The sequence below is a fragment of the Armatimonadota bacterium genome (assembly GCA_031460175.1).
GTDB classification, from domain to species: Bacteria; Sysuimicrobiota; Sysuimicrobiia; order Sysuimicrobiales; family Sysuimicrobiaceae; genus Sysuimicrobium; species Sysuimicrobium tengchongense.
In genome coordinates, this window is sequence record JAVKGW010000011.1 from 1 (window position 1) to 48482 (window position 48482).

At 68.6% G+C, this 48482-nt stretch carries 50 protein-coding genes and 4 tRNA genes; 16 read left to right on the forward strand and 38 right to left on the reverse strand.

Annotation, left to right across the window (positions count from 1 at the left end):
* The 11 genes from QN206_11615 to QN206_11665 form a co-directional block, all read right to left on the reverse strand.
* The coding region (locus tag QN206_11615; protein MDR7615454.1) for an ABC transporter substrate-binding protein at positions 1–1054 on the reverse strand (1054 nt) is incomplete at its 3' end.
* A gap of 36 nt (positions 1055–1090) precedes the next feature.
* On the reverse strand, positions 1091–2137 hold the full coding sequence (locus tag QN206_11620; protein ID MDR7615455.1) for a hypothetical protein: 1047 nt from the start codon (positions 2135–2137) through the stop codon (positions 1091–1093).
* On the reverse strand, positions 2134–2364 hold the full coding sequence (locus tag QN206_11625; GenBank protein MDR7615456.1) for a hypothetical protein: 231 nt from the start codon (positions 2362–2364) through the stop codon (positions 2134–2136). Before QN206_11625 ends, QN206_11620 begins: the two co-directional genes overlap by 4 nt.
* 21 nt (positions 2365–2385) lie before the next feature.
* Positions 2386–2670 carry a hypothetical protein gene (locus QN206_11630; protein ID MDR7615457.1) on the reverse strand — a complete coding sequence of 95 codons (285 nt, stop codon included), beginning with the start codon at positions 2668–2670 and terminating at the stop codon, positions 2386–2388.
* Between the two features lie 5 nt (positions 2671–2675).
* Positions 2676–3809, reverse strand: coding sequence for an ABC transporter ATP-binding protein (locus QN206_11635; GenBank protein MDR7615458.1), 1134 nt, complete (start codon positions 3807–3809; stop codon positions 2676–2678).
* Between the two features lie 42 nt (positions 3810–3851).
* Positions 3852–5570: an iron ABC transporter permease gene (locus QN206_11640; GenBank protein MDR7615459.1), complete on the reverse strand. Its 1719-nt coding sequence runs from the start codon at positions 5568–5570 to the stop codon at positions 3852–3854.
* Between the two features lie 36 nt (positions 5571–5606).
* Positions 5607–6617 carry a substrate-binding domain-containing protein gene (locus tag QN206_11645; GenBank protein ID MDR7615460.1) on the reverse strand — a complete coding sequence of 337 codons (1011 nt, stop codon included), beginning with the start codon at positions 6615–6617 and terminating at the stop codon, positions 5607–5609.
* A 37-nt stretch (positions 6618–6654) separates the two neighbouring features.
* Complete coding sequence (locus tag QN206_11650; protein MDR7615461.1) at positions 6655–8181, reverse strand: ABC transporter substrate-binding protein; 1527 nt, start codon at positions 8179–8181, stop codon at positions 6655–6657.
* Between the two features lie 19 nt (positions 8182–8200).
* On the reverse strand, positions 8201–9430 hold the full coding sequence (locus tag QN206_11655) for a hypothetical protein (protein ID MDR7615462.1): 1230 nt from the start codon (positions 9428–9430) through the stop codon (positions 8201–8203).
* A gap of 93 nt (positions 9431–9523) precedes the next feature.
* The gene (locus QN206_11660) at positions 9524–9808 is read right to left on the reverse strand and encodes a hypothetical protein (GenBank protein MDR7615463.1); all 285 of its coding nucleotides are present in this window, start codon (positions 9806–9808) and stop codon (positions 9524–9526) included.
* Positions 9809–9857: 49 nt separating this feature from the next.
* The gene (locus QN206_11665; GenBank protein ID MDR7615464.1) at positions 9858–10850 is read right to left on the reverse strand and encodes a catechol 2,3-dioxygenase; all 993 of its coding nucleotides are present in this window, start codon (positions 10848–10850) and stop codon (positions 9858–9860) included.
* 169 nt (positions 10851–11019) lie between these two features.
* On the opposite strand from QN206_11665, the gene QN206_11670 reads away from it, so the two are divergent.
* The 4 genes from QN206_11670 to QN206_11685 are packed head-to-tail and all read left to right on the forward strand — an operon-like array spanning position 11020 to position 14035.
* Positions 11020–11946, forward strand: coding sequence for a DUF6282 family protein (locus QN206_11670; GenBank protein ID MDR7615465.1), 927 nt, complete (start codon positions 11020–11022; stop codon positions 11944–11946).
* 2 nt (positions 11947–11948) lie between these two features.
* On the forward strand, positions 11949–12641 hold the full coding sequence (locus QN206_11675) for a GntR family transcriptional regulator (protein ID MDR7615466.1): 693 nt from the start codon (positions 11949–11951) through the stop codon (positions 12639–12641).
* An 18-nt stretch (positions 12642–12659) separates the two neighbouring features.
* A complete protein-coding gene (locus tag QN206_11680; protein ID MDR7615467.1) occupies positions 12660–13379 on the forward strand; it encodes a PIG-L deacetylase family protein in 720 nt (239 codons plus the stop codon).
* Positions 13376–14035 (forward strand): 4-carboxy-4-hydroxy-2-oxoadipate aldolase/oxaloacetate decarboxylase, encoded by a 660-nt coding sequence (locus tag QN206_11685; protein ID MDR7615468.1) that lies wholly within the window; start codon positions 13376–13378, stop codon positions 14033–14035. The genes QN206_11680 and QN206_11685 overlap by 4 nt, the downstream gene beginning before the upstream one ends.
* Positions 14036–14082: 47 nt before the next feature.
* On the opposite strand, the gene QN206_11690 is transcribed toward QN206_11685, so the two are convergent.
* The 7 genes from QN206_11690 to QN206_11720 form a co-directional block, all read right to left on the reverse strand.
* A complete protein-coding gene (locus QN206_11690; protein MDR7615469.1) occupies positions 14083–15468 on the reverse strand; it encodes an acetyl-CoA carboxylase biotin carboxylase subunit in 1386 nt (461 codons plus the stop codon).
* A gap of 15 nt (positions 15469–15483) precedes the next feature.
* Positions 15484–16065, reverse strand: coding sequence for a biotin/lipoyl-containing protein (locus QN206_11695; protein MDR7615470.1), 582 nt, complete (start codon positions 16063–16065; stop codon positions 15484–15486).
* A 41-nt stretch (positions 16066–16106) separates the two neighbouring features.
* A tRNA-Trp gene (locus tag QN206_11700) sits at positions 16107–16184 on the reverse strand.
* Positions 16185–16202: 18 nt separating this feature from the next.
* Complete coding sequence (locus tag QN206_11705; protein MDR7615471.1) at positions 16203–16388, reverse strand: hypothetical protein; 186 nt, start codon at positions 16386–16388, stop codon at positions 16203–16205.
* Between the two features lie 4 nt (positions 16389–16392).
* On the reverse strand, positions 16393–16545 hold the full coding sequence (gene rpmG / locus QN206_11710; protein MDR7615472.1) for a 50S ribosomal protein L33: 153 nt from the start codon (positions 16543–16545) through the stop codon (positions 16393–16395).
* Between the two features lie 6 nt (positions 16546–16551).
* The gene (gene tuf, locus QN206_11715) at positions 16552–17769 is read right to left on the reverse strand and encodes an elongation factor Tu (GenBank protein MDR7615473.1); all 1218 of its coding nucleotides are present in this window, start codon (positions 17767–17769) and stop codon (positions 16552–16554) included.
* Between the two features lie 29 nt (positions 17770–17798).
* Positions 17799–17874 (reverse strand) — tRNA-Thr (locus QN206_11720).
* Positions 17875–18081: 207 nt separating this feature from the next.
* Here QN206_11720 and QN206_11725 point away from each other — a divergent pair.
* From QN206_11725 to speB, 3 genes are read left to right on the forward strand one after another with little or no spacing between them, the layout of a single operon-like run.
* The gene (locus QN206_11725) at positions 18082–18543 is read left to right on the forward strand and encodes an arginine decarboxylase, pyruvoyl-dependent (GenBank protein ID MDR7615474.1); all 462 of its coding nucleotides are present in this window, start codon (positions 18082–18084) and stop codon (positions 18541–18543) included.
* Between the two features lie 56 nt (positions 18544–18599).
* Positions 18600–19442: a polyamine aminopropyltransferase gene (speE, locus tag QN206_11730; protein MDR7615475.1), complete on the forward strand. Its 843-nt coding sequence runs from the start codon at positions 18600–18602 to the stop codon at positions 19440–19442.
* A complete protein-coding gene (gene speB / locus QN206_11735) occupies positions 19442–20278 on the forward strand; it encodes an agmatinase (protein MDR7615476.1) in 837 nt (278 codons plus the stop codon). Before speE ends, speB begins: the two co-directional genes overlap by 1 nt.
* Here the strand turns inward: speB and QN206_11740 are convergent.
* Genes QN206_11740 through QN206_11750 form a run of 3 tightly spaced genes read right to left on the reverse strand, consistent with a single transcriptional unit; the run spans position 20265 to position 22638 of the window.
* A complete protein-coding gene (locus QN206_11740; protein MDR7615477.1) occupies positions 20265–21485 on the reverse strand; it encodes a sigma-E factor regulatory protein RseB domain-containing protein in 1221 nt (406 codons plus the stop codon). The two genes, speB and QN206_11740, sit on opposite strands and share 14 nt — an antisense overlap.
* Positions 21482–22000: a hypothetical protein gene (locus QN206_11745; protein ID MDR7615478.1), complete on the reverse strand. Its 519-nt coding sequence runs from the start codon at positions 21998–22000 to the stop codon at positions 21482–21484. The genes QN206_11740 and QN206_11745 overlap by 4 nt, the downstream gene beginning before the upstream one ends.
* Positions 21997–22638, reverse strand: a complete 642-nt coding sequence (locus tag QN206_11750; GenBank protein ID MDR7615479.1) for a sigma-70 family RNA polymerase sigma factor — start codon at positions 22636–22638, stop codon at positions 21997–21999. The genes QN206_11745 and QN206_11750 overlap by 4 nt, the downstream gene beginning before the upstream one ends.
* A gap of 87 nt (positions 22639–22725) precedes the next feature.
* Here QN206_11750 and QN206_11755 point away from each other — a divergent pair, with 87 nt between their 5' ends.
* Complete coding sequence (locus QN206_11755) at positions 22726–23103, forward strand: helix-hairpin-helix domain-containing protein (GenBank protein MDR7615480.1); 378 nt, start codon at positions 22726–22728, stop codon at positions 23101–23103.
* Here QN206_11755 and leuS read toward each other — a convergent pair.
* The 15 genes from leuS to QN206_11830 all read right to left on the reverse strand — a co-directional run bounded on the left by leuS (position 23085) and on the right by QN206_11830 (position 39888).
* Complete coding sequence (leuS, locus tag QN206_11760) at positions 23085–25589, reverse strand: leucine--tRNA ligase (GenBank protein MDR7615481.1); 2505 nt, start codon at positions 25587–25589, stop codon at positions 23085–23087. The genes QN206_11755 and leuS overlap by 19 nt on opposite strands.
* A 4-nt stretch (positions 25590–25593) precedes the next feature.
* Positions 25594–26517, reverse strand: coding sequence for a branched-chain amino acid transaminase (locus QN206_11765; protein ID MDR7615482.1), 924 nt, complete (start codon positions 26515–26517; stop codon positions 25594–25596).
* A gap of 90 nt (positions 26518–26607) precedes the next feature.
* Positions 26608–26683 (reverse strand) — tRNA-Ala (locus QN206_11770).
* Positions 26684–26785: 102 nt separating this feature from the next.
* The gene (locus QN206_11775) at positions 26786–27223 is read right to left on the reverse strand and encodes a cupredoxin domain-containing protein (GenBank protein MDR7615483.1); all 438 of its coding nucleotides are present in this window, start codon (positions 27221–27223) and stop codon (positions 26786–26788) included.
* Positions 27224–27293: 70 nt separating this feature from the next.
* Positions 27294–28004 (reverse strand): ABC transporter ATP-binding protein, encoded by a 711-nt coding sequence (locus tag QN206_11780; GenBank protein MDR7615484.1) that lies wholly within the window; start codon positions 28002–28004, stop codon positions 27294–27296.
* Between the two features lie 2 nt (positions 28005–28006).
* Positions 28007–28789 carry an ABC transporter ATP-binding protein gene (locus QN206_11785; protein ID MDR7615485.1) on the reverse strand — a complete coding sequence of 261 codons (783 nt, stop codon included), beginning with the start codon at positions 28787–28789 and terminating at the stop codon, positions 28007–28009.
* A 1-nt stretch (position 28790) separates the two neighbouring features.
* Positions 28791–30455, reverse strand: a complete 1665-nt coding sequence (locus QN206_11790) for a branched-chain amino acid ABC transporter permease (protein MDR7615486.1) — start codon at positions 30453–30455, stop codon at positions 28791–28793.
* 2 nt (positions 30456–30457) lie between these two features.
* The gene (locus QN206_11795; protein MDR7615487.1) at positions 30458–31555 is read right to left on the reverse strand and encodes a branched-chain amino acid ABC transporter permease; all 1098 of its coding nucleotides are present in this window, start codon (positions 31553–31555) and stop codon (positions 30458–30460) included.
* A 61-nt stretch (positions 31556–31616) separates the two neighbouring features.
* Positions 31617–32888 (reverse strand): branched-chain amino acid ABC transporter substrate-binding protein, encoded by a 1272-nt coding sequence (locus QN206_11800; protein ID MDR7615488.1) that lies wholly within the window; start codon positions 32886–32888, stop codon positions 31617–31619.
* 47 nt (positions 32889–32935) lie between these two features.
* Positions 32936–33913, reverse strand: a complete 978-nt coding sequence (locus QN206_11805) for a proline dehydrogenase family protein (GenBank protein ID MDR7615489.1) — start codon at positions 33911–33913, stop codon at positions 32936–32938.
* A gap of 8 nt (positions 33914–33921) precedes the next feature.
* Positions 33922–34932 (reverse strand): divergent polysaccharide deacetylase family protein, encoded by a 1011-nt coding sequence (locus QN206_11810; GenBank protein ID MDR7615490.1) that lies wholly within the window; start codon positions 34930–34932, stop codon positions 33922–33924.
* Between the two features lie 212 nt (positions 34933–35144).
* On the reverse strand, positions 35145–36350 hold the full coding sequence (locus QN206_11815; protein ID MDR7615491.1) for a S41 family peptidase: 1206 nt from the start codon (positions 36348–36350) through the stop codon (positions 35145–35147).
* Positions 36347–36736 carry a gamma-glutamylcyclotransferase family protein gene (locus QN206_11820; GenBank protein ID MDR7615492.1) on the reverse strand — a complete coding sequence of 130 codons (390 nt, stop codon included), beginning with the start codon at positions 36734–36736 and terminating at the stop codon, positions 36347–36349. The genes QN206_11815 and QN206_11820 overlap by 4 nt, the downstream gene beginning before the upstream one ends.
* A gap of 8 nt (positions 36737–36744) precedes the next feature.
* On the reverse strand, positions 36745–37590 hold the full coding sequence (gene rsmI / locus QN206_11825; GenBank protein MDR7615493.1) for a 16S rRNA (cytidine(1402)-2'-O)-methyltransferase: 846 nt from the start codon (positions 37588–37590) through the stop codon (positions 36745–36747).
* Between the two features lie 24 nt (positions 37591–37614).
* Complete coding sequence (locus tag QN206_11830) at positions 37615–39888, reverse strand: DEAD/DEAH box helicase (GenBank protein MDR7615494.1); 2274 nt, start codon at positions 39886–39888, stop codon at positions 37615–37617.
* Between the two features lie 44 nt (positions 39889–39932).
* On the opposite strand from QN206_11830, the gene QN206_11835 reads away from it, so the two are divergent.
* The 6 genes from QN206_11835 (at position 39933) to QN206_11860 (ending at position 42393) form a co-directional block, all read left to right on the forward strand.
* Positions 39933–40019: transfer RNA gene (locus tag QN206_11835), tRNA-Leu, on the forward strand.
* A gap of 32 nt (positions 40020–40051) precedes the next feature.
* Entirely contained in the window at positions 40052–40405 is a 354-nt protein-coding gene (locus tag QN206_11840; protein ID MDR7615495.1) for a hypothetical protein, read from the forward strand.
* 1 nt (position 40406) lies between these two features.
* Positions 40407–41309: a Fe-Mn family superoxide dismutase gene (locus QN206_11845; protein ID MDR7615496.1), complete on the forward strand. Its 903-nt coding sequence runs from the start codon at positions 40407–40409 to the stop codon at positions 41307–41309.
* 127 nt (positions 41310–41436) lie between these two features.
* Positions 41437–41613, forward strand: a complete 177-nt coding sequence (locus QN206_11850) for a hypothetical protein (protein MDR7615497.1) — start codon at positions 41437–41439, stop codon at positions 41611–41613.
* Positions 41614–41621: 8 nt separating this feature from the next.
* Complete coding sequence (locus QN206_11855; protein ID MDR7615498.1) at positions 41622–41825, forward strand: hypothetical protein; 204 nt, start codon at positions 41622–41624, stop codon at positions 41823–41825.
* Between the two features lie 4 nt (positions 41826–41829).
* Positions 41830–42393, forward strand: coding sequence for a methylated-DNA--[protein]-cysteine S-methyltransferase (locus QN206_11860; GenBank protein MDR7615499.1), 564 nt, complete (start codon positions 41830–41832; stop codon positions 42391–42393).
* On the opposite strand, the gene QN206_11865 is transcribed toward QN206_11860, so the two are convergent.
* Both QN206_11865 and QN206_11870 read right to left on the reverse strand, forming a co-directional pair.
* Entirely contained in the window at positions 42334–43914 is a 1581-nt protein-coding gene (locus QN206_11865) for an amidohydrolase (GenBank protein MDR7615500.1), read from the reverse strand. The two genes, QN206_11860 and QN206_11865, sit on opposite strands and share 60 nt — an antisense overlap.
* The gene (locus QN206_11870) at positions 43914–44861 is read right to left on the reverse strand and encodes an aldo/keto reductase (protein ID MDR7615501.1); all 948 of its coding nucleotides are present in this window, start codon (positions 44859–44861) and stop codon (positions 43914–43916) included. Before QN206_11870 ends, QN206_11865 begins: the two co-directional genes overlap by 1 nt.
* Positions 44862–44987: 126 nt before the next feature.
* Here QN206_11870 and QN206_11875 point away from each other — a divergent pair, with 126 nt between their 5' ends.
* Together QN206_11875 and QN206_11880 are read left to right on the forward strand one after the other, a co-directional pair.
* Positions 44988–46505, forward strand: a complete 1518-nt coding sequence (locus QN206_11875; protein MDR7615502.1) for an ABC transporter substrate-binding protein — start codon at positions 44988–44990, stop codon at positions 46503–46505.
* Between the two features lie 21 nt (positions 46506–46526).
* Positions 46527–48338, forward strand: coding sequence for a PEP-utilizing enzyme (locus tag QN206_11880; GenBank protein ID MDR7615503.1), 1812 nt, complete (start codon positions 46527–46529; stop codon positions 48336–48338).
* Positions 48339–48482: the final 144 nt, after the last annotated feature.

Genomic DNA, 48482 nt, shown 5'->3' on the forward strand with positions numbered 1-48482 from the left:
GATATCCCGCCTGGGCGAGCAGCTCCTTCGCCCGCGCAGGGTTATACGAGGGTCCTGGGTAGTCCTGAAGGGCTGCAGGACTGAACGGGTGCGCAATCTGATTCCACGGGCGCCAGTTCCCGCGGCCGAGCGCCCGGGCGATGGCATCCCGATCCACCGCGTACGCGAGTGCCTCCCGAACCCGGCGATCGGCAAACGGCGAATCCGAGTTCACACTGTCCGGGATGATCATGAGGATCCCCGCACCCGGAGGCCCCGTGATGAGCCGGAACCTCCCGGTATCCCGGAGCTCCGCGATGATGGCGGGATCCCCGAAGCCCGCGATGTCCAGCTGATGGGCCAACAGGGCCGCCTTCCGGGTTTGCTCATCCTGGATGAACCGCATCTCCAGGCGATCCAAATAGGGCTTTCCGCGATCCCAGTACTGGGCAAACCGCACGTAGTCCGCGTACGAGCTCGGATCGTACCGCACGATCCGGAAGGGCCCCGTGCCCACCGGCTGCCACTGGGCCCGCTCCTGTCCCAGCCGCTGGATGGTGGCAGGAGAAGCGATGAGGGCCGCGGATCCTCCCAGAGCAAGGAACACCCCGTTGTCCCACTTCTCCAGGTTCACCCGCACCGTGTACCGGTCCAGCACGTCCACGGACTTGATGTAGGCCGGCAGCCGCCGGACCTTGATGCTCTCCTCCAGGCTGAACTTCACCGCCTCCCCGGTCAGCTCCGTGCCGTCGTGGAACTTGACCCCCCGGCGAAGCCGCAGGACGATGGCCTTCCGGTCCGGGGCCACCTCCCACCGCTCCGCGAGTCTGGGGGAGACCCGCCCGTACGCATCGACCCACACCAGGGTCTCGTACACGGGCATGGCGGCGATGATGCCGAACACGGGCATGATCCACGGGACCCCGAAGGGGCCTCCGGGAGGTTCGTCCGCCACCCGCAGGACCCCTCCCCGTTGGGGCTGCTCCGCAGGACCCGCCAGGCCTACCCCGATCCCTCGGGCGGCCAAGACAACCGCCAGGATCACGCCCAAAGCCAGTCCTCCCATCCTCCGCATCCTAGCTCACCTCCCGTTTCATAACGTTACACCCGATCACATGCGCCTCGCGGGGATTCGGCGGGTAACGGTCTGCCAGACGAAGGTGGGACAGACGGTGGATACTCCCGCGTTCCGCGCTCCCGCCACGATCAACGTAATCGCCTCCGGGGCATGCGCGAACCGCACGAACGCCTCGTCCGGAAGGTCTGGATCCAGCCCCCCTGCCTTCGCAAGGCGCCGCAACTCCCCCGCCCGACGCCCGAAGTGCTCCCACAGGAACGCCCGCACTCGATGCTTGCTCCACCCCGCCTCCGCGATGAGCTGCGCGTGCTCCGGCCCCATCACCACGATGGACCCGTGGCCTCGGGGGGAGGGGAAATATCCTCCTCCGTATGACATGGAGTCCGCGATGTTGAGGAGGATGTGTTCCGGCTGCTTGGAGTCCCGCTGTTCCACGGGCATGGTCCCCCTCGCCCAGGCCACGGTCACCGTGCTCTCGTCCTCCCGAAATCCCCGCTCCACGTGCAACGGTTCCCAGGGGCTCTCCTCCTCGTTCTCCGCGATGCAGAAGCTGTACTTGGCCGGGGTCCCCTGGGTGCTCTGATCGAAGGTGTGGGGCCGGATCCCGAAGGCGTTCATGACCACCAGCCGCAGGGCCCGGCCCACGGTGGCGTTCGCCCGGTCTCCGGGACTGAACACGTTGTCCGTGCCGTTAAAGCCCAGCTCCTGGCGCACGGGACCGTTGATCACCACCAGCACCGCCTGGCCGGTGGTGCTCTGGAACAACCCGCGGCTCACCGGCAGGTCCCGAACAGCCTCCAGCATGGCCAGGACCACGGGGAAGTGCTCCGGCCGACACCCCGCCATGACCGCGTTCGCGGCCGCAAGGCGCACGGTGCACTTCCGCCCCAGGTGCTCCTGCGCGAAGATCACCTCCTCTGGGTCCCGGTCCACCTGCGCGAGGAACTCCTCCACGAACTCCTCCGCGGGAGGCACCACCGGCAACCCGTCCGTCCACCCCTGCTCGTAACAGTACTCGATGGCCGCCCGGGCCTCCCGCACCGCCTCCCGGGTCGGTTCCGTCCGCACTCCTTGACTCATCCTGCCACCTCCTCCTGCAGCAGCCGCACCACTTCCGGAAGGGCCTGCTCCGCCCGGACTCTCAACTCCTCCGGGGAGAGACTGCTGATGGGGTGCGGAATGGCCACATACGGATACCCTTCCAATCCCTGGGTCCGAGCCATGGCGTCCGCGGTGCGGCGGAAGGCATCCGTGATCACCGCGGCAGCCGGAATCCCCCGTTCCTCGAACAGGATGCCGTCGGCCACACTGGCCGCGCTGCAGGACCCTCAGTCCCCGACCCCGGGGATCACGAAATCACACTGCGTCCCGAGCTCCTCCACCAGTTCCGGAGGAACGGGGACCGCGAAGTGCGGCTTGCGCCGCAGCACCACCTCCCGCACCCCGTACCTCTCCCGGAGGAGATCCCCCAGGGCCCTGAGGAAGACATCCGCGTTCCGCTTGCCGTTGTCCACGAGCCCCACCCGGGCCCCCCGCAGGGACCGACCGCCCCTTGGGGCCATGCGCCGCCTGATCTCCTGCACCCCTCCTGTGGGATCCACCAGCACCGCCATTCCCCTCACCTCCCTCCGTTGGAATGATGTGCGATGGCCTCCGAGGGAGACTGCCGGAGAAGGAGGATCCGCCGCGGGTCCAGCCGGAGGTAGACCGCCTCCCCGATCCGCCAAACCGGCGGACCGTAGGCCATCAGGGTCCCCCTTCCCTCGGCCAGGGCGATCCGGTACCGCATCACCGTCCCCTCGAACAGGGCGGAGAGGACCCTCCCTCCCACCACGTTCACGTCCCCCGTGGGTTCCGGCTCCATCACCACGTGCTCGGGCCGGATTCCCACCCACACCCGCTCGCCCCGCGGCACATCGCCTTCCTCCAACCGCACCTGCAGCCGCCCCCAGTCCGTCTCCACCACGGCCACTTGCCCGTTCATCGCCACCAGGCGCCCGGTGAACAGGTTCGTGGTCCCCACGAACTCCGCCACGAACCGGGTCCGGGGCCGCTCGTACAGTTGCTGGGGGGTCCCGACTTCCTCCACCCGTCCCTCCCGCATTACCGCCACCACGTCTGACAGGGACAGCGCCTCCACCTGGTCGTGCGTCACGTAGACCGTGGTAATGCCCAGCTTCCGCTGCAATCCCCGCAGTTCCTCCCGAACCTGCTCCCGCACCTTCGCATCCAGGTTGCTGAGGGGCTCATCCAGGAGCAGAACCTGAGGCTCGTACACCAGGGCCCGGGCCAGGGCCACCCGCTGCTGTTGGCCTCCGCTCAGCAACGGCGCGGGCCGGTCCCCCAACCCTCCCAGTCCCACCAGCTCCAGCGCCGCCTCCACCCGCCTCCGGATCTCCCCGGGGGGCAGGCGCCGCACCCTCAAGGGATACGCCACGTTCTCGAACACCGTCAGGTGCGGCCAGATGGCATAGGACTGGAAGACCATCCCGATGTTCCGGCGCTCCGGAGGGAGATAGATCCCCTGCGCCCGGCTGAAAACCACCTGCTCCCCGAACCGGATCTCCCCGTCATCGGGCCGCTCCAACCCGGCGATGCACCGCAGCACCGTGGTCTTCCCGCACCCGCTGGGGCCCAGCAGGGTCAGGATCTTCCCCTCCGGGGCCTCCAGGGTCACCCCGTCCACGGCCCGGACCCGCTGGCCCTGGAAGGTGAACACCTTCCGGAGGGAGATCAACCGGATGGAGGCCACGACCGATCACCTAAATCTAGCATACCTTGTGCTCTCACGGATCTAGAGCGCGGCGGCCGGCCCGCGCATCCACCGGCGTGCCGCGGCGACCACGACCACACACAGGGCGCTCACGAGCACGCCCAGGGCCGCCATGTCCCCGACCTGCCCGTCCTCCCACAGGTGGAACAGCAGGGGACCCACGGGCTCCGAGCGGGGAGTATACAGGAGGACGGAGGTGCTGAACTCCTGGATGTAGATGGTAAAGAGGATGGCCCAACCCGCGAGGAACCCGGGCCGAACGAGCGGCAGGAGGACCTTCCGGAACGTGCTCCCAAACCCCGCCCCGCAAACCCTCGAGGATTCCTCCAGCTCCCGGTGCACCTGCACCATGGTGGAGGTCATGGCCCTCAGGCCGTAGGGCAGAAACCGCGTGACGTAGCTGATGAGGAGGATCCATAGGGTCCCGTAGATGGGCAGGGGGAGCTGCGCGTAGGCCCAAAGCAGCCCCACCGCGAGGGCCGTCCCGGGAAAGGCCCAGGGCACGAAGGATAGCCCCTCCAGGATCCCGCTGAACCGAGTCCTCCGATGAACGGTGAAGTACGCCACCAGGGAGGCGAGGAGCATGGCCACGGTGGCCCCGCCCAGTGCCAGGGTGAGGCTCACCTGGAGGGCCCGCCCCACCCGACCACTCTGGAGAAGGAACTCGTAGTGCCGGAGCGTGAGCTGGCTCAGCATCTCCCGGCTCGGCACCTGGTAGTAGGGCGTCAAGGAGACGTACACGAGCACCGCCAGGGGGACGATCACGAGCAGCCCGAGGATCCCCAGCGCCACCCCGGAGGCCAGATACCGCCACCGACCCAGGTTGATCACCCGGGGTCGGTATCCCCGTCCCGTGATGGTGGCGTAGCGCTCCGAAAGTGCGGTCAGCCTCCGGTAGATCCCCACCAGGGTGAGGGTGATGGCCAGCTGGCCCACCGCATACGTGGCCGCGAGGTTGTGGTTGGGAGGGAGGGTCGCCAGGGCCTCCCGGAAGATCCTCGTGCTCAGGACCTCGATCCCCACGGGCATCCCCAGGACCACGGGGATATCGAGGCTCTCGATGGCCCGGGCGAAGTTCAGGGTGGCCGTGCCGATGACCGCGGGCGCCATGACGGGGATGGTCACCCGCCGGGTCACATCCAGCACGCCGGACCCCGCCATCCGTCCGGCCTCCTCCAGGGCCGGGTCCATGGCCCGCAGGGCCGCGGAGAGGATGAGGAAGGCGAGGGGCGTGAGCACCAACCCCTCCACGAACATCATCCCGCCCAGGGAGTACCCGTTCAGGACGGGAAGTCCGAGAGGCTGCAACACCCCTCGATTGAGCAGCCCGATGCGGGGGCTCAGCACCAGGCTCCACGAGGTGGCCACGAGGAACCGGGGGATCACGTTGGGCGCCAGACCGATGAGCTCAAACAGGCCCCTGCCCGGTGCATCGGTGCGTACCGTAATCCACGCGAGGACCGTCGCCAGAAGCATGGAAAATGCGGTGGCCCCCGCGGCGAAGAGCAGGGAGTTCACCAGGATCCGGTAGGTCCTCGGATCCGTGTAGGCCTCCCGATAGTGCGCGGTGGTCCAGCGCCCGGGGAGTCCCAGGGGCGCATCGCTGACGCTCCCGTAAAAGAGCATCACCGTGGGGTACAGGGCGAGGAAGCCCACGAGAAGGCCTGTGGCCACCGCCACCCACGTGCCCGTCTCCACCGAGAGCCAGGGGCGCGGGCCTGCCAGTACCCGCCCGTTCATGCCGGTGCCTTGTACCGCGAGGCCACCGTCGCTCGACTATCGCCGCGCAAACACCCTCTCCAGCTCGCGCCGCCACTCCTGCAGCCTTTCGGCTCCCAGGGGCTGCGCCACCTGGAATCGGATCTGCTCCAAGCCTGGGATGGGCGACTTCACCCCCCGCACCAGGACCACCTCCCCTTCCTGCGCGAGGGCCAAAAGGGTGGCCCGGGAGTGGAGGGTCTCCATGAGGAGCCGCGCCGCGTTGGGGTGCGGAGGCCGAGCGCTCACCGCGAAGTGGGCACCCACGGCCATCATGGGATTGATCCGCGCGTAATCGATGGGGGCTCCCTGCGCCCGGAAGAGGGGAACGTAGTGCAGGAGCGTGATCCCGATGGGGTATTCCCCGCTGATCACCTTTGGGGGGACCAGGGGATCCTGCCCCACGAAGGCCGGGTTCTGTTCCGCGAAGCCCCGGAGGAACCGGTCATAATCCCTTCCCAACACGTTGCGGAGCCAGTGCAACCAGAGGGCGATGGTTACGTTCCGCTGGGGATCCGCCATCACGATCTTCCCCCGCCACTTCGGGTCGATGAGATCCAGGTACGACCGGGGGACCTCCGCCGCGGGGACCAGCCGCGGGTTGTAGATCACCGCGTCCGCGATCACCCGGTAGGGGGGAGGGAGGGTGGGATCCCGCCACGTTACCGTGAGTCCCTCGATGGGAGGCCACGGACCCCGACCGATGGCTCCCGCGTCCCGGAGCACCTGCATGGTCTCCGTGGTGCCCTCCGCCACGTCAAAGAGCCACCGGCCCACCCGGGTCTCCGTGAGTGCCCGGTCCAGGATCCCGCTCGCGGAGCTCCTCCACTCCTCCACCGGCACCCCGTATCGTCCCTCATAGATCTTCTTCACCACGTTGAAGATGGGCTCCCGCATGGCCACGTACACGACCACCTTTCCCTCCCGCCGGGCCGCCTGCACCACATCCGGCTGCGCCATCAGCACAGGCGCCCCTGCCAGGCCGAGGAGGGTCAGGACCATCCCCGCCACATGCCATCGGTACCTCATGGTCTCCTCCTGCGTGTTCTGCAAACCTTACTTATGCTTATGGCCGTGCTTTCCATGCGTTCGCGGGCTCCCACCAAGGCCAGGTAGATTTGGTGAGGTGGGCCGTTCCCCGCACCTCGGGCCATGCCACGTAGGTCCGCATGGCCATGAACACCGGAATGACCGTGTAATCCTGCATCAGCAGCCGATGAACTTGTTGGAGCTTGTGCCGCTGGGGCGTAAGGGTCGCCGCAGACTCCTCCACCAGCCGTTCCAGCCCCTCCGGACGCTTCAGGCTGACAAACCCTTCCGGGGAGTTCGTGAAGTAGAACCGGATGTAGTTGTTGAAGTTCGGGAAGTAGCCGTAGAAGTGAAGGAGGACGCCCCGCCATCCGTTCCGCTGGTACTCCACGTACCGCCCGATCTCCGGCGTCTCCAGCTCCGCCCGGATCCCGACTTCCTGGAGATACCGCTGGACCGCCAGGGCAATGTCCCGCTCCAGGTAGAAGGCCTTGATGACCCGGGTGCTGAACCCATTGGGATATCCCGCCTGGGCGAGCAGCTCCTTCGCCCGCGCAGGGTTATACGAGGGTCCTGGGTAGTCCTGAAGGGCTGCAGGACTGAACGGGTGCGCAATCTGATTCCACGGGCGCCAGTTCCCGCGACCGAGCGCCCGGGCGATGGCATCCCGGTCCACCGCGTACGCGACCGCTTCCCGAACCCTCCGGTCCGCGAAGGGAGAATCGGAATTCGCACTGTCCGGAATGATCATCAGGATCCCTGCTCCCGGAGGCCCGGTGATGAGCTGGAACCTCCCTGTATCCCGAAGCTCTGCGATGATGGCAGGGTCTCCGAACCCGGCGATGTCCAGTTGGCGCGCCAGGAGAGCAGCTTTGCGCGTCTGCTCGTCCCGGATGAACCGCAGCTCGAGGCGGTCCAGGTAGGGCTTCCCGCGATCCCAGTATTGATTAAACCGGACATAATCCGCGTACGCGTTCGGGTCATATCGCACGATCCGGAACGGCCCCGTGCCCACCGGCTGCCACTGGGCCCGCTCCTGCCCCAATCGCTGGACGGTGGCAGGGGAAGTAATGAGAACCGCGCTCAGCGAGATGTAGATCCCGTTGTCCCACTTCTCCAGGTTCACCCGCACCGTGTACCGGTCCAGCACGTCCGCGGACTTGATGTAGGCAGGCACCCGCCGGGCCTGGATGTACCCTTCCAAGCTGAACTTCACCGCCTCCGCCGTCATCTCCGTGCCGTCGTGGAAGAGGACTCCCCGCCGCAGCCGGAGGATGAGGGCTTTCCTGTCCGGAGCCACCTCCCATCGCTCCGCGAGCCTCGGCAGGACCCGGTTATACGCGTCCACCCACACCGGGGCCTCGTAGACGGGCATGGCGGCGATGATGCCGAACACGGGCATGATCCACGGCACCCCGAAGGGGCCTCCCGCGGGTTCGTCCGCCACCCGAAGCACCCCTCCCCGCTGGGGCCGCTCCGCAGGACCCGCCAGACCCACCACTCCCTGGATGGACAGGACCACCGCCAGGGCCACGCCAACGGCCAACGCGACCATCTTCCGCATGGCTCTCACCCCCTGCGGGTTATTCGTGCACCCTTGCCTCCGGAACGCCCCGCGTCGCCGTCTGCCAGGCGAAGGTGGGACACACGGTAGACACTCCCGCGTTCCTCGCCCCCGCGATGACCAAGGTAATGGCTTCCGGGCCCGGCGCGAACCGCACGAACGCCTCGTCCGGAAGGTCCGGATCCAGCCCCCCTGCCTTCGCAAGGCGCCGCAACTCCCCCGCCCGACGCCCGAAGTGCTCCCACAGAAACTCCCGCACCCGATGCTTGCTCCACCCCGCCTCCGCGATGAGCTGCGCGTGCTCCGGCCCCATCACCACGATGGACCCGTGCCCGAACCGCCAGGGGAAGTAGGCACCTGCGTAGGACATGGAGTCCGCAATGCTGAGGAGGATGTGCTCCGGCCGCTTGGAGTCCCGCTGCTCCACGTGTAGGGTGCTCTGGGCCAGGGCCACGGTCACTGTGCTTTCCTCCCGGGCAAATCCTCGCTCCACGTGCAACGGCTCCCAGGGGCTCTCCTCCTCGTTCTCCGCGATGCAGAAGCTGTACTTGGCCGGGGTCCCCTGGGTGCTCAGGTCGTACACGTGCGGCCGGATCCCCAAGGCGTTTTGGATCACCAGCCGGATCGCCCGGCCCACGGTGGCGTTCGCCCGGTCCCCGGGGCCCAGGACGTTGTCCTTGCAGTTGAACGCCAGCCGGTTCCGGATCGGGCCGTTCACGATCAGCAAGACCGCCTGGCCATGCTGGGGCATGAGCACCGCTCGGTTTTCGACAAGGGCCTGCAGGGCTTCCAAGGCCGCCAGGACCACGGGGAAGTGCTCCGGCCGACACCCCGCCATGACCGCGTTCGCGGCCGCAAGGCGCACGGTGCAGCTCCTGCCTAAGTGCTCCTGGCTCAGGACCACCTCATCTGGATCCCGTTGTACCTGGGCCAGGAACCTTTGGACGAGCTCCTCCGTGGGAGGTACCACGGGCAATCCGTCCGTCCACCCCTGCTCGTAGCAGAACTCGATCAGGGAAGGAACCGCATCGCCCCTCGGGAGGAACGCTTCCTCCTCCGGGCGCGCAGGACGCTCCCACCCTCTCCCCACGTCCCGGGCTTCTCCCACGCCCAACACACGCAGTACCTCGGGAAGCACCTGTTCTGCCCGGGCCCGAAGCTCCGCGGAGGTGAGGCTACTGAGGGGGTGCGGGATCGCCACATAGGGGTATCCTGGTACTCCCAGGTCCCGGGCTCGGGTATCTGCCATCCCGCGGAAGGCCTCCGTGACCACCACCGCGGTCGGGATCCCTTGCTCCTCCAACGCGATCCCGTCGGCCACACTGGCCGCGGCACAGGCCCCTCAATCTCCCACGGCATGTACCACGAACGTACACGCCTCGGAGAGCTCCCGGAGCATCTCCCGGGGGGCCGGGAGGGTGGGGTTGGGTTTCCGGCGGATGAGGACCTCTCCGACTCCGAAGCGCTCCCGGAGCAGCTCCCCCAACGCCTGTACGAACCGATCCGCATTGCGCTTCCCGCTGTCCACGAGCCCCACCCGGGCTCCCCGGAGCTCGGCCTGACCTCTGGGCGCCAGGGTGCGCGAAATCCGCTCTACCCGCCCGATGGGGGCCACGAGTCCCGGCATGCCGATCCCTCCCCCTGGGACTTCCCGCAGATCCGCGATCCACGCTCCATCAGCGCACCGCCACCTCCACGGGAGGCGTCCCGTAGGTGTGGAAGGTGGCCACGGTGGGCATCCCCCAAGCCTGTCCTCTCTTGCGCTCCGCCTCGCTCCACACGATGGGCCTCCAGTCCGGAGCCAGGATCAGGCGGGCACCCGGACACCCGATCTCCACCCGGTTGCCGCCGGGCTCGTACACGTAGAGGAAGAACGTCTGCTGGACCGCGTGCTTGTAGGGCCCGTACTCGATGAAGATCCCGTGCTCCAGGCAGATGTCCGCGGCCCGCAGGACCTCCTCCCGACTGTCCACCGCATAGCACACGTGGTGGAACCGCCCGCGCGCTCCCGTCTGGTCCTCCGTGATGGCCACCTCATAGCCCTTGTTGTTCGTGGTCACCCACGCGCCCTTCTCCGAGCCGTCGTCGAAGATGATGATCTCCGTGAGCCGGCAGCCCAGGGCCTCCTGCATCAAGATCCGGGTGGCACGCACGTCCGCGGCGAACAGGTTGATGTGATCCAGCCGTCGGAGATTGGCACCTCGCGCGGGAAATCGGGAGGCCTGGTTCTTCAACGCGGGCCTCGTCTCCTCCGTGGGCCGGTACCACTCCACCTCGTAGAAGATCTCCCCCAGGTGGCCGTCCGGGGTCCGGAACTGATAGGCGGGGCCGTGCCCCCGATCCCCCTCGATCCACCCCACGCCGTAGCCCGACCGCTCCAGAGCCTGGACCCGACGGTTGAGGGCCTCCGGGCTTGCGGCGCGGAAGGCGAAGTGGCCCATCCCAGGCAGCCTCGCGGCCGTGAGCTTCAGGGTGTGATGGGCATAGTCGTCCCACCCGCGCAGGTACACGGAGTCCCCGGACTGTTCGGTGATGGTCATCCCCATGACGTCCACGAAGAACCGGAGACTTTCCTCCAGCTTGGGGGTGAGGAGCTCCAGGTGGGCGAGGTGGGCGAGATCACAACTCGGGGGGCTCGGGGGAATCGTCGGGCCCATGAGCTCACTCATGGCTACCTCCTTCGCCACAGGATGCGGAAATCCTCGGCGTGCCTTACGCAGTTTCACTCTAGGAGGATGCCTACGAATCTGTCAACACGCCTGTTGACCGGGTCCATCCGTGTCGTGTACCTTTAGTCAAAGAACGCTCCTGCGGTGTGGGAGCAGAAAAGGGGGACCCATGGGCGAGGAGATCCGGGCGCCCTCGGAGCGGGCGCAGGCGGTGGTTCGCGGCGCGTACGACCTTCACGTGCATACCGGCCCGGACGCCCTCCCCCGCCGTTGTCACGATATCGAGGCGGCGCGGGGATTTCTCCATCGCGGGCTGGCGGGATTTGCCATCAAGTCCCACTACACCTCCACCGCGGCCCGGGCGCGCCTGGTGAACCTCCTGGTGCCCGGCATTCGGGCATTCGGTGCCCTCTGCCTGAACGCCGCCGTGGGCGGCATGAACCCCGTGGCGGTGGAGATCGCGGCGCGGGAGGGCGCCCGGATCATCTGGATGCCCACGGTGGACGCGGAGAACGAGGCCCGGGCCCTCCGGGAGGGGCGCACATCTGAAAAGGCTCCCTACTGGGCCCGCCTCCAGGAGGAGCTGCGTCAGAAGGGGGTCTCCTATGATCCCGTGCGGGTGGTGGACGGATCCGGGAGGGTGCGGCCCGAAACCCGCGAGGTCCTGCGGGCCATCGCGCGGCACGACCTCGTCCTCGCCACGGGACACCTGAGCCGCGACGAGATCTTCGCGGTGGTGGAAGCCGCCAAGCAGGAGGGCATCCGTCGCTTGGTCATCACCCACCCGGACTTTCCCACGCAGGACCTCCCCATGGAGGACCAGCGCCTCCTGGCCCGGGAAGGAGCCCTGCTGGAACGGTGCTTTGCGACCGCGCATACAGGGAAAATATCGTGGGCGGAGCTGTGCACCAGGATCCGGGAGGTGGGGGTGGAGCACTCCCTCCTCAGCAGCGACCTCGGACAACCCACCGCTCCCCCGCCCGAGGACGGCCTCGCCTTGATGGCAGACCGGCTCCTGGAAGCCGGATTTTCTGAGGAAGAGATCCGCATCATGGCGGTGCGCAATCCACAGCGGCTCGTGGACGGTGAGTCCTAACCATGGAAGAGGGAAAGGTCTCCGTCCGACCGCAACGGACAGAGGACTACTGCTACGAGGCCCTACGCCGCGCCATCCTAGAGGGACGGCTGCTCCCCAACCAGCGGCTCGTGGAGGTGGAGCTGGCCCGGACGTTCGGCGTCGGCCGCGCGGCGGTGCGCACCGCGCTGGTACGGCTGGAGCAGGAAGGGATCGTCCAACGGGAGCCCAACCGGGGAGCACGGGTGCGGTTGGTGACCGAGTCGGAGGCCGTGGAGATCCTAGAAGCCCGGGCGGCGCTGGAGTGCCTGACCGTACGATACGCGGCCCGTCGGGCGACCCCCGAGGACATCGGAGAGCTCCAGAAGGTCCTGCGCCGTATGGAGGTTTGCCGGGAGCGGGGCGACCCGCTGGGCTACTCGGAGATGAACCACGAACTTCACCGGATCCTTCTCCGCATCGCCGGGCACGCGACCGCGGCCCGGCTGATCGATGTCCTGCAGGTCCAGAACGTGCGGTATCGCTACCGGACCGTGTTGATCCCCGGCCGGCTCGCCCGATCCCTGGAGGAACACCGGGCCATCGTGGAAGCGGTGGCAAGGGGCGATCCGGACGGTGCGGAAGCCGCCATGCGCCATCACCTCCAGCAGGTGATCGAGGCCATGCGTCAGGCGGCCCAGATGGATCACCTTCGGCGGGTTTGGAATCTGGACTGAAGTTAAGGAGGGAACGCCGTGGAACCCAGCCGCAGGCTTCTTGTGGTCAGTGCCCACGCCGCGGATTTTGTGTGGCGCGCAGGCGGGGCCATCGCCACCGTGACCACCCGAGGCGGAAGCGCCCTGGTGGTGGCCCTCTCCTACGGCGAACGCGGGGAATCCGGGGAGCTTTGGCGGGAACCGGGGCAGACCATCGAGCGGGTGAAGGCCATCCGGCACGAGGAGGCGAGCCGGGCCGCGGAGATCCTGGGGGCCCGGTTCCAGAGCCTCGACCTGGGCGATTACCCCCTCGAGGTGGACCGGAACGCCCTGGAGAAGCTTGCAGAGATCTTCCGGGAGTTCGAGCCGGACTGTGTCCTCACCCACGCGGAACGGGATCCCCTGAACCCAGACCACGCGGTGGCCTTCCAGGCCACGGAACGCGCCCGGCAGCTCGCGGCGGGCGCGGGGGTGGCCAGCGCCTTCCGCACCGTTCTGCCTCCCCGGGTGTTCGCCTTCGAACCGCACCAGCCGGAGCTCTGCGGGTTCGTCCCGGACACCTTCCTGGACATCACGCCCGTGTACGAGCTCAAACAAAAGGCCATGGAGGCCATGGCCTCCCAGAAGTACCTGCAGGAGTACTATGGAGCCATGGCGATCCGCCGGGCCAACCACGCGCGGCGACTCTCAGGCAATTCCCGCATCCGGTACGCGGAAGCCTTCCAGCGCATCCTGCCCATCGTGGTGGAGGCCCTATGAGCTCCCTCTCTCCGGTGGACCCGAAGGAACTGGCAGCGCTCGGCGTGGCCACGCTCTACGAGGCGAGCGGCCGGGCGGGTCTCGTGGAGGGTCCTCTGATCCAGGTGGTTCCTGGGAGTCGGGCCGCGGGGCCGGCCCGCACGGTCCTGTGCGGCCAGGACGACAACCTCATGGTCCACGCGGTCATGGATCAGGTGCGGCCGCAGGAGGTCCTCGTGCTCACCATGCCCAGGCCCGCACCGGTTGCCCTCGTGGGGGAGCTGCTGGCCATCCAGGCCAAGAGGCGGGGGGCTGCGGCACTCCTGGTGGACGCCGCGGTCCGGGACGTGGAAGCCCTCCGCGACCTGGGCCTCCCCATCTGGACACGGTACGTGAGCGTCCGGGGCGCCACGAAGGATGTGGTGGGGGCCATCAACGTGCCGGTGACCGTGGGGGGTGCGGAGATCCGCCCCGGAGACTGGGTGGTCCTGGACGCGGACGGGGCGGTGGTCATCGCCGCGGAGCGCCTCCCGGAGGTCGTGCAGGCCGCCCGGGCCCGTGCGGTGCGCGAACAGGATCTGCGGCGAAAGCTCGAGGCGGGACAGCTCACCTACGACCTCCACGGCCTGCGCGCCAAGGTGGAAGGGACCGCGGCCCCCCGATCCCCGAGGCCGTAAACCCGATCCGGGGTTCTTGGCGACCGCGATCTCCGAGGGGGTTCGTTTCAGGGAACCCGCCCGGGTGTCGCCGCTCCCAGGGCCTGCCACCGGTGGATCAGGTCCTGGAGCAGGCGGGTGTGCACCCGGCCTTCCTGGAACTCCGGGGTGGAGACCACAAACCGCAGGAAGGGAATGGTGGTGGCGATCCCCTCCACCCGGAAGGCCCCCAGCGCTTCCTGCATCCGCCGGACGGCCTCCTCCCGATCCTGGCCGTACGCGATGAGCTTGCCGAGGAGGGAGTCGTAGTAGACGGGGACCTCATACCCCGCAAAACAGTGGGTGTCCAACCGGATCCCCGGCCCCTGGGGGGCATTCCAGACGGTGATCCTCCCCGGGGAAGGTTGGAAGGCCCTCGTCGCGTCCTCCGCGGTTAGGCGGCACTCGATGGCGTGCCCCGCGAACCGGACCTCCTCCTGACGCCAGCGGAGGGGTTCCCCTGCCGCGATGCGGAACTGCTCCTGGACGATGTCGATGCCGGTTACGGCCTCCGTGACGGGGTGTTCCACCTGGATGCGGGTGTTCATCTCCAGGAAGTAGAACCGTTCCGCCTCCACGTCCACCAGGAACTCCAGAGTCCCCGCGTTCAGGTACCCCATGGATCGAGCAAGGGTCACCGCCGCGCTCCAGAGGGAAGTCCGCAGGGAGTCGGAGAGATTTGGGGCGAGGGCTTCCTCGACCACCTTCTGGTGCCGCCGCTGGAGGGAGCAGTCCCGATCTCCCAGGTGAAGCACGGTGCCATGGGCATCCGCGAGGATCTGGACCTCCACGTGCCGGGCGTGCGGGACGTACCGCTCCAGGTACAGGGTGTCATCCCCGAAGGCCGCCCGGGCCTCCCCCGCGGCCGCCGCGAAGTGCGCCTCCAGCTCCCGGGGGGTATGCGCCACCTTCATCCCCCGCCCCCCGCCCCCCGCGGCTGCCTTGAGCATCACCGGGAAGCCGATTTCCTCCGCCTTCCGCACCGCCTCTCCCGCAGACCGGACCGGCTCGGAACCCGGGAGCACCGGCACCCCGCACCGCTCCGCCAGCCGCCGGGCCTCCAGCTTGTTGCCCATGAGCCGGATCTGCTCGGGCCTGGGCCCGACGAACACGAGCCCGTACTCCGCGCACGCCTCCGCCAGCTCCGGGGACTCCGCCAAAAACCCATATCCCGGGTGTACGGCATCCGCTCCGGTCCCGAGGGCGGCCGCGACGATGGCCCCGATGTTGAGGTAGCTGTGCTGGGCACTGGCGGGACCGATGCACACCACCCGGTCCGCCATCCGGGCCGGGAGGCTCTCCCGATCCGCCTCCGAGACGGCGAGTACGGCCTCCAGCCCCAGCGCCCGGCACGCCCGGATGATCCGGACCGCGATCTCTCCCCGGTTGGCGATGAGGACCCGGGAAACGCCCACTTTCCTCCCCTCGGATCAGGCGGGACGGACCCGGAAGAGGGGCTGACCGAACTCCACGAACTGACCGTCCTGAACCAGGATTTCCGTGATGACCCCCCGCACGCCCGCCCGCACCGCGTTGAACACCTTCATCACCTCGATGAGGCCCACGGTGGTGTCCTCCTCCACGAAGGTGCCCACCGTCACAAAAGGCGGGGCCCCCGGTTCGGGTTGGGCGTAAAATCGGCCCACGATGGGGGCTCGGATGAACACCGCCTCCTCCACCGCGGTCGCCGTGGGAGAGGTCGCGGAGCCGTCCTGTTCCCGTTTGGGGGAGGGCTCCTCTCCTCCGGGCCCACTGCGGGGGGTCTCCCTTACCCCTACCGGGGAGGGGGGAATCGCGGCGGATTCCTGGGTCCGGGGCAGAGAGGATCGCTCGTCCTCCTTCCGGGACGGGCCCCCCTCCCGCTCCTCTCCCCTTCCGCCCTTGCTGATGGTGAGCTTCAGATCCCCGACTTCCAGCTGCAGGAAGTCAAAGGAGGATCGCTCCAGGACCTCCACCAGTTTGACGATCTGCTCGATCTCCGCCTCGGAGAGAAAGCCGATCCGGTCCTCCACCTGTCTCCCCCCGCGTGAGACGCAAAACTCGAACAGCAACCTGGCAGGGGCGCCGGGACTCGAACCCGGAACCTCCGGTTTTGGAGACCGGCGCTCTGGCCAGTTCGAGCTACGCCCCTGTGGCCGACCCTATGATATCATGAGGAGTGGAGGAGGGCCAGGAACTCCTGGTACCGCCAGGGAGCCCGCTTGATCATCTTCTGGACCAGCTGCTCCCTTTCCTCCCGGCTCTGGGCCCTCTGGAGGCGCTCCCGGAGTTTCCGGATCCGTTCCCGCCGGTGACGCCGACGTCGAAGCTCCCGGTCCCGTTCCCGGAGGGGCATGACCCTACCTCGTCTCCCGGTGTGGGGTGTGCTTGCGGCACCACCGGCAGTACTTCCGCAATTCCAGCCGATCGGGATCGTTCTTCTTATTCTTCTGGGTCACGTAGTTCCGCCGCTTGCACACCGTACACGCCAGCGTGATGATCTCCCGGGCCATGCGGCATCACTCCAGGATCTTGGTCACAACCCCTGCCCCCACGGTCCTCCCCCCTTCCCGGATGGCGAACCGCAGCCCCTCTTCCAGGGCGATGGGGGCGATGAGCTCCACCTCCAGGTTCACGTTGTCGCCCGGCATGACCATCTCCACCCCGCTGGGGAGCTTGATGGTCCCCGTGACGTCCGTGGTCCGGAAGTAGAACTGGGGCCGGTATCCGCTGAAGAAGGGGGTATGCCGACCCCCCTCCTCCTTGGTGAGCACGTACACCTCCGCCAGGAACTTCGTGTGGGGCTTGATGGTGCCCGGTTTGGCGATGACCATGCCCCGCTCCACGTCGTCCCGCTCCACCCCGCGCAGCAGGATCCCGATGTTGTCCCCTGCCACGGCCTCGTCCAGGACCTTCCGGAACATCTCCAGCCCCGTCACCACCGTCTTCCGGGGCTCCGCCCGGAATCCCACGATCTCCACTTCCTCGCCCAGCTTGATGCGGCCCCGTTCCACCCGACCCGTGGCCACGGTTCCCCGCCCCGTGATGGAGAACACATCCTCCACGCTCATGAGGAAGGGCTTGTCCACGTCCCGAACGGGCAGCGGGATGTAGTTGTCCACCGCATCCATGAGCTCGTAGATCTTGTCCACCCAGGGGTCGTCCCCCCGCCGGATGTTGGGGTTGCCCTCCAGGGCCTCCAAGGCCTTGAGGGCGGACCCTTTCACCACCGGCACCTCGTCCCCGGGGAACCCGTATCGGCTCAACAGCTCCCGGACCTCGACCTCCACGAGCTCCAGGAGCTCCGGGTCATCCACCATGTCCACCTTGTTGAGGAAGACCACGATGGCGGGGACGTTGACCTGCCGCGCCAGGAGGATGTGCTCCCGGGTCTGGGGCATGGGGCCGTCCGCGGCACTCACCACCAGGATGGCCCCGTCCATCTGCGCGGCACCCGTGATCATGTTCTTGATGTAGTCCGCGTGCCCCGGGCAGTCCACGTGCGCGTAGTGCCGCTTCTCGGTCTCATACTCCACGTGGCTGATGTTGATGGTGAGTCCTCGGGCCCGCTCCTCGGGGGCGTTGTCGATGTCGTAGTACCCCTTGGGCTGCGCCAAGCCATAGTGGGCCATGGCGTGGGTGATGGCCGCGGTTAGGGTGGTCTTGCCATGGTCCACGTGCCCAATGGTCCCGATGTTCACGTGAGGCTTCTTCCGCTCGAACTTCGGCTTCGCCATACAGATCCTCCCTTACCGGAAATCCTGGCTGGAGCCCACGACCGGACTCGAACCGGTGACCTCGTCCTTACCAAGGACGCGCTCTGCCTCCTGAGCTACGTGGGCACACTCCCGCAACGCGCCTCAGGGCACAAACCGCTTCGGCCCGGGGGTCCGTGGGCCCAAACCCCCGACGATTATAGCAACGCCCCCCCGGGTGTCAAGGAAATGCGGGACCCCCGGCCCCCGGTACGAATCCCTTGCACCTCCGGGAGGGGCTCCCTAGGATAGGGGGTGCTGTAACCCAGGTCGGGATCGGCGAGGAGGGAGCGCATGTGGTCGGTGCCGAAGGCCATCACCCTGACCTCGGGGTCCGGGGAGGGGAGCACGGAGATCAACGCGTTTGACCGGGCCCTCCTCAACGCCGGGATTGCGAACCTGAACTTCCTCCGGGTCACCAGCATCCTGCCCGCCGGCTGCCGGATCGTTCCCATGCGGAGGATCCCCGCGGGGACCCTCATGCCCGCGGTGTACGCACGGATCACCAGCCACGTCCCCGGGGAACGGATCGCGGCCGCCATCGGCGTGGGCTTCAGCGAGGACTCGTACGGGGTGATCATGGAGTACTCCCACCGGGGGACCGCGGAGAACGCGGAGCAGATCGTCCGCCGGATGGTGCGGGAAGCCTTTGAGAGCCGTGATCTGCGGTTGCGGGAGGTGGTGGTGGAGTCCACGGAGCACGTGGTGGAGCGCATCGGGTGCTCCGTGGCCGCCGTCCTCTTCTGGCCCGAGTGAGCGGCCGTGCGAAGGGCTTCCCCCGCGCCCCGGTCCAGGCACAGGAGGAAGGAGCGATGGAGGAGTGGTTTCGGGACACCGGTGCGGAAGGGTTCGCCAACGCGTATCGCATTGAGGAAGTGCTCTTCGACGGACGTTCCCGGTACCAGCACGTGCAGGTGGTGCGCAACGCGTTCTTCGGCCGGATGCTCTTGCTGGACGAGGCGGTGCAGACCACGGAGGCGGACGAGTTCATCTACCACGAGATGCTGGCCCATCTCCCCCTCGTCACGCACCCCGCCCCCACCTCCCTCCTCATCATCGGAGGAGGGGATGGTGGACTCCTGGAGGAAGCCCTCAAGCATCCCCTGAGGCGGGCGGTCATGGTGGAGATCGACGAGCTGGTGGTGGAGGTCATCCGACGGTACATCCCGGAGATCCCGAAGGGCGCCTTCGAGGACCCCCGGGTGGAGCTCCGATTCGAGGATGGATTCACCTACGTCCGCCGCACGGAGAGCCGGTTCGACGTGGCCCTGGTGGATTCCACGGACCCCCAGGGCCCCTCCGTGCCCTTGTTCAGCGCGGAGTTCTACGGGGATCTTTACCGCGTCCTCACGGAGGAGGGCGTGCTGGCCGTGCAGAGCGGTTCCCCCCTCTACCAGCGCGATCTCATCCTCCAGGTCCGGCGGAACCTGAAGCAGCACTTCCCCATCGTCCGCACCTTCCTGGTCTCCATCCCTACCTACCCGGGGGCCTTTTGGTCCTTCACCCTGGGCTCCAAGGGACCAGATCCGCTGGCGATCTCCCCCGGGGTGATCGAGGACCGGATCGCGGGGATGAACCTCCAGTACTACACCGCGGCCCGCCACCACGAATCCCTCACGGCCCCGCCCTTCCTGCGCGAGGTGCTTGAGGCGTAGTGCGGTTCCTGGGTACCCAGGGGATCCCCCACCCCCGTGCGGCGATCATCGGAGTCCCGTACGATGCCACCCAGTCCTACCGCCGCGGGGCGGCGCAGGGACCGGAGGCCATCCGGGCCGCCTCCTGGAGTCTGGAGACCTATAGCCCCGCGCTGGACCGGGATCTCGAGGCGCACCTGGCGGTGGCGGATCTCGGGGATCTCCCCGTGGTGGGGCTCGACCCTCCCGACATGGTGGAGGCGGTGACCCGGGCGGTGGCCTCCCTGGACGCGGGTACGGCTCCGGTACTGCTGGGGGGCGATCACACCCTCACCCTGGGCGCGGTGCGGGCCCTACATGCCCGCCATCCGGATCTTATGGTGGTCCAGGTGGACGCCCACGCGGATCTGCGGGACGTCTACGAGGGGAACCCCCTGTCCCACGCCTGCGTGATGCGGCGGGTGTGGGAGGTGGTGGGTGACCGCCGGATCGTGCAGATGGGGGTACGGTCAGGGATCCGGGAGGAATTCGAATTCGCGCGGGCACACTGCCGGTGGAGCCTGGGGGCCCTCGCCCTCCCGGACACGGTGAGGCACGAGCTCCGGCAGGTCCCCGTCTACCTCACCCTGGATCTGGACGTGCTGGACCCAGCCTTCGCGCCCGGGGTCGGGAATCCGGAACCGGGAGGGCCCTCCTTCCAGGACCTCTGGGGGGCCCTGCGGGCCCTCGGGCACCTGAGGGTGGTGGGGCTGGACCTCGTGGAGCTGGCACCCTCCCTGGACCCCTCCGGGGTCAGCGCGGTGGTGGCTGCGAAACTCCTCCGGGAGATCCTCCTGCTGTTCTTCACCGCCGGGTGAGCTCGAAGCGTACCTGCTCGTGGAACCCTTCCAAGAGGTCCAGGAATTCCCGGCGGGGAGCGCCGGCGCTTGCCGCCGGGAAGGAACCGGGGGCCAGGAGTGCGCGGATCTCGGAGAAGGTCATTCCGCGGTCCCGGAGGTCCTCGATTCGATCCAGGGGCGCCCCCGTGGCCCGGTGGAGGGCGAGGATCCGATCGGTCTCTCCTCCCGGATCCGTCCCCTGCGCGAAGGCCAGCAGGACCGCGGTGGGAACGTTGCCCACCGCGGCGAACCGGAGCCCCGCCCGCTCCCACACCAGGACCCGGAAGGGACCGGAAGTGTACAGGCGCGCCTCCAGGTCCTCGAGGCGTAGCGGGATCCCGCCGACCGGGAAGCCCAAGCGACGGGCAGGAACCTGGAACAGGGAGACCGCGGTCACCCCGTCCCCGTACCGGAGGACCACGGCTTCCACGCCGCCCAGACGGGAAACCCCGACACCCAGGTACCGGAATCCCGCGGGCAGCTCCGCGGGCGCCACCGGGAGGAATCCCACGTGCGCGGCCAGGACGGAGAGGCGGCTGGCCCGCGATCCTTCCGGTCGGAGGTCCACCACCCGGGCCCGGGCAGGGGGCCGGAACCGGAAGAGGGCCGGGGGGAGGTCTCCCCCGATGCTGATCCGGGTGAAGGTTGAGGCGAAGAACACCCCGCGCTCCGGGTCCGACTCCTGCCAGGCAAGGATCAACCCCGTGGCCCGGTCAACCCAGATCCTCCGGTGAATCCCCTGGCCCTTCGGCACCACCTCCACGAGGTAGGCAGGGCGGGTGACGACCCGGGTGATGCCCAGGAGCCGCACGTGGTAACGCTCCGCCAGCGCGTCCAGCTCCTGGGGAACACGACGGCTGAGGGATGGACCCCGCACCACCAGGTGCACGGAAGGCTCATAGTGCCAGCTCTCCTGACCGGTGTCCACGAAGATCCGCCCCGCAACCCTCTCGGGAGAGAGGAACTCCATGCGGTAAGCGTCCGGACGGCGGTGTATCTCCAGGAGGGTGACGGATTCCACCCTCCCCTCCCGGCGGACCGCGAGGACCTTCGTCCCCTCGTAGTTCGCCGTCCGGGGTGCGGACATCGCCCATCGGAGGACGGTGAGGGGGGAGGTGACCCACCTGCCCGCACTTCCTCCCGCCGCCAGCACCACCGCGGTCAACACCGCGCCCAGGCGGCTCACCGACCCTCCTCCGGGAGACGCTCTCCCGCAAGGGAGAGGTGGGCATCCGTAAGGGTGATGCCCAGGTAGGCCCGATCCACCAGGGGATCCGCGGAGACCTGGAGGGCGTGCTCCCGCACGAGGAATTCCACCTCCGCCTTCGCATCGAGGATGCCCTCCGGCCCCGGACGGAGGAGAGGGACTGCGCCGAGGAGCGCGACCGCCGCGAGGCAGGCCGCCGCGAGCACGAAGCGGGTCAGGGCGTTCGCGAACAGCCCGCGGATCGCGGGCACCTGACCCGTCCACCCTCTGATCCTCCCCGCTCCCCGCACGGCCTGGAGGAGGTCCGCGGTGAGATCCCCGGGGAGGGGCCGATCCGGGAGGGCCCGGAGGGCCTCGCGCACCCGACGGAGATCCTCCAGGAACGCCCGGGCTTCCGGATCCGTACGCAGGAGGCGCTCCACCTCCGCCCGCTCCTGGGGAGTCACCTCCTCGTCCAGAAAACAGGAGAGCAGCCGTTCCAAGCGGCGGTTCACGGTCCTTCCTCCTCCGCCCCGGTGCGACCAATCCCCGACGGACGGTAAAAGGGAGCCAGGCGGTCCCGCAGGAAGCGCCTGGCCCGGTGCAGGCGCGACTTCACCGTCCCGATGGGAACCCGCAGGATACTGGCCACCTCCTCGTAGGAAAACCCCTGGATGTCCACCAGGACCACCACCGCCCGGAGGTCCGGAGCCAGGGCCCCCAGGGCGTTCTGGATCTCGGCGTCCATCACGGGACTCACCACCTGCTCCTCAGGGTTGCTGGACTCGTCCGGCACCGCCCGCTCCACCTCGTCCCCTCGGGGTGTGGTAACGGGGACGTCCAGGGACTCCGTCCGCATCCTGCCCCGCTTCCGGAGATGGTCGATGAAGAGGTTCAGGACGATCCGGTACAGCCATCCCTCGAGCGGTACCCCGGGTTCCACCCGGGGCAGTGCCCGGTAGACCCTCAGGAAGGCCTCCTGGGTCAGGTCCTTCGCGTCCGCCTCGTTCCCGCTGAGGCGGTACGCGATGTTGTACACGTGCCGGCCGTAGCGGTGAACGATGGCCTCGAAGTGCAGGGCTTCCTCCCCGACGACGGCCGGGCGGCCCGCCGGGGAATCCGGCACCAGGGCACCCTCAAAGAGGTCCGTCACGCCCATGCCTACGGAGGAGGAGGAGGAGCGGTTCCGTCCCAACGTTGATTCCCTCAACGCGGCTTTCCGGTGCGTTGATTCCACGGAATGCCGGAGTTCACCTCCCGGGAGACCCTGCTCATCGCCCTGGCGGCCGCGCTGGCCATGGGGGCCCTGCTGGCCCGGGCCCTGGCTCCCCTCCCCCCGCCGGTGGTGATCCAAGCCCCGGAGCAGCCTTCCCCATCTCCCCCAGGGGTGACTCCTCGGACCCTCCCGCTTCCCGAGTTCACCGGGCCCATCTCCCTCAACACGGCAACCCGGGAGGAGCTGGAACAGCTGCCGGGCATCGGGCCGAAGCTCGCGGAGCGGATCGTACGGGATCGGACCCTGGGAGGGCCTTACGCCCGGCTGGAGGATCTCCAACGGGTGAAGGGCGTGGGACCGAAGCTCATCGAACGGATCCGTCCCTACGTCCGGGTTCCCTGACCCCTCGCCTCCTCGGGCACCGGCTCGGTAACGAGGTTGAGAACCCTCCCCGGTACGTAGACCACGTCCTTCACCCGGCGGCCGTTGAGGATCTGCTGGACCTTGGAACTCTCGAGGGCCAGCTCCCGCGCCCGGTCCGGAGGGATATCCGCGGGGACGACGATCCGATCCCGCACCCGGCCGTCCACCTGCACCACCAGGGTGATCTCCGGAGCCCGGGCCAGCTCCGGGTCGTAGGTGGGCCAGCTCTGGGTGTGCACGCTGTATGCCCCGCCGATGCGCTCCCACAGCTCCTCCGCCAGGTGCGGGGTGATGGGGGCCAGCAGGAGCACGAGGGTGCGGATGGCCTCCGCCCAGGCCTCCGTACCCCGCAGCTGGCCGCGGACCCGGCCCAGATGGTTGGTGAACTCCATGAGGGCCGCGATGGCGGTGTTGAAGCCGAACTGCTCGAAGTCCTCCGTCACACGCTTGGTGGTCCGATGGGTCCACCGCCGCAGCTCCAGCTCGGCCTTGGGATCCCCGCTCCGGCTCGGGCGGCGCACGTCCTCCGCGCTGCCCGTGACGAGGTCCCACACCCGCCGCAGGAACCGCGCCACCCCCTCGATGTCCCGGCTGCTCCACGGCCCGCCTTCTGCCCAGGGCCGCATGAACATGAGGTAGGCCCGTACGGTGTCCGCCCCGTACTTCGCGACCTGCTCATCGGGGTCCACCACGTTGCCCCGGGATTTGCTCATCTTCTCGCCGTCTTCTCCCAGGATCACGCCCTGATTGAAGAGGCGCAGCATGGGCTCCCGGAACCGGAGAAGCCCCAGGTCCGCCAGAGCCTTGGTGAAGAACCGGGTGTACAGGAGGTGCATCACCGCGTGCTCGGCCCCGCCCGTGTACTGGTCCACGGGGCACCAGTAGTGCACCTCCTCCACGTCGAAGGGGCCCTGATCGTAATGCGGGGAGACGTACCGGTACTGGTACCAGGAGGAGTCCACGAAGGTGTCCATGGTGTCCGTCTCCCGCTGGGCCTCCCCGCCGCACCGGGGGCACCGGGTCCGACGGAACCCCTCGTGGTACTTCAGGGGGGACTCTCCCGTGGGCATGAAGTCCACGTCCTCGGGCAGCAGCACCGGCAGGTCCTCGTACGGCACGGGCACGGTCCCGCACCGCGGGCAGTAGATGATCGGGATCGGGGTCCCCCAGTACCGCTGGCGGCTGATGAGCCAGTCCCGCAGCCGGTAGCGCACCGCGGCCTTCCCCCTGCCCTGGCCCTCGAGCCACCGGATGACCTGTGGGATCCCCTCGGGGACCCGCGTCCCGTCAAAGGGGCCGGAGTGCACCATGCGGCCCGGGCCCTCATAGGCGCGCTCCAGGGGCTCTTGCAGGGGCTCGCCTTCGGGCTGGACCACCACCCGGATGGGGAGGCCGAACTTCCGGGCGAACTCGAAGTCCCGCTGGTCGTGGGCAGGAACCCCCATGATGGCGCCCGTGCCGTAGCCCATGAGGACGTAGTCCGCGATCCACACGGGGATGCGCTCCCCGGTCACGGGGTTCTCCGCGTACGCGCCCAGGAACACCCCGGTCTTCTCCCGCTCCGTGCTCATCCGCTCGATCTCGCTCTGCCGCCGGGCCTGGTAGATGTACGCCTCCACCGCCTCCCGGCGGTCCGGGGCCGTGAGGACTTCCACGAGCGGGTGCTCGGGCGCCAGGACGAGGAAGGTGGCGCCCCACAAGGTGTCCGGCCGGGTGGTGAAGACCGGGACCTCATGCGCGGAGCCGTCCGGAGCAATGGCCCGGAAATTCACCTCCGCCCCCTCGCTCCGGCCGATCCAGTTGCGCTGCATGGTGACGATGCGTTCGGGCCACTGGATCCCGGAGAAGTCCAGGAGCTCATCCGCGTACTTCGTGATCCGGAAGAACCACTGCTCCAGATCCCGCTTGATGACGGGGGTATCACACCGCTCACACCGACGGTCCGGTCCCACCACCTGTTCCCGGGCCAGGGTGGTGTTGCAGTGGGGGCACCAGTCCACGGGGGCTTTGGCGCGGTAGGCGAGCCCCGCCTCGTAGAACTTTAAAAAGAACCACTGGTTCCACTTGTAGTACTCGGGCTCGCAGGTGACGACCTCCCGTGACCAGTCCCACATGGCGCCCATAGACCGCAGCTGAGCCCGCATGCGCTCGATGTTCTGCAGGGTCCAGGTCTTGGGGTGGATGCCGTGCTTGATGGCCGCGTTCTCCGCGGGAAGCCCGAAGGCATCGAACCCGATGGGGAAGAGCACGTTGTAGCCCTGCATGCGCCGGAAGCGGGCCGCGGCGTCGCTCGGGGCCATGGCGTACCAGTGGCCGATGTGGAGATCCCCGCTGGGGTAGGGGTACATGGTGAGGAAGTAGAACTTGGGCCGGTCGCTGCGCTGGGGCGTGCGGTAGAGCCCATCCTGCTCCCACCGGGCCTGCCACTTCGCCTCGATGGCTTTGGGATCGTACCGGGGAGGCATCGCCTCACGCTCCTTCCACGTGGGTGAGCCAGCCGTGCCGGTCGGGGACCTCCCCCCGCACGATGGCGAAGAAGGCGTCCTGGATCCTCCGGGTCACGGGCCCGGGCTGACCCTGCCCGATGGTCTGCCGGTCCACGGATCGCACGGGGGTGATCTCCGCCGCGGTCCCCGTGAGGAAGACCTCGTCCGCCACGTACAGCATCTCCCGGGGGATGGGGACTTCCCGTACCTCGTACCCCAGCTCCCGGGCCAGGGTGATGGCCACCTGCCGGGTGATGCCGGGGAGGATGGACTGGGCGAGGGGGGGCGTGTAGAGGATCCCGGAACGCACCAGGAAGAGGTTCTCCCCGCTGCCCTCGCTCACGTATCCCTGGACGTCCAGCATGATGGCCTCCGCGTACCCGTTGTCCACGGCCTCCATGGTGGCGAGCTGGGAGTTCACGTAGTTGCCCGCGATCTTGCCCATGGCGGGGTGGGTGGAGGGGGCCATCCGCCGCCACGAGGAGATCATCACGTCCACGCCCTTCTCGAGGGCTTCTCCCCCCAGGTAAGCTCCCCACTCCAGGGTCAGGATGGCCACCTCCACGGGCGACTTCCGGGGGTCCAGGCCTAAGGCCCCGGCGCCCCGGTACACCAGGGGCCGGATGTAGCAGGAAGCGTGTCCGTTGGCCCGGACCACCTCCAGGATGGCCCGGCGGAGGGTCTCCTTGGGGTACGGCACCGCCATGCGGAAGATCCGGCAGGAATCGTACAGGCGGTCGAGGTGACCGTCCAGGCAGAACACCGCGGGCCCGCGGGGCGTGGGGTACGCCCGGATCCCCTCGAAGACGCTGCTCCCGTAGTGTAGGCTGTGGGCCGCCACGTGAACGACCGCGTCCTCCCAGGCCACGAGCCGCCCGTTGTGCCAGATGTACCGTCCTCGCTCCATCCCCGCACCCCGCTCCGGCTTCGCGAATTCAAAAACCTCCGGCCCCAAGGTGGGTCGGAGGCTTCGCGGGAACCGCGTCCCAACCGTTTCTGGTGGAGCCAAGGGGACTCGAACCCCTGACCTCGTGCATGCCATGCACGCGCTCTCCCAACTGAGCTATGGCCCCACCACTTCTCTTCTTCCCGGGCGCCCCGCCCGGATCCGGACCTGCCCAGGTCCTTAGTATAGGGGAGGGAACGCGGGCACGTCAAAAGCCTCTCTCCCCCGGCTACGGGCCCGCGGACGCTCCGGGGGGGAGGACGGCGAAGGCTCCGGTCATGCCCTGGGCTGCGTGCTGGCCCACGCTGCAGATGAAGCTGTACTGGCCCCGCCCCCGAACCACGAACTCCACCTCCGCCTGCTTGCCGGGCTCCAGGAAGATGAAGGGGCGTCCGTCCGAGGTGGTGCCCCGGCGGAACTCTCCCCGAACCGTTAGCTCCACCTGCTCGAAGTATGCCGAGGCGATGTTGTGGGGACGCTGGGGGTCCTCGTTCACCAGCTGCAGCACCACCCGTTCTCCCTCGTTGAGCCGGATGATGTTGGGATCGAACCGGAAAGAGGTCATGGAGATCCGGATCACCCTTCGGGACGGGGCGGGCGCCGCGAAAAGGCCCACGGCCGCCGCCACCACGGCCAGCAGGGACAGAAGGACCAGGCGCGACTTCATCGCTTCACCTCCGGGTGGGATGGGATCGCCACCATCCCGCCATGCCCATGTAACGGGCGCTTCACGGGGTCTAGCCGCCCAGGTAGGCCCGCTTCACCTCGGGGTTCTCCCGGAGCTCCGCTGACGGGCCCTCCAGCACCATGGTGCCCGTCTCCAGCACGTACCCCCGATGTGCGGTCTCCAAGGCCATGAAGGCGTTCTGCTCCACGAGGAGGATGGTGGTCCCCTGCTGGTTGATCTCCCGGATGGCGTCGAAGATCTGTTCCACCAGCATGGGCGCAAGCCCCATGGAGGGCTCGTCCATGAGGAGCAACCGGGGGCGAGCCATCAGGCCCCGGGCGATGGCCAGCATCTGCTGCTCCCCTCCGGAAAGGGTGCCCGCCACCTGGTGGAGACGTTCCCGGAGCCGTGGGAAGAGGGCGAGGACCCGCTCGAGATCCTCCCGGACTCCCTGCGAGTCCGTCCGGGTGAAGGCTCCCAGCTCCAGGTTCTCCAGGACGGTGAGCTGGCCGAAAACGCGGCGCCCCTCCGGCACCTGCACCACGCCCCTCCGGACGATCTCGTGGGCCGGAAGCCGGCTCAGCTCCTCCCCCGCAAACCACACGGAGCCGCTCCGCGGCCGCAGCAGACCGCTGATGGTCCGCAGGGTGGTGGTCTTGCCCGCGCCGTTGGCCCCGATGAGGGTGACGATCTCCCCGGCCTCCACGCGGAGGGAAATGCCCTTGAGGGCATGGATCTGGCCGTAGTACACGTGCAGGTCCCGGATCTCCAGGAGCGCCATGGTTAGCCCGCGGCGATCCCCAGCCGCCGACGCCCCAGGTACGCCTCGATGACCCGGGGGTCGTTCTGCACCTCCGTCGGGGTGCCCTCGGCGATCTTCTCCCCGTAGTCCAGCACCGTCACCCGGTCCGAGATGGTCATCACCACCCGCATCTGGTGCTCGATGAGGAGGATGGTGATCCCCAGCTCGTCCCGCAGCCTGCGGATGAACTGGATCATCTCCTGGGTCTCCGCGGGGTTCATGCCTGCGGTGGGCTCGTCCAGCAGCAGCAGCCTGGGGCGCGTGGCGAGGGCTCGGGCCAGCTCCAGCTTGCGCTGCTCCCCATAGGGCAGGTTGCGGGCGAGCAGGTCCCCGCGGCCGGCCAGGCCCACGAACTCCAGCAGACGCCGCGCCTCCGCGTGGGCCCACCGCTCCTCCCGGCGCACCGCGGGGCTCGCGAGGACCGCTCCGACCCACGTGGAATGCAGGTGCATGTGCAGCCCCACCAGCACGTTCTCCAGGGCGGTCATGTTGGCGAACAGCCGGATGTTCTGGTAGGTGCGGGCCACCCCGAGGTGAGCGATCTCGTCCGGCCGCAGGCCGTCGATGCGCTGTCCCAATAGCCAGATCTCCCCCTCGTCCGGCCGGTAGAACCCCGTGATGCAGTTAAACAGCGTGGTCTTCCCTGCCCCGTTGGGCCCGATGACGCTGTGGATGGACCGTTCCTCCACCTCCAGATCCAGGGACCGGATGGCCACCAGGCCCCCGAAGCGCTTGGTCATGCGCCGGGTGGCGAGGATGGGCACCTCACGAACCCCCTTCCGCAGCCGCGTCCCGGCCCGCCACCAGCGCCGGCTCCGCCTGCTCCTCCAGAACGTGCAGCTCGCGGCGCTGGACCGCCGCGGGCAACAACCCCTCCGGCCGCAGGAGCATCATGGCCACCAGGGCCGCCCCGTACACCAGGAACCGGAACTCGCCGAACTCCCGGAGCAGCTCCGGAAGGCCGATGAGGACCACCGACCCCACGATCACCCCGGGGATGCTGCCCATCCCGCCCACGATGATGAGGGCCAGCACCTGGATGGAGATCAGCAACTGGAAACTGTGGGGGAAGACCGATCCCACCATCACCGCGAAGATGGCGCCTCCCACCCCCGCGAACGCCGCACCCAGTCCGTACGCCAGGAGCTTCACGCTCACCAGGTTGATCCCCAGCGCCTCCGCCACGTCCTCGTCTTCCCGGATGGCCATCCACGCGCGGCCCAGGCGCGAGTCCTGCAGCCGCCACGCCACGTACGCCACCACCGCGGACGCCACCACGGTGAGGTAGTACAGGTGCTGGGGGCCGGATAGCTCGAAGCCGGCCAGGACGGGCTTGGGGATGGCCAGCACCCCCTGCGACCCTCCCAGCCACGGCCGCAAGGCGTCGGAGAGGACCAGCAGCCGGACGATCTCCCCGAAGCCCAGGGTGGCGATGGCCAGGTAGTCTCCCCGGATCCCCAGGACCGGGATGCCCAGGATCACCCCCGCAATGAGCGACACCAGAACCGCCACGGGGACCGCGGCCCAGAAGGACCAGTGGGCGATCCCGTGCTCGCCGGTGGACGTGAGCAGACCCACCGTGTACGCCCCGATGGCGAAGAAGGCCACGAACCCCAGGTCCAGCAGCCCCGCGAGACCCACCTCCAGGTTGAGCCCAAGACCCATGAGGGTATAAAGGCCCACGATCACCAGCACCTGGGCCACGAACGGGCCTCCCGCGAGGGGCAGAGCGGCCAGCAGCGCGATCCCCACCAGGCTCCAAAAAACCCGCCGCACCCTCGGGGACAGGCGGAGCACCCGTGTCGGCCTCGCCCGCAGCGCGGGGTGCACCGCCGCCAGGACCGCGGAGATCACGAACAGGACGGCGGCCCCCCGGGCGGTCGGGCCTCCTCCCGCCACGAACAGCCAGTCCCGCACGGGGGCGAACCCTTCCGGCTGGAGGATGAGCAGGATCAGGTCCTGAAACAGCCCGAGCCCAACGGCCGCTCCCAGTCCTACCAGGACCGGGCGGATCAACCCGGAGGGCGCCACCTGTCCCAGGGCTCCCACCAGCCCCAGCGCACCTCCGGCCAGCACGGCCCCTACCCACGCCTCCCCGGGCGGGCGGCCGCCGGACAGCAGCGCGAACAGGGCCGGGGAGGCATTGATGAACATGGTCCTCAGGTTCACGTGGGCTGCCAGCCACACCAGCAGTCCCACGCAGAAGCCCGTCGTAGCCCCGGAACCCACCCCCGCCCCCAGCCGGCCCGCGGGGGTCCAGCCGGACCGTTCAGCGGCGGTCCACCCGCTGGCCACGAACACCGCCAGCACCAGCACCTGCCCCGCCGACAGGACCCCGTCCACCACCCAGCGGGCGTGGAGCGCCTCCACCAAGCCCGCCAGGCTCAGGAAGCAGGCCACCGCTCCGAACACCAACCCCACGCGCCACACCGCTACGCCCTCTTGGCCGCCAGCCGCTCGCCCAGGATCCCCTGCGGCCGGAAGATGAGGACCATGACCAGCATGGTGAAGGCGATCACGTCCTTCAGCTGGTAGGGCGCCACGATCCCCAGCCCGTCCAGGAACAGGGCCGGCCCCACGGACTCCACCACGCCCAGGAACAGCCCGCCCAGCATGGCGCCGGGGATGTTCCCGATGCCGCCCAGCACCGCGGCGGTGAAGGCCTTGATGCCGGGCACGAACCCCATGAAGAAGTGCACCTGCTTGAACACCAGAGCGTACAGGACGCCCGCGGCGCCCGCGGCCGCGCCCCCGATGGCGAAGGTGAGCACGATGATGCGGTCCACGTCGATCCCCATGAGGGCCGCAACATCCTTGTCCTCCGAGACCGCCCGCATGGCCTTGCCCACCTTCGTCCGCATGACGAACTGGTACAAGGCGGACATGAGGACCGCGGCGCCCACCAGCACCACCGCCTGGGTCCGCAGGATCCCCACCCCCAGCACCTGCCACTCGCCCTTGAACAGCTCGAACTCCGGGTACGCCTTGAACCCGGACCCGTACAGGCCCCGGAAGGCGTACTGCAGGAAGAACGAAGCGCCGATGGCGGTGATCAGGGGGACCAGCCGCGGGGCCCGGCGCAGGGGGCGGTACGCCACCCGCTCCACCAGCACCGCGACCCCCGTGGACACCGCCGCGGCCACCGCCATCAGGAGCAGCAGGCTCAGGATGGGATGCTGGTTCAGGAAACCGGAGGCAGCCAGGGGGGCTGCTGCGAAGTAGGCGGTGTACGCCCCGCTCATGAACACCTCGCCGTGGGCGAAGTTGATCATCCGGAGGATCCCGTACACCATGGTGTAGCCGAGGGCGATGAGGGCGTAGATGCCTCCCTGGGCGAGGCCGAAGACCACGAAGTCCACCCATTGCTCGCCCGTGTACCGGCCCAGCCGCAGGGTCCCCACCGTGCCCCACACCACCACGAGGATGACCGCCAGGCGGAACGCCCAAAGGAAGGCGTCCACGAAGTTCAGACGCCGCAGCGCCGGCCTGCGCAACGCCCCCGCCGCCAAGCTGCCGACCCCCTCCGTCATGGGAACCGCGGGCGGGAGGAGCCCCCTTCCGGGCTCACCCCCGCCCGCAGGATGTCCCGCTTCAGCGCTTCATGGACCAGACCTTCTTGGGGTCCACTCCCGGGTTCCACTTGGCCGGGTCCGCGGAGATGGTCTGGTAGACGGCGATCTTCGGGTCCGCGCAGTCGCCGTACGGGTTGCAGGTGAGGGTCCCGGTGATGCCGGGGAAGTTCCGGGTGGCGAACAGCGCGTCCCGCAGCGCCTTGCGGCCGATGTAGGTGTTGCCCTGCGCGTCCTTGCGGGCCACCTTCTCGATGGCCGCGAAGATCATCATGGCCGCGTCGTAGGCGTGGGCGTGGAAGGCCGAAAGCGGCTTTTCGCCGTACTTGCGCTGGTGCTTCTCCAGGAACTGCTGGTACTTCGGCCCCAGCGCCTCCACGGAGAGGTCGGGGCTGGAGTGGTACATGCCCCGGGCCGCCTCCCCCGCCGCCTTCCAGAAGTCGGGGGAGAAGGTGCCGTCCGCGCTCATCAGCTTGACGTTCTCCAGGCCCGCCACCTCCTTCGCCTGGCGGGTGATGTGGCCGCCCGCGGCGATGAAGATGGGGTAGTAGAGGAGCTGCGGCCTGCCGGCGGCGATGCGGGTCAGAACCGGCCGCATGTCGGTGTCCGTGGGCGAGATGGCCTCCTGGGAGGTGATGGTTCCGCCCAGCCGCTTGAACACATCCGCGAACACGTTCGCCAGCCCCTCCGCGTACGGGCTACCGTCGTGGATGGTGGCGGCCCGCCGGACCCCCAGGACGTGGTAGGCGAACTGCGCCGCGGCCCGCCCCTGCACCAGGTCGTTGTGGGCGGTGCGCAGGTAGCACGCGTACTCCGGGCCCCGCTTGGGGTCCGTTAGCCGCGGGGCGGTGTTGGAGGGCGAGACGGTCACGATCCCGGCCTTGCACAGGATGGGTGCTCCCGGTACGGCCTCGCTGGAGCAGCTGCTCCCGATGGCCGCCACGATCTGCCGGTTCGCCGCGAGCTTCGTGGCCGCGGTGGTGCCTCCTTCCGCGTTGCACCCGCTGTCCTCCCCAATGAGCCGGATCGGGTGGCCCGCCACGGTCTTCTTGTCGTCGATGGCGAGCTCGATCCCACGGCGGCTATCGATCCCCAGGCTGGCGTCCGGGCCCGCCACCACGAGCCAGTACGCGATCACGATGGGCTGCCCCCGGGCCACGCGGACCACGCCCCACTCGTCGGTCACCGGCCCCACCCGGACCGGGGCCGCAGGGGCCACGAGGGATCCGCTCCCCAGAACGAAGGCCAGGACCGACACCAAGAGCAACGTCCGGGAAAGGCGAGCAGGGAACATTCCGAACATCCCCCCTTCGCAAAGAGTCTCGTGGATCTACACCGCCCCTATTCTACGCCGGAGCAACGCCCAAACCCTTCAGGGACCCATCCCTCCCGCACCAGGCTCCGGAGGAGGAAGGCCACGTTGGCGGGCCGCTCACCCAGGCGCCGCATGAAGTAGGGAAACCAGTCCGGTCCATAGGGCACGTACACCCGGAGGCGATGGCCTTCCCGGACGACCCAGGCCTGCAGGTCGCGGCGGACCCCGTACAGCATCTGGAACTCGAACCGGTCCGGCAGGATCCCGTGCGCCTTTGCGAAGCGAAGGGCATGGGCGAGGATCCGCTCGTCGTGGGTGGCGATGGCAGGCTCATGGCCCTCCTGGAGCAGGCGTTCCATGAGCCGCACGTAGGCTCCATCTACCTCCGCCTTGCGCGGGTAGGCGACGGCGGGGGACTCCGCATACGCTCCCTTGACCAGGCGCACCCGGGCCCCAAGCCGCAGGAGATCCTCCAGGTCCTGCTCCGAGCGGTAAAGGTAGGCTTGGAGGGCGACACCCACCACCTCCGGACCGGAGCCGGAAGCCCGGAGGCTCCGGTACAGGCTCAAGGTGGGCTCCACATAACGGCTTGCCTCCATGTCGATCCAGACAAACCCTCCCAGGTGCTGGGCGTGCGCGCAGATCTCCCGCAGGGACTCCTCCACGAGCTCCCGGGAGAGATCCAGGCCGAGCTGGGTGACCTTGACGGCGATGTCTGCCCGAAGCTGGCGGCGCCGGATCTCACTCAGAAGCTCCCGGTAGGCCGCCGCGGCTGCCCGGGCCTCCTCCGCCCGGGTTGTGCGCTCGCCCAGCAAGTTCAGGGTGGCTGCCACCCCCTGCGCGTTGAGGCGCGCGGCCACCGCGCACGCCTCCTCCCACGTCTCCCCCGCCACGAACCGTCGGGCAGTCCTCCGCAACCACCCGTTCCGGGTCACCCGCTCCTTCAGACCGCGCTGCTCGGAGAGGAAGACGAAAAACCGGCGCAGGACGCCTTCCAGATCCACGGCGCTTCCTACGGTTTGCGGACGAGGGCGCGAACGGGGACGATCTCCACCCCCTCCCCCTCGATCTCCCGCACCATCTCCCGAAGCACCTCCGCGGTATGCGGCCGGTTGATGTGGCCGATGGCCAGGGCACTCCCCCGCCTGCGGGCGAGGACCACAAGTCGCCCCAACTCCCTCCGGATGGCCTCCGGGGCCGGATCGTTGTCCAGGAAGACGGACCGGACGACGATGGGGACCTTCAGGTCCTCCGCCACCTGCTCGGCCACGCTCCCGGGAGAGGTCCGGGAGTCTACGAAAAAGAGCCCCCGTTCCCGAACCACCCCCAGCACCGCCCGCATCACCCGGGGATCGGAAGTTCCCCGGGATCCCATGTGGTTGTTGATCCCCACCACCCCCGGAAGCTGGTCGAGGTTGGACCGGACTACCCGGGCGATCTCCTCCTCCGACATCTCCCCGTACACGCCCCCGGGTCCCATGGCTCGTGCTTTCCCGGGGTCCAGGGGCTCCATGGGGAGGTGCAGGAGGACCTCAAGACCCGCCTCCGAAGCTCGCCGGGCGAGTTCCGTGCTGTACGGGAGTCCCGGGAGGATCGCCAGGGCCACGGGCCGTCCGATCTGAAGCGCCCGATCCAGCTCCTCCGGGCGTCCTCCCGCATCGTCGAGGAGGAAGGCCACCCGCGGCCGGAGGAGCGGCGAGGAGGGTTCGGAGGGGATGAGGGAGACGCGGAGCACGGGGAGCAGGCGACCGCGGTACTCGATCCCGAACTCCGCCACCTGCCCCGATCCCTCAGGTCGGCTCCCGAGCAACACGCCGCCGCCCTGCTCCACCTCCTGGACCATCCGGCCCAGCACCGCCTTCACGTTTTGCCCCGGCGCGAGGGTAATCCGGTATCGCATCCAGGTCCAGCGGGCCTCTCCGTCCGTCCGTGTCCGTTGGGTCTCCCCGCGGACCCGGGTGTCCGGGGGGAGGGCCCGCAGGGCCGAGCTGCGGACTGCCTCCGCCTCCCTCGCCAGATCCACGGTCCTCCACGTAGGCTCGGGGGACGGTTTGACCGCGGGGGTGGGGACGGGTGGGGATGGACGGACGGAGCGCACCGGCTCCCTCCGGGAAGCCGGTTTGGAGAGGTACGCCCCCACGGCCAGGGCAGCCCCCAGCAGGACAACCCACATCCACAGCCGGACCTGGGAGGACCGGCGGCGCCTGTGGGAGGGACGGGGAGCAGTGGACCGCACTACCGGCGACGGAGGGCATCCACCGCCTTTCGGAGCTGCTCGAACCGGATGGCCTCCAGCTCCTGCGGGGTCTTGCCCTCGATGCGGTCTCCCGCCACGATGTCCGGCTGGATCCCCTTTCGGTGGATGTCCCGCTTCTTCGGTGTGAGGTACTTGGCGGTGGTGATGGTGGCACCACGGCCCCCGGGCAGGTCCACCACGGAGGTGATGACGCCCTTTCCGAAGGTGCGCTGCCCCACGAGGACCGCGGTCCCGGTATCCTGGAGGGCTCCCGCGAGGATCTCACTGCAGGAGGCGGTCCCCTCGTTCACCAGGACCGCCACGGGTTTGCGGTACTTCTCCCGGGCCGTGGCGTAGATGGTGCGCATCCGGCCGTCCCGGTCTACCTCATACAGGATGGGACCGGAAGGCACGAAGAAGTCCGCCACCCGGGTGCACTGGTCCACGAGCCCCCCGGGATTGCTGCGGAGATCGAGCACCAGGCCCTCCGTCCGCGCCTGCTGGACCCGTCGCATCTGGCGGGCGAACCGGTCGGAGGTGTCCTGGTTGAAGGCCAGGATCCGGATGTAGGAGAGACCCGCCGCCTGCAGCAGTCCGCGCTCCCGGTCCGAGAGGGCCTCCTCGCCCTGGACGCTGGTGATCTCGATGCGATCCCGAACGATGGTCACCTCGAAGGCCCGTTCTCCTCTCTGGATGCGAAGCCGCACCTGCGTACCCCGGGGTCCCCGGATCCGGGCCACGGCTTCCTCGATGGGCATCTCCGCGGTTGGGGTTCCATCGATGTGGGTGATGTGATCCCCGGGCCGTAGGCCCGCCCGCCACGCGGGCGTGTTCTCGATGGGTGCCACCACCAGCAGGCGCCGATCCTGCTTCTCGATGAAGATCCCGATGCCGAAGAAGTAGCCGCGGAAGTCCTCCTGGAACCGACGGAACCCCTGGGCATCGAAGAAGGCGGTATAGGGATCGTCCAGGGCCTGGAGCATGCCCCGGGCCGCGCCGTCGTAGAGGGCCCGCCAGTCCAGGTCCTTCCGGATATACTGGCGCTCCAGAGCTTCCGAGAGCGCCTGCAGCATCCGGAGACCCTCGTTCCGGGGATCCGCCGCCGCCACGCCGGTGCGGCTGCCCAGGGCATAGCCCGCGGAGAACGCCAACAGGAGGGCCACAAGACCCGCCATCCACAGGATCGCCGCCCGGTTCCTTCTCATGGTTCCTCCCGCTCTGCTCCGGGATCCCTTGCCCCGCGCCTGGGTCCATGATAGCGGGATGCGGGATCTCCGCCTAGCACATAGGAAGGCACGTACACCTCCGCCTCCTCTTGCCCCCTCTCCGTGCGCACCCGAACCCTCCGGCGCACGTACCCTTCTTCGTAGGCGTCCAGCCGACGCAGGGAAACGGGATCCACGTCGTGCAGCACCAACCCCGAAACGCACCCCCCCAGATCCGGCACGATCTCCGGGTATCCGGAGCGGGACCGCCCGGGGGGCAGCAGCCGCCACCCGGGCAGGGAGGCAGGCTCCGTGGGAAAGGTACGGCCCGTGAGCTGGCGCACGAGCTCTGGGTCCCGGAGGGTGCCGTACACGAAGAGGCGCATGCGCTCCGTTACGCCCTACCCTCCCCCCGGATCCGAAGCGCCCGCCGGTACGCCTCCCGCCGGGAGATCCCGTACGCCCGCGCCACCACCTCCGCCGCGTCCCGGACGGATTCCCCCTGCGCCAGCAGCCGCCGCAGATCCTCGTCCGTCTTCTCGTCCTCGGGGGATCTGGGAGAAGCGCCCTCCACCACCAAGGTGATCTCGCCCCGGGGAGGGTGTGCTCCCAGGTGCGCGATGGCATCGCTGATCCGACCCCGGAAGACCTCCTCGTGCACCTTCGTGAGCTCCCGGCAGACCGCGACCCTCCGGTCACCCATCACCGCCTGCAGGTCCCGCAGGCTCTCCAGAATCCGCTCCGGGGACTCGAACAGGATGAGCGTCCCCCGCTCCTCCTTCAGCTCCTCGAAGAACCGATGGCGCTCGGAGGACTTCCTGGGCACAAATCCCGCGAACAGGAACCGGTCCGTGGCGAGTCCGCTTGCCGCGAGAGCCGCGAGGACGGCACTGGGGCCGGGTACGGGCACCACGGGAATCCCCTCCTCCACGCACGCCCGGATGAGTTGATAGCCGGGGTCCGAGATCCCCGGGGTCCCCGCGTCGCTCACCAGGGCCACGGACCGGCCGGCGCGTAGCTGGGCCAGCAATTCCTCCGTACGCCGCCGTTCGTTGTGCTCGTGGTAGCTCAGCAGGAACTTCCGGATGCCGTAGTGCTGCAGGAGCTTGGTGGTCTGCCGTGTGTCCTCCGCGGCGATGAGGTCCACCTCCCGCAGGATCCGCAGGGCCCGGAGGGTGATGTCCTCCAGGTTCCCGATGGGGGTAGCGACCACGTACAGGGTTCCCGTCTTCCTGGACATGCCGGCCTCCGCTCCCTGAAACGCTCAAGGGGACCAGTCGGATCCCCGGCCCCCCTCGGGCCGCAGAAGGGCCTCCAGCAGGAGGACGGCCGCGGCCTTATCCAGGGGCTGGTTGCCGTTCCCGCACTTGGGCGATTGGACGCAGGAGGGGCATCCCTCCCCGCAGGGACAGGCCCGGATGGCCTCCAGGGTGGCCCCCAGCCACTCCTCCACCACCTGGTAGGCGCGCTCCGCAAACCCCATCCCGCCCGGGTACCCGTCATACACGAAGATCGAGGCACGGCCCGTCTGCGGATGCAGGGGATCGCTCACGCCTCCGATGTCCCACCGGTCGCACATGCTGAACAGCGGCAGCAGCCCGATGGCCGCGTGCTCTACCGCGTGGATCCCCCCTGCAAAGTCCCGCCCCGCCCGCCGCACGCGATCCGCGAGGTCGTCCGGGAGCTCAAGACCCACCGCCACCGTGCGCAGCCGCTGCGGGGGCAGATCCACCGGGAACACTCCCAATACCTGATCCGTCTCCAGCCGCTTGCAGGCATACTCCACCACCTGGGTGGTCACCTCCACCTCACAGAGGAAGGCCTCCGCGGGGCCGAGAGGTCTGCGGGAGAGCGTCCGGTGGATGAGGAGATCGGTGGTGGTGCGGGCCTCCGTGTAGTGATCCGCGGCGGTCCACCGCACCCGGGCAACTCCTTGTTGGAGGTCCAATGCCTGCACCTCATACGTCTCGCCCCGATGCAGGTAGATGGCCCCCGGGTGCACCTGCGGAAAGGCGCGGGCTTCCTCCACGGTGCCCAACAGCTCCCCACGGTCGTCCACAATCCGGATCACGGCCCCGCCCCCGGACCGGAGGTTCACCGCCGCGGCCGGGTACCGCCCGCCGCGCCAGTACAGGCGGCCCCCACGGCGTGCGAATTCCCCCCGCTCCACCAGCCACTCCGCCACCTCCCGAGCGGGATCCCCGAAGAGGGCGAAGTCCTCCTCCGTGAGGGGAAGCTCCGCGGCGGCGCACCGCAGGTGGTCCGCCAGCAGGTAGGGGTTCTGAGGGTCCACCACCGCCGCCTCCACGGGCCGACCGAAGAGGAATCGGGGGTTGCGCATGAGGTACTGATCCAGGGCGTCCGCGAGCGCGACGAGGACCACGAGCCCCTCCCTCGCCCGTCCCGCCCGTCCCGCCCGCTGCTCAAGGCTTGCCAGGGTTCCCGGAAATCCCACCAGCACCACGGCGTCCAGGACGCCCACGTCAATCCCCAGCTCCAGGGCACTCGTGGAGACGACCCCCAGCAACTCCCCAGCGAACAGGCGCCGCTCGATCTCCCGCCGATCCTCCGGGAGGTACCCGGCCCGGTAGGGCTGGACGCGGGAGGCCAGCTCGGGGGGGAGGCGATCCGCGGCATACCGGTAGATCAACTCCGCGACCCTGCGGGCCTGAGCGAACACGAGGGTGCGCACCCCGTGCTGGATCAGGGTGCAGAAGAGCTCCGTAGCCTCCCGGTAGGGGCTGCGGCGAAAGACGCCGGAAGCGTCCAGAGGCGGGTTCCACAGGAGGAAGTGCCGGGCGTGTCGCGGGGCCCCGTCCTCCGAGATCACCCGCACGGGCCGCCCAAGCAGGCGCTGCGCGAGCTCCCCGGGGTTCGCGAGGGTGGCGGACGTACAGATGAACTGGACCTGGGTGCCGTGTGCCCGGCAGATGCGTTCCAGCCGGCGCAGCACCAGGGCCATGTGGCTTCCGAACACCCCCCGGTATACGTGCAGGTCGTCGAGGACCACATACCGGAGGGTTCCGAACACGTGGGCCCACCGACGGTGCTGGGGAAGGATCCCCATGTGCAGCATGTCGGGGTTTGTCAGGAGGATCTGGGCGGTGTCCCGGATGTAGGGCCGGTCCCTGGGCGGGGTATCCCCGTCGTAGATCCCGGCCCACACGCGCAATCCCAGGGATCGCAGCGCATCCAGCTGATCCTGGGCAAGGGCCTTGGTGGGGTACACGTACAGGGCTCGGGTGCGGGGATCCTGAAGGATCCGCTCCAGGACGGGGAGGGTGTAGCAGAGGGTTTTCCCGCTCGCGGTGGAGGTGGTGACCACCACGGACTCCCCCGCCCGCACCGCGTCCACGGCCAGGGCTTGGTGGAGGTACAGGCGCCCGACGCCCTTGCGCTCCAGGGCCTCCCTCAGGGGAGGAGGGAGAGGGCGGGCGGGATCCGCATACCGCGGGGCCCGGGGGGGGAGGTGCTCCACATGCACCACCCGGTCCCCGTAGCGATCGCGCAGGAAGCGGAGAAGGGAGGAGAGGGACATCTTGACGGGCCTTTCTGGTTTCCCTACGATGGAATGCTGCCCGGGCCGGAGTGGCGGAACGGCAGACGCGCTACGTTCAGGGCGTAGTGGGCGCACAGCCCGTGGGGGTTCAAATCCCTCCTCCGGCACCACCCTTTCGGCCCTGCGCCGGGAGCGGAAGCGTATGCCCCAGGCCTATCCGCTTTCTCCCTCACGGGACCTGGAGGTCCTCCCGCACCTGCGCGGATTCGCGGAGGAGCTCGCAAGGTTCAGCAACCTCCTCAAGCAGGCCCACCCCCGGGGCAGATCCGCCATCGGCTTGATCATACACCGACCCGGGCCGGACCGGTTCCTGCGGAGGGTGTGTGAGGCGGTCGCTCGGGGGGAGACCATCCTCACCACCTACGAGGCGGCCGACCTCCTGGGCCTCTCCGCGGAGGAGCTCGTGCGCCGGCTGGAGGCGGGCGAGCTCCCGGAGCCCGTGTACCGGGAGGGCCGGAAGATCATCTGGCGCCGGGAGCAGCTCCAGGGGGGGTAGGGTGGCCCGCATTGCCCTCCACGTGGTGTGCAAGGTCTGCGGGCACCTGTTCGACACGCGGATCCGGACGGATCCGGCGTCCTTCCGGAAGGGGACCTTCGCGGCCAACTACCACACCTGTCCGCACTGCGGAGCCACGGAGACCTACCGGAAGGCGGAGTACGTGCCACGGGACGTCCCCTCCGGGACGCCCGCGGGGCGTCCCGGAGGGGAAGGTGGTATACTGGACCCAAGTCAACACAGCGCGGGAATCTCCCCGGGAAAGGAGGGTAAGGGGATGGTCAAGTACGAGGCCAAGAAGTTCCCTTCCTTCGAGGTGGAGCTGGACGGCATCAGCAAGCGTACCATGGAGGAACACTACAAGCTCTACCAGGGTTATGTGAACAAGGCCAACGAGATCCTGGAGAAGCTCGCGGCCCTGGACAAGGACCCCGCCAAGGCCAACCCCACCTACTCCGAGATCCGGGAGCTGAAGGTGGAGCTCACCCGGGCCATCGGAGGCGTGAAGAACCACGAGATCTACTTCGACCACCTGGGGGGGAGCGGGGGAAAGCCCCAGGGAGCCCTGCTGCAGCTCCTGGAGCGGGACTTCGGCTCCTTCGAAGAGTGGCAGAAGGACCTGAAGGCCACGGGGATCGCGGCCCGGGGTTGGGCGTGGCTCGCCTACGACTGGGATGTGGGGCGGCTCTTCAACTACATCGGAGACGAACAGAACACCTATCCCGTCTGGAACTGCACGCCGCTGGTGGCCCTGGACGTCTTCGAACACGCTTACTTCATCGACTTCGGGACCAACAAGGGCGCGTACATCGACGCCTTCTTCCGCAACTTGGACTGGGGAGCGGTGACCCGCCGGGCGGAGCGGTTCGGCATCTTCCGGCACGCGGGCGTGACAGGATCCTGAGGGCTTCAGGGCCCGGGGAAGGGGGGGCAACAAAGCCCCCCTGATTTCTTTCCTGAGCCGGCCAGGCAGGAATTTCTCCCGCCGCAAAGAATGTTCACCGCACCCACCGGAAGAGGGGGCGAGGGGGATGCGGGAACAGCGGCTCTGCTGCCCGTACTGCGAAACCGTGATGGAGCTCCGGTTCGAACCCCGGGCCCGGGAAGCCTCATGGTACGAGTGCCCCATCTGCGGGCATCGGGTGGAGCCTGAGGGTCTCCGTTCCCTGGACGATGAGATGCCCCCGCGCCGCTTCTCCTTCCAGTGAGGCCCCTCATGGCCCTCCCCCTCACCCGCCCCTGCCCCGTGTGCGGCGCGGAGATGGAGCTCGTGATCTCGGACGAGCTCCGTTCCGTGTACGTCTATGAGTGCACGGAGTGCGGCTTCCAGACCCGGGAGGTCGCGGAGGGCCTTGAGGAGTTCCCGGAAGAGGAGTGGGGGCCAGAAGAGCTGGAGGAGTCTGAAGACGAGGAGATCTAGGGAGATGAAGATCGTCTACACCGTGGTCCCCTCCGCCCTCGGGCGGATGCTCGTGGCCATCACCTCCCGAGGGGTGTGCGCGGTCATGTGGGGGCAGGAGACGGCGCTGGAGCGCCGTCTCCGCAAGAAGAGCCCAGGGGCGCAGCGGGAGGAGACGGATCCGGAGCTGGAGGTGTTCGCCTCGTCCCTGCAGGCCTACCTGGCCGGTACCTCGACGGCGCTGGATTTGCCCGTGGACCTCCGGGGAACCCCGTTCCAGCGGACCGTGTGGCGAGCCTTGCGGGACATCCCCCGGGGCGAGGTCCGGTCCTATGCGGATGTGGCCCGGGCCATCGGGCGTCCCGACGCGGCCCGGGCCGTGGGACGGGCATGCGCGGCCAACCCCGTGGCCGTCCTCGTCCCCTGCCACCGGGTGGTCCGCAGCGACGGCGGGTTAGGCGGGTACGGATGGGGGGTGCACCGGAAGCGGGCGCTGCTGGAGCTGGAAGGAGCGCTCAGGGGGAATCCCTCACTCCGAGAAGACCACTTCCCCGCCCAGGACCGTCATGCGAACACGGGCTTCCCGTAAGGTCTCCGGCTGCCGGAGCACGTCCCGATCCACCGCCACGAAGTCGGCCACCTTTCCCACCTCGAGACTCCCCTTGAGGTGCTCCTCCCCCGCGGCGTACGCGGGGCCCAGGGTGTAGGCCCGGAGGGCTTCCCGGACGGAAAGGGCCTCTTCCGGCCCCGGAAGCTCACGGCCGTCTTCCGGGTGGCGGCGGAAGACGGCCACGTACATTCCCCGCAGCACGTCCGGGACCTCCACGGGTGCATCGGACCCGAAGGCGAGCACGGCTCCGCTACGCAGCAGGGACCGCCATGCATAGGCATATCCGGAGCGGGGGCCCCAGTACCGGCGCGCGATCGCCTCATCGCTCGCGCAGTGGATGGGCTGCATGGAGGCGACCAACCGGAGCTGCCCGAACCGGGGCAGGTCCGTCGGATGGACCAGCTGCGCGTGCTCCACCCGATGCCGAAGCCCGTATTGGCGGCTGGCATCCTGAGCGGCTTCGAAGGCATCCAGTGTCCAGCGGTTCGCGCGGTCGCCGATGGCGTGCACCGCGCAGGACCATCCGGCCCGGGCGGCCCGGGTCACCAACTCCACGAGTTCCTCCCGTTCATACGCGGGGATTCCCATGTTCTGCTGGCCTTCGTAGGGTTCCAGCATGGCCGCGGTCTGGGAGCCGAGGGTCCCGTCCGCGAAGATCTTCACGAAGCCCACCCGCAGCCACTCGTCCCCCAGACCCGACTTCAACCCGAGACGCCGGGCCTCTTCCAGGCGCTGTGCGGGAATCGCGGCCACCACCCGAAGCCGCAGACTACCCGTCTGGTGCAGGCGTTGCAAAACCGCGAGCACCGACCGGTCCTCCCCGGGTCCCGCCATGTGGTGGACCCCGGTGATCCCGTGTCGGTGGAGATGGCGGACGGCCTCCAGAACCGCGGATTCCACCTCCGACTCCGGAGGTGGGGGAACGGCCCGGGCCACGAGGGCCGTGGCAGCCTCCCTGAGCACCCCCGTGGGCGTTCCTCCCACCCGCTCGATGACTCCGCCGGGCGGGTCCGGGGTCCCCGGACCCACGCCCGACCGCGCCAGGGCCTGGGAGTTGCACCAGAGGAGGTGCCCGTCCCGGCTCCACAGGACCACGGGGCTCTCCGGGGCGACGGCGTCGAGGTCCTCCCGACTGGGCACCTCCCCCTCCGGCCACCGACTCGGCTCCCACCCCCGCCCCAGGATCCAGGTGCCGGGAGTCGTCCGCCGCACCGCTTCCGCCACCCGCAAGACCGCTTCCCGCAGGGAACGCGCACCTTCCAGGTCCACCTGGCGACGGGAAAGGCCGAGGGCCACCAGGTGCAGGTGCGCGTCCGTGAAGGCCGGGAGGACCACAAGTCCTCCCAGGTCCACCTCCGGAAACTCCGGAAACCGGCTCCGCACTTCCGCATCCGTTCCCAGGGCCACGATCCGGCCCTGCCAGCAGGCCAGGGCCTGAGCCACGGTATCCCCGCGATCCAGGGTGTAGATCCTGCCGTTGTGGAACCGAATGCCCCGCACTACGGGCTCTCCGGCGCGGCCAGAGCGGACAGCTCCTCCACCTCCTCCGGGGTGAGCTGGACCTCCGCGGCCCGGGCGTTTGCCGCCACCTGTTCGGGTCTGGTGGCCCCCGCGATCACCGTGCAAACCGCGGGCCGGTGGAGGAGCCACGCGAGGGCGATCTGCGCGAGTTCATGTCCCCGTTTGCGGGCCCACTCCTCCAGCCGTCGCACCACGGCGAAGTTCCGCGGAGTGGCGAACCGGTTCCGCATGTGTTCCAGCTGCGCGAACCGGGTCCCGGGAGGGGCTGGCTCCCCTTCCCGGTACTTCCCCGTGAGCAGCCCCCCGGCCAGAGGGAAGTACGGGATCACGCCTACCCCCAGGGCGGCGCAGGCGGGCAACAGCTCCCGCTCGATCGCGCGGTTCAGGAGGCTGTATTCCGGCTGCACCGTGGCGAATCGTGCCCATCCGTTCCGGTCTGAGATCCACAGGGACCACACCAACTGCCAAGCGGCGAAGTTGGAGCACCCGATGTAGCGCACCTTACCCTGTCGCACGAGGTCGTTGAGGGCCTCCAGGGTCTCCTCCAGAGGGGTTTCCGGATCCCATCGGTGGATCTGGTAGAGGTCCACGTAGTCCGTCTGCAGCCTCCGCAGGCTGCGCTCGATGCCGCCCAGGATGCGGGCCCGGGAGGCCCCCCGTTGGTTGGGGCCCGGGCCCAGCTCCCACCCCACCTTGGTCGCGATGACCGCCTCCTCCCGATGCCCCCGAAGGGCTCGGCCCAGGAACTCCTCCGATTGCCCGCCCCCGTAGCTGTCCGCGGTGTCGAAGAAGTTGATCCCGCAGTCCAGGGCCGCGTGCACCACCCGGGCGGTCTGCTCCGCGTCGCACACCCGTCCGAAGTTGTTCCCGCCCAAGCCCACCACGGAGACCTTCAGCCCCGTGGAACCCAAGCGCCGGTATCGCACGTCCCACCTCCGACGTCCGCTTCCTTCTCCCATTGTGAATGGCGGAAACCACGGACAGGAGGGGTTTCTCATGGATCCGTCGTAATAACCCTTTCCAAAGGCCGTTCGCCAAAGGGGGTGGTGGAGGTGCGGAGAAGGCCCGGGCTGTTCCTGGTCGGGATCCTGGGGGTGATGGGATCCCTGATCCTTGGGGGAATTGCTCGTTCGAGCCCCACGGGGCCCTATGGGGGGATCCTGCGGGTGGTGGACGAACCGCCGGGGGAGCCGTTCGGGGTTCCCTGGGAGATCACGGCGTTCGGCACCATCCCCGCCATCCCCTCCCTGGAACCGCCCATCTGGATGGACCGGGACGGGACCCCGAAGCCCCTCCTGGCTCGGCGATGGGAGCTCTCCTCGGACCGCCGGCAGCTCACCCTGTTGCTCCGGAGGGGCGTCCGGTTTCACGACGGCTCCACGTTCGACGCCCGGGCGGTGCAGTTTGCCCTGGAAAACCAGAAGAAGGTGGGGCGCTTCCCGGACCTGGTCCGGGTGGAGGTCCTGGGACCGGACCGGGTGCGGCTTGTGTACCGGCGGTGGGACAACCGGATCCTGGTGGGGTTGGCAGGGACCTTCGCCATGGTGGTCTCTCCCCAGGCCATCTCGCGGATGGGACTGGAGCGCGCGCGGTGGCACCCCGTGGGAACGGGGCCGTTCCAGTTCGTCCGGTACGAGCGGGACAGCTACGTCCGATACCGGAAGTTCCCCCAGTACTGGGACCGCGGCAAACCCTATCTGGATGAGCTGGAGCTGCGGTTCATCCGTGACCTCCAGACCCTCAAGGCCGCCCTGCTGGCCCGGCAGGTGGACGTGGCGGGCATCCAGGATCCCCGGGTGATCCGGGAGCTCGCGGCGGCGGGTTTCCGGCTCGTGGGTGCACCCAACTACATCGTGATGCTGGTGCCGGACAGCGCGAACGCCAATTCCCCCCTTGCGAAGCGGGAGGTCCGGGAGGCCGTCTCGTACGCCATCGATCGGCAGGCCATCGTGCAGGCCCTGGGCCCCGGCGTCCTCCAGGTCACCCATCAGATCGCCTTCCCGGAGCACAACGCCTATCTGCGCGACCTCCCGCCCACGCCGTACAACCCGAACCGTGCCAAGGAGCTGCTCGCCCAGGCCGGGTATCCCAACGGATTCCGGACACGGCTCATCGCCCCGCCCTTCGTGGAGCGGGACGCGGTGGTGGCCATCCAGCGGTACCTTTCGGAGGCTGGCATCCAGGCGGATCTGGAGTTCCCGGAGATCGGGCGATACCGGGAGTACCAGACCAAGGGATGGACCGGGTTCCTGGTGCAGCTTTACGGGTTCTTCGCGAACTACAACAGCATGATCGGCTTCTACTACATCGAGGCCCCGGAGGTGTACGTGAGCCTGCGCCGGCCACCGCAGCTGCAGACGCTCTTCCAGCAGTCCATCGCCACCCTGCAGCCAGAAGCCGCGCGCACCCAGGCGGTCCACCGTCTGCTCCTGGAGGACCGCACGGTGATCCCCCTGTGGATGGGGCCCCGGGTATACGTGACCGCGCCCTATGTGCACAACACGTACCACATGCGGGGCGTGGCCTGGCCCTTCTGGAAGCCCGGGGAGGCGTGGGTGGAGCGGCGCTGAGGACGCGATCCTTCCGAAACCATGTCGGCCCCGCTCCACTTTCCCAGTCCCCGGGACGTTCCGACCCCGCCCGGCGCGGAGGGGTGGGAGGAGCTCTACCCCTACTACCTCCGATTCGGGGAGGAGTGGGAGGAGCAGAGCCTGTGGCTGTTCGGGACCATTCACTTCGCGGAAGTGCTCGCGCCCTTCGATGCCGTCATGGTGGAGGCGACCCACCTGGCTCTGGGACAGATGAACAGCCGCACCTTCGCGATCCCCCCCGCCATGGGCATCGCCGCCCGTCTCCTGAACGGATACCTCTACATCAGCCCGATTCCCGTAGCGGATCCGCAGAAGGTCCAGGAACGGGTCAAGCTGTTCCAGTCCCGGGCCGGGTATTACTACGCGAACTGGAACCGCATCTATACAGAGTGGAAGGAGAAGGTTCGAGCGGAGATCGAGCGGCTGAAGGCCTTCTCCTTTGAGAACCTCCCCGAGGTGGAACCGGAATCCTTCATCGTGGAGCGCCGAGGGTATGGCTCCTCCCTGGACCTCCTCGTCACGTACCACCGGCTCGTGGAGAGCGTTTTCCGGGTGTGGCAGTACCACATGGAGATCGTGATCATCGGGTTCGCCGCCTACTTCACCTTCTACGAGTTCTGCAAGAAGGCGTTCCCGGAGATCTCCGACCAGGCCATTACCCAGATGGTGGGCGCCATCGATGTAACCACGTTTCGCCCCAACGAGGAGCTCAAGCGTCTGGCGCGGCGGGCGGTGGAGCTGGGGGTGGACGGCTCCTTCGACCCTGCGGCGGACGTGAGGGGGGTCTTCCAGCTCCTGGAACAGACCGAAGCGGGCCGAGCTTGGCTGGAGGAGTGGCGCCGGACTTCCGACCCCTGGTTCTACATGAACACGGGGGACGGACTCCAGCATCACTTTCGGGCATGGGTAGACGATCCGGAGGCCATCTTCGGCATCCTGTGCGACTACGTGGCGAAGGTGAAGCAGGGAGAACCCCTGGAGCGGGACGTGGAGGGCCGCCGACGAGAACGGGATCAGGTCACGGAAGGGTACCGGGCTTTGCTGCAGACGGAGGAGGACCGGAAGGCCTTCGATGAGCTCCTGAGGCTTGTGCGCGACGTGTATTACGCCATCGAGGACCACCAGTTTTACGTGGAGCACTGGTACCAGAGCACCTTCTGGAACAAGGTACGGGAGCTGGGACGGCTGCTGACGAGGCAGAGGATTCTGCAAAACGAGGAGGACATCTTTTACCTCCACTGGACGGAGGTCCACACGGCTCTGGTGGACATGCTTCTGGGGTGGGCCATCGGGGTTCCGGCGCGGGGTGGGCGCTACTGGCCACGGATCGTGGATCGAAGGCGGGCCGTCCTGGAACGGCTGCGGACGTGGACTCCCCTCCCGGCCCTGGGCCAGCTGCCGGAGGCCGTGGTGGATCCCGCGGTGGTGATGCTCGGCGGGATCACCCCGGAACGTCTCCGGGAGTGGGCGGAGGGGTTGAGGGAGGAAGGGAAGGTCCTCCGGGGGATCGGAGCCTCACCGGGCACCGCGGAGGGAACGGCGCGGGTGGTGCTCCGCACCGAGCAGCTGGAGGAGGTGCAGGAAGGGGAGATCCTGGTGTGCTATGCCACGCAGCCGAGCTGGACCCCGGTGCTCTCCAGGGTACGCGGGACGGTAACCGACGCGGGAGGCCTGATGTCCCATGCGGCCATCGTGGCCCGGGAGTTCGGAATCCCCGCAGTCCTTGGAACCGGATCTGCCACGAAGCGGATCCGGACAGGACAGAGGATCCGGATAGATGGAGATGCAGGGGTCGTCACGATCCTGGATTGAGGGTCCAGAGGGCGCGATGGGGAACGCACGGGCTGAGGCGCACCACCTCCCCCACCACCAGCGTGGCGGGCGGCTCGAGTCGTGCCTCCTCCACCTTCCGCACGATCTCCTCAAGCCGCCCCACCACCACCCGCTGGCCCGGAA

What these genes read in the sequence shown, in the direction of transcription:
- QN206_11620 (MDR7615455.1), bottom strand. Translation starts at nt 2,137, where the DNA reads ATGAGTCAAGGAGTGCGGACGGAACCGACCCGGGAGGCGGTGCGGGAG.
- QN206_11630 (MDR7615457.1), bottom strand. Translation starts at nt 2,670, where the DNA reads ATGGCGGTGCTGGTGGATCCCACAGGAGGGGTGCAGGAGATCAGGCGG.
- QN206_11640 (MDR7615459.1), bottom strand. Translation starts at nt 5,570, where the DNA reads ATGAACGGGCGGGTACTGGCAGGCCCGCGCCCCTGGCTCTCGGTGGAG.
- QN206_11645 (MDR7615460.1), bottom strand. Translation starts at nt 6,617, where the DNA reads ATGAGGTACCGATGGCATGTGGCGGGGATGGTCCTGACCCTCCTCGGC.
- QN206_11650 (MDR7615461.1), bottom strand. Translation starts at nt 8,181, where the DNA reads ATGCGGAAGATGGTCGCGTTGGCCGTTGGCGTGGCCCTGGCGGTGGTC.
- QN206_11655 (MDR7615462.1), bottom strand. Translation starts at nt 9,430, where the DNA reads ATGGCAGATACCCGAGCCCGGGACCTGGGAGTACCAGGATACCCCTAT.
- QN206_11660 (MDR7615463.1), bottom strand. Translation starts at nt 9,808, where the DNA reads ATGCCGGGACTCGTGGCCCCCATCGGGCGGGTAGAGCGGATTTCGCGC.
- QN206_11665 (MDR7615464.1), bottom strand. Translation starts at nt 10,850, where the DNA reads ATGAGTGAGCTCATGGGCCCGACGATTCCCCCGAGCCCCCCGAGTTGT.
- QN206_11670 (MDR7615465.1), top strand. Translation starts at nt 11,020, where the DNA reads ATGGGCGAGGAGATCCGGGCGCCCTCGGAGCGGGCGCAGGCGGTGGTT.
- QN206_11675 (MDR7615466.1), top strand. Translation starts at nt 11,949, where the DNA reads ATGGAAGAGGGAAAGGTCTCCGTCCGACCGCAACGGACAGAGGACTAC.
- QN206_11685 (MDR7615468.1), top strand. Translation starts at nt 13,376, where the DNA reads ATGAGCTCCCTCTCTCCGGTGGACCCGAAGGAACTGGCAGCGCTCGGC.
- QN206_11705 (MDR7615471.1), bottom strand. Translation starts at nt 16,388, where the DNA reads ATGCCCCTCCGGGAACGGGACCGGGAGCTTCGACGTCGGCGTCACCGG.
- rpmG (MDR7615472.1), bottom strand. Translation starts at nt 16,545, where the DNA reads ATGGCCCGGGAGATCATCACGCTGGCGTGTACGGTGTGCAAGCGGCGG.
- tuf (MDR7615473.1), bottom strand. Translation starts at nt 17,769, where the DNA reads ATGGCGAAGCCGAAGTTCGAGCGGAAGAAGCCTCACGTGAACATCGGG.
- QN206_11725 (MDR7615474.1), top strand. Translation starts at nt 18,082, where the DNA reads ATGTGGTCGGTGCCGAAGGCCATCACCCTGACCTCGGGGTCCGGGGAG.
- speE (MDR7615475.1), top strand. Translation starts at nt 18,600, where the DNA reads ATGGAGGAGTGGTTTCGGGACACCGGTGCGGAAGGGTTCGCCAACGCG.
- QN206_11755 (MDR7615480.1), top strand. Translation starts at nt 22,726, where the DNA reads ATGCCGGAGTTCACCTCCCGGGAGACCCTGCTCATCGCCCTGGCGGCC.
- leuS (MDR7615481.1), bottom strand. Translation starts at nt 25,589, where the DNA reads ATGCCTCCCCGGTACGATCCCAAAGCCATCGAGGCGAAGTGGCAGGCC.
- QN206_11765 (MDR7615482.1), bottom strand. Translation starts at nt 26,517, where the DNA reads ATGGAGCGAGGACGGTACATCTGGCACAACGGGCGGCTCGTGGCCTGG.
- QN206_11775 (MDR7615483.1), bottom strand. Translation starts at nt 27,223, where the DNA reads ATGAAGTCGCGCCTGGTCCTTCTGTCCCTGCTGGCCGTGGTGGCGGCG.
- QN206_11780 (MDR7615484.1), bottom strand. Translation starts at nt 28,004, where the DNA reads ATGGCGCTCCTGGAGATCCGGGACCTGCACGTGTACTACGGCCAGATC.
- QN206_11795 (MDR7615487.1), bottom strand. Translation starts at nt 31,555, where the DNA reads ATGACGGAGGGGGTCGGCAGCTTGGCGGCGGGGGCGTTGCGCAGGCCG.
- QN206_11800 (MDR7615488.1), bottom strand. Translation starts at nt 32,888, where the DNA reads ATGTTCCCTGCTCGCCTTTCCCGGACGTTGCTCTTGGTGTCGGTCCTG.
- QN206_11815 (MDR7615491.1), bottom strand. Translation starts at nt 36,350, where the DNA reads ATGAGAAGGAACCGGGCGGCGATCCTGTGGATGGCGGGTCTTGTGGCC.
- QN206_11820 (MDR7615492.1), bottom strand. Translation starts at nt 36,736, where the DNA reads ATGCGCCTCTTCGTGTACGGCACCCTCCGGGACCCAGAGCTCGTGCGC.
- rsmI (MDR7615493.1), bottom strand. Translation starts at nt 37,590, where the DNA reads ATGTCCAGGAAGACGGGAACCCTGTACGTGGTCGCTACCCCCATCGGG.
- QN206_11830 (MDR7615494.1), bottom strand. Translation starts at nt 39,888, where the DNA reads ATGTCCCTCTCCTCCCTTCTCCGCTTCCTGCGCGATCGCTACGGGGAC.
- QN206_11840 (MDR7615495.1), top strand. Translation starts at nt 40,052, where the DNA reads ATGCCCCAGGCCTATCCGCTTTCTCCCTCACGGGACCTGGAGGTCCTC.
- QN206_11850 (MDR7615497.1), top strand. Translation starts at nt 41,437, where the DNA reads ATGCGGGAACAGCGGCTCTGCTGCCCGTACTGCGAAACCGTGATGGAG.
- QN206_11855 (MDR7615498.1), top strand. Translation starts at nt 41,622, where the DNA reads ATGGCCCTCCCCCTCACCCGCCCCTGCCCCGTGTGCGGCGCGGAGATG.
- QN206_11860 (MDR7615499.1), top strand. Translation starts at nt 41,830, where the DNA reads ATGAAGATCGTCTACACCGTGGTCCCCTCCGCCCTCGGGCGGATGCTC.
- QN206_11880 (MDR7615503.1), top strand. Translation starts at nt 46,527, where the DNA reads ATGTCGGCCCCGCTCCACTTTCCCAGTCCCCGGGACGTTCCGACCCCG.